Source organism: Bacillus pretiosus (assembly GCF_052947655.1).
In genome coordinates this window covers 4,466,105-4,521,130 of record NZ_CM129593.1, presented here as the reverse complement: position 1 = coordinate 4,521,130, position 55,026 = coordinate 4,466,105, and the positions used below count along the sequence as shown (strand labels likewise).

The window sequence follows — 55,026 nt, the reverse complement described above, 5'->3', positions numbered from 1 at the left end:
TGTACCACTCGTTTGGGAAGTATTTATTAAAAAGCATAAAGTAGAGAATGGTGTATTAAAGTACGGTATTTTAAATGACGATATCGTATTGAAAGAGATACGAATCATTCGTCAAGTTGGGAAATCCCTTGAAATTACGACGAATGCATACAAAGTACATATGGTTGCAATGCCGCAACATATGAATGAATTTTTGGCGCTTATCGAGAAAGAGAACCCAAATGTGAAAATAGAAATGGTAGGTAAGAAATGAAATATGTAAAACCTTTATTCTGTTTAGAAATTTTGTTTGTGCTTGTTGGTTGCACTAGAGTATATATGAAATGGGATCTGCCTCTATATGTACCGATATTAATAGGTACTATCGCAGTGGCGCTGTTATATTATTTTCATTTTCAGCAAACAAAAAACGAAAAAAGTAGCTCTATGTAATTAGGAGGATTAGAAATGAAAAAAGTCCTTATGTTATTTTTACTTCTGCTAACCGCATCCGTTCTTTTAATAGGGTGTGGTGCGAAGAAGGAAAAGGCTGATATGAACTTTGATAAGGCACAAAAGGTTGAGATTGAATTACTTACGGATTCAAGTGATAAAAAAGTAATTACTGATAAGAAAGAAATTGAAAAGCTGTTTGAAGTCATGAAAATGGATAAGTGGGAAATGCAGTCGGCTCCTTTAGATACTCCGCAAGGGAAAACATTTAAAATGTACCAAGAGGATACAAAAAAATTATCGGAGTCGAGTAATGATAAAAAAGAGTTACATGAAATTGGTACGATGACAGTATATAAAGATGTCCCTTATGTGGAAGTTGAAATGAAAAATAAGAAAATGAGTTTTAAAGTGCCAGAAGATGTGGCGAAAGATTTATTAAATTATTAATAAAAAAACGCTCGGAGAACATTCCGAGCGTTTTTATTATTATTTTAAGTTCTCTGGGTTTAAAGCTTCTAGTTCAGATACAACGAAGCGTCCGTCTTTACGGATTAGTACGTCGTCGAAGTAAATTTCGCCGCCGCCGTATTCAGGGCGCTGGATGCATACTAAATCCCAGTGAATGTTCGAGTTGTTGCCGTTCCATGCATCTTCGTAAGCTTGTCCAGGTGTAAAGTGGAAGCTGCCATCGATTTTTTCATCGAATAGGATGTCTCCCATTGGATGTAAGATGTATGGGTTTACGCCAATTGCGAACTCACCAACGAAGCGTGCGCCTTCGTCTGTATCGAAGATTTTGTTAATGCGCTCTGTATCGTTTGCAGTTGCTTCAACGATTTGACCGTTCTCAAATTTAAGTTGTACATTTTCAAATGTATAACCGTTGTAAGGAGATGGTGTGTTGTAAGAAACTGTACCATTAACAGAATCGCGAACTGGTGCAGAGTATACTTCACCGTCTGGAATGTTTAAATGACCTGAGCATTTAATAGCTGGAATATCTTTAATAGAGAATGTTAAGTCAGTTCCAGGGCCAGTTAGGCGAACTTTATCAGTTTTATTCATTAATGTAACAAGGCTATCCATCGCCTTATCCATTTTACCGTAGTCTAAGTTACAAACTTCGAAGTAGAAGTCTTCGAAAGCTTCTGTGCTCATTTTAGCAAGCTGCGCCATAGAAGCATTTGGGTAGCGAAGAACAACCCAGCGCGTTTTCGGAACGCGGATGTCTCTATGAACTTTCTTACCAACTGTTTGACCGTGAATTTGCATTCTTTCACTTGGCACGTCAGCTTGTTCGTTAATGTTATCGCCAGAGCGAAGACCGATATAAGCGTCCATATCTTTCATTACGCTTGCTTCATATGCAGCGATTTGTTCAAAATGTTCTTCAGTAGCACCCATTAATAAAGAGCGATCTACTTGATGATCTTTTAAAGAAACGAAGGGGAAACCACCAGCTGCATATGCTTCTTTTACAAGTGCAGTTACAAGTTCTTTTTGTAAGCCAAAGTTTTCAATTAATACTTTTTCGCCTTTTTGTAAGCGGATAGAGTAGTTAATTAAATTGTATGCTAACTTTTCAATGCGTGGATCTTTCATATGTAAAGCCTCCCTACTAATTATGTATCCTCTCCTATTGTAACCTACTTAGTGGAATTTGTTGAATCATTTATGTTAAAGTTAACGAATAAGTATGAAAATTCTAATGAAAAGATAGGGATTAGAACGAAACGGAAAATGATTGTATAATAGGAGAAAGTATGAAAAAGATAAAGGAAGTGATGAAATGCAAGTTCTTTTATATGTAAGTGCGGCTATTATCGCGGTTGCTTTCGCTGTATTAGTAGTATATGTATGCAGAACGTTGTTATCGGTTCAAAAGACGTTAGAAAACGTTGCAAGCACGTTAGAAGGTTTAGAAAAGCAAATGCAAGGGATTAGCGTAGAGACGGAGCAATTATTACATAAAACAAATGCGTTAGCTGATGACATTCAACAGAAGTCACAATCATTAAATAAAGTAGTATCGGGTGTAGATGGAATTGGAACGACAATCCATTCTTTAAATACGAAACTTCGTAATGTATCAGATTCTGTTACGGACGAAATTGAAAATAATGCCGATAAAGTAGCGCAAGTTGTACAGTGGAGTAGCGCAGCAATTGAAGTATACAATCATTATCGTGCGACAAGACAAGAGAAAAAGGTTGAAAAAGAAGAGCGTAAATTAGAAAGACTTGAGAAAAAAGCTGAAAAGAAAGAAAAGCGCTCTAGACTTCGTATGAGAGGTGAATCGTGATGAATATGACAAAAATTGAAGCAATTGAAGAACTTGAAGTATTAGTAGAAAAAAACGAGCCTTATGTTCTTTTTAAACATAGTACGACATGCCCGATTAGTCACGGTGCATATACAGAATTTCAAGCGTATTGTAGTGAAGAAAGAGCAGTACCAGCGTATTACTTATACGTACAAGATGCGAGAGATGTTTCGAATCGTGTTGCAGAACAGTACAGCATTAAACATGAATCTCCGCAAGTGTTATACATAAAAGATGGGATGGTAGTATGGAATACGTCTCATTGGAACATTAAAAAAGACGCTTTAGAAGAGAATATTAAGTAAAAAGAAGCAAGCGAAAGGTGCTTGCTTCTTTTTTTTGTTTTTGTTGAAATATATTTAATGGTACACTGTTATTAGTTCAAATTAAATAATTAGATTGTTGAAAGTAGGTTTTAAGTAATGAAGAAAATGGCATTATCCTTCGCGGTCGTAAGTTTATTACTAGGAGCTTGTAGTAATGATACGATTAGTAAGAAGGATGAAGTTATACAGAAGGATACGAAAGAAAAAAGCATGATTCCGAGAACTGCTGTTTCTAAAGATTATTATAGAACTGTAATTCCTTTAAAAGAACAAAAGGTTATCAATACAGCTAATATAACAACAAATTCTAAATTAGATTTAGCAGAGTATGAAAATGGTTTAATGAATATTGCAAAAGAGCAATTTGATACAGAAAATCATGTACTACAATTAAATCAGTATATTCCGGAGAAGTTAGTTGATGAACTAGTCGCAAAAGTAAAAGCACCCGTTTTGACAAATATTATAGAACAAGACTATTTCGGGAAGCAGAATTCAAATGAATTAAGTTTATCTGGCGTTGTGATCGGGTTAGCCATGTCTTCAAGTGTATCGAATGAAGAAGCTATGTCTAAGGGTACTGAAGTTGCCAAGCAACTTATTGAAGCGATTAATAAAAATGACAAGTATAATAAGTCTCCAATTACGTTTGCTATCTTTAAGCAAGAAAGTACAAGTTCTTTAAAAAATGGGACGTATATTGCTAGTGCTACCGTTCAAAAGAATTATACGAACCTTGGAAATTGGAGTACGATCGATGAACAAGCGTATTCATATCCTTCTGATGAATTTAAACAAGCACATGGAGAAGATAATACAAAAATAACTGAATTTGCTGATGCGATGAAAGGTTTTTCTACTGGAGACTTTATCCCAGTAAATGCTAAGGTTTCTTATAAGAAAAATCAAATGGATACATTAAATATGAATATTGTTATTAAATATAACGGTAAAACAGAATTAATGGCTCTTACCCAACTGGCTGCTCAAAGTATGTTAGAAAAATTACCTAAAGATGCGAAAGTACAATTGCAGATAAAGTCCGAGAGTAAAATTGAGGCAATTATTATAAAAGAGAAAAACAGCGAAAAACCGTTTGTTTCCTTCTTATAAAAAAAAGACAGTGTTTAAACTGTCTTTTTTTATTGGAAATGGCTTTATGACGGGTAAGCCAAATAAAATTCCAAAAAGTAAGAGGGAAATCATATGAACTTAAAAGATTTAAAAAATAAACATATTAAGTATGATTGGAAAACTATTTTTGTAGGCATCCAAGGAAATTATTTTAGTAAAGACGTTATTTCTGATTATACGGTAGAATTGATGGGAATTGGTGATGAAAGCGGGTTTGTTAGTGAACTTACATGGGGAGTCTCTAATGAAGATTTAAGTAAGGTGTTGTTAGAAATAAAAACTAATTATTTTCCTCAATTAGATGAAGAAAGCACAATATTAATAGAGGAGAAAAGAAAACTAAGATTTGTTTGTTTATCTGAAATAAAAGAAAGATGTAAAGAAGATAATGAATTATTAAATGAAATTGCAGAGTTTTATGGAAAGCATCACTACCCAGAAGATATGGTGAGTTTTGTTAATTATATGCCTCAAGAAGTTCCAACTACGAAAGAAGATATAGTAAATAGGTTTGAAAAATTTTTAAAATTAGAGGAATCGAGATTTAAATGCTAATATATACAAAATATCAATAAATAGATCGTGACTTACAATTAGTTTCTGAAACGGGAAGGTAAGTTATGCTATATGTAATCGCAGAGAATAATAATGGACCATTTGAAACCTAGATGTTATAACATACTTTCCAAGCTCGTTTAGAGTTACAAGAAGATACGATTGTTGAAATTAATGGTGATGGAAACCTGCTTTTTATTATGGGACCATGCACAGTAGAAAGTTATGAACAAGTACATCAATTTTCTGAAGCAATGAAAAATCGATGTGTAATACGCTTCATGTTTCCGCTGTGCCGATTTTAAAGAAAGAAGCATATTTACCTGTCGTTGTCGATATAACGCATTCTACAGGGTGATGTGACCTTCTATTGCCAGCCCAGATCCAGCGCGCATCAAATGAATATCATTGTCGGCTTCTGTCGGTAAGTCGATATATAAATCGCCGATATAAATTTCATTTACTAACGTACGGCTTAATATACAGTTTGTACTCATGGGATATCTATTTTTTTACAAAAAATGCCCTTTTTTTCATAAAAAATACGAAAATACGAGAAAAGAAGCGAATTTTTTCGAAACTTTTGCGGGAAAATATTGTATGAGCCTGCGTTTTTATCGTATCATTAGTAAAAGGAAGAACTCGGGACGATTGGTGGCATCTGCAAATAGAGTTGATGTCTTTTTTTCATTCAAGTAACCGATACATAAAAATAGATAACAAAAATAGAAGGAGTGTGCGATGAGATGAACGTAACAATTTATGATGTAGCGCGTGAAGCAAACGTTTCAATGGCTACCGTATCTCGTGTAGTGAACGGTAATCCAAATGTAAAGCCTACAACAAGAAAGAAAGTATTAGAAGCAATTGATCGTTTAGGGTACCGCCCAAATGCGGTAGCACGTGGACTAGCAAGTAAGAAGACAACTACAGTAGGTGTTATTATTCCTGATATCTCAAATACGTTTTATGCAGAACTTGCTCGTGGAATTGAAGATATCGCAACAATGTACAAATATAACATCATTTTAAGTAACTCTGACCAAAACAAAGAGAAAGAGTTCCATTTATTAAATACGATGCTTGGAAAACAAGTGGACGGAATTGTTTTCATGGGTGAAGATATTACAGACATTCACATTGAAGAATTCAAAAAGTCTCCAGTACCAATCGTATTAGCAGCGTCATTTGATGAGCAAAATGAAACGCCATCAGTAAATATTGATTATACGCAAGCAGCTTACGACGCAATGAAGCACTTTATTGAGCAAGGGCATACGCGTATCGGTTTCGTCTCTGGTCCTTTCATTAATAAAGCGGGAAGCGCGAAGAAGTTACAAGGTTATAAAAAAGCTTTAGAAGAAGCAGGTATTTCATATGATGAAAATCTTATAATCGATGGAGATTACACATATGATTCAGGTATCGAAGCATTCGAAAAGCTTTGGAGCAGTGATGAAAAGCCAACAGCAATCTTCGTATCTTCTGACGAAATGGCACTAGGTGTAATCCATGCAGCACAAGACGCTGGATTAAACGTACCAACTGATGTAGAAGTACTTGGTTTCGATAATACACGCCTTGCATTAATGGTTCGTCCGCAACTTTCAACAGTTGTACAACCAATGTATGATATCGGTGCAGTAGCAATGCGTCTATTAACAAAGTATATGAACAAAGAAAAAGTGGAAGATCACACTGTTATCTTACCTCACCGTATCCAATTTAGAGATTCAACGAAATAAGTATAAAAAAGCTCACAGCAATTGCTGTGAGCTTTTATTCGTATTCAGGGTAGTATGTTTTAACTATTGTATCTACCGTTTCATTTTTTTTAACGTGTAAAAATCTTGCGTACAACTCTGTTCCTGTTTCAAATGAAGTATCATTTAATTCAAATACATGTAGCACTTTTCGAAACTTCCATGTGACTTGTTCACCGTACACATTATCGTACGATTCTTCAGAGTGTATAGCTATTTTTTTGCCTAATTCGTGAGCTTCCTCTAGGTCGTTTGCTTTAACGAGGATAATACTTTCTTCAAAAAGTTTATCGTGATTTTCTTCATAATGCTCATCCACTTTCGTAGGATGAGGCTCACCAGAATGAACAGATTCAAATAATAATTTTACAGCGTACATATTATGCTGCATGTTTCACCTTATAAATAATACTTGCGACAAGCGAAGCAGGTATTGTAAATACGTTGCTTTGATAATGATAGTGTATTTGGGATTCTTCATAAGACATGTTGTCATATAGTTCGTTTTGTGACACGTTCATTTTTTTCTGTTTTTTCTTTAATATCTTAATATAGTTATACTGTATTGGGACGAGAATGATGAAATAGGCTAATACGATTAGTGAAATCCAAATCATTATGAACACTCCCTTGTAAAGAATATTTATATATGGTAATTATATCGATTTATATAAAAAATATCCATTTTTTTGGTGGTCAATTTTCTTTCCAAAATGCAAAAAGTTCTTCAGGACTTCGTAAATTATGTTCCAGGCATGTTTGTGTGCAGTGCGTTTAAAACTTTGTATTAATTGTTCTAACCTAGAAGGATTATATTGTTTTACATTGCCAGCAATAATAATTTCATCTTTGTCTAAGTTAAGTGATAATTTTAGTAAAGTTATATTTGTTTCTAATTGTACAACTTAGACATAAAAAAACTTTTTGTCTAAGTCGATTGTAATATAATCGAATCGCTCTACCTGTTTAAAATATCCTACAATATCATCTTCCAATTGAAATCCTCCCGAGTATATGGCCTATTGGTGACTTCGCTACAAAATGGTATTGTTCCTTGTTATATGTCACATAAGTGCAAATTTAACTATTATAGGGCAATGTCATGTATAATAGAAAGAAAAGGCTTGTGAGGGGGGAGAAGAGATGATCGTTCTTTGGATAATTACGCTTTGTATGACTGCTATTTTTGCATATATGACGTTAAAACAAAATGGCTTAAAGCGATTTGTTCCAGGAAGTATTCTTGCAGGAATTGCCCTTATCACGTATGTAATTTCTATTTTTATTGAAAGTGTATCAGTGGACATGAGCACAAGTTTAATGTTCATGGGTATTACACTATTTGCAGGTAGTATTATGGTACTTATGGTTGCAGGTATTATTTTATTTATTCATATGAATTCGGAAACGTTATAGAATATAGAAAAGGCATGTCCCGAGGGGCATGCCTTTTTATCCGTTCAATTATGCTCTATCTTTAGAAGAATTTTGTTGTTTTAATAAGTCGCGAATTTCGCTAAGAAGAACTTCTTCTTTTGTTGGTTCTGGAATTTCTTCTGTCTTTTCTTCTTCTTCTCTTTTAGATGTTAGTTTGTTGAACACTTTAACGAACATAAAGATAGAAGCTGCAATAATTAAGAAATCAAAAATAGTTTGGATGAAGTTACCATACATAACAGCAGATTTACCATATCCAAAATGTAAATCTGTAAAGTTAACGCCACCTAATACCATACCAAGTAATGGTGTGATAATATCTTTTACTAAAGAACTAACGATTTTACCAAATGCAGCACCGATTACAACCCCGACAGCTAAATCGATTACATTCCCTTTGAATGCGAATTTTTTAAACTCGTTCCACATGTGTTAATCCCATCCTTTCCACGATTCAATATGAAATTTATAATTCCTATCAACATATTCTATAGAAATTTGTGAGAGAAATAAAGGGGAAATGGGAATGAAAGTAAATTCTGAAAAATGTATCCGTTTTAATTTTTGTTTACATTCTCCAGTAAAGATTGCAGCAGCTGCTGCGTTTTTAATCCTTCTAATCCATCTACAACAGGCTTTGTATCTCCTTGTACACATTCAATAAAATGATGAACAGCATCTTCAAAACCACGTTGTTTTAACGTCGTATCCCATGATGGTGAACCAATCTGAGAAACTGCATTTTCCTGCTCAACTTCAAATGTGTTCATATTTTTTACGCGAATGATTTTACCTGTCGTTACAAGTTCAATTTGTTCTAAATTTGTACCGGCGTGGCGATGCATTGCGGTAGAAAGTAACAGTCCACTTAGCGTTGTATATGTGTGATGTCCGTAAAGAAGTTCATTCTTTTCATTTATTTGCATCATATTATGAACGACGTTAAGATCATCATTAGCTAACCAGCGAGCAGTATCTACAATATGTAAGTAATCATCTAACATAGTAAAGTCGTACGTATATGGCCCCACTTTATTTGTGCGGTGTTTTTCAATTCGAACCCATGAAATATTATGAGCTTGCTCTTTTGCAGCAACATACATAGGAACGAATCGGCGATTAAATCCGACCATTAACTTTCTGTTATGCTTTTCGCTCAACTCGACTAGTTGCTCAGCTTGTTCCACTGTAGCTGCTAGCGGCTTATCAACATAAACGTCAATTCCTTTTTTCAGAAGTTCAGAAACGATTTCATAATGTGTAGCAGTTGAACTATGGACGAAGATTGCATCACATTCTGAAGCTAACGTTTCAATAGAATGAAAGTCTTGAATGCGGTATTGTTGGCAAACTTGTTTCCTTTTCTCCGCGTTAGGTGTAAACGCCCCTACAAAATTCCAATCTGTTTCTTTTGTAAGTGTTGGAAGATAGGCCTTTTGCGCAATACTTCCAAGTCCAATCATCCCAATTTTAGGTTTATTCATGTTTATTCCCACCCTATTAATATTGATGTAACAGGCTAAATGTAGCATAGGGTGAGGGAGGAAGGCAAAAAATAGCTTTTTACTTATTCCCTTCTAACAAAATCTTCTCTATCTCTTCAAAGTTATGAGCGCGAGCATGCTCTAACGGGGTAACACCATCGTTGTCTGGAATATTTACATCTGCACCGTGTAGCGCTGTCTCCATGCTTGTCATCTCCTTTTTAACTTCTTGTTCTTGTGAGCAACCTTGTAAAAAAATTACGCAACATAACATGCTTAATGTTTTTTTGAACATGGAATTTCAACCTCCTCATTTCAACTGTAAAAGAAGAACATTAAATTTTTATAAACTGACGCTAAAATTACTATAAAATCGCTTGAGTATTTGAACATATATTTTTATGCTTATGAATAACATGGTTTGTTAAAGTGAGGATGTAACATATGTCTATTAAAACAAGATTTTTATTCTCTTATATCGCTGTTATTCTCGTTTCCATCACGCTCATATTAGTCGCGGGATTTTTAATTGTTTTTTCTATAACAGGAGACTTGGAATCAGTGAAAAATTTCTATAAAAGTTCCTATATTCAAAAGCCGCTTACGCCAGAAGAAGAGAATACGTATATTGAATTGAAATTAGCGGCAAAGAAAAATCAATCACAACTATTAGATGAATCGTTCGTTTCATCACTTGAAAAAGAAGGGGTGAAAATAGTTGTAAGAAAGGGAGAAACCATTTTTTATGCTACAAAAATATTTGAAGGTGTATCTTTAAAAGAAGCCATTCCGAAATTTGAATCAGCAAATATTAATAGTCGTGGTACAACAGAACTAGGCGATACATTTTATCGATATGTAAAATTTGATTTTTATTTTCCCGGAGATGAAGAAGGGAGTATATTTGTACTAAAAAGGCAAAGTTCATTTGTAGATCTTACACAAAAATTATTTCCAATTTTATTCGTAGCACTTTTACTGTTAGCGATATTACTCATTGGATTAGTAAGTTATTTCGTCTCAAGAAGTGTGATAAAACCAATTTTTGTGTTGAAAGATGCGACTGGGAGAATTAAAGAAGGGAATTTAGATTTTCAAATTCCAGTTACATCCCATGATGAAATCGGGCAATTAAATCAAGGTTTTGAGGAAATGAGAAAGAAATTAAAAGAGTCGATAGAGATGCAAACGCAGTATGAAGAAAATCGAAAAGAGCTCATTTCCAATATATCTCATGATTTAAAAACACCGATCACATCTATTATCGGATATGTAGAAGGCATAAAAGATGGAGTCGCAAATACGCCAGAGAAAATGGATAAGTATTTAACGACCATTCATACGAAGGCAAAACATATGGATACACTTATTGATGAGCTCTTTTTGTTTTCGAAGCTTGATTTGAATCGAGTTCCCTTTCAGTTTGAAACGATAGAGTTAAACGTGTTTATGCAGGAATTATTAGAAGAGATGCAGATGGATTTAAGTGAGGAAGGTATAGAAGTTTACTTACAATTACATTCATCACCACTATATGTAACGGCTGATTGCGAAAAGATAAATAGAGTGATATCAAATTTAATTCATAATAGTGTGAAATACATGGATAAAGAAGAGAAGAAAATTACTGTAACAGTATTGAGTGATAACAATAAAGTTATTGTGAAAGTGATGGACAATGGGGCAGGTATAGAAGCTGATACGCTGCCGTATATATTTGAGCGGTTTTATCGTGCAGAGCAATCGCGAAATTCTAGCACAGGTGGAAGTGGACTTGGCTTAGCGATAGCGAAGCAAATTGTTGAAGAACATGGCGGAGAAATTTGGGCGGAAAGTAATCTTGGGGAAGGTACAAGTATTTTCTTCTCATTGAAAAAAGTACAGGAATGTGGTGAGTAGAATGAAGAGAATTTTACTAGTAGAAGATGAAATAAGTATTGCAGAATTACAGCGAGATTATTTAGAAATTAGTGATTTTCAAGTCGATGTAGAACATTCAGGAGAAGTAGGTCTACAAATGGCTCTTCAGGAAGACTATGATTTAATTATTTTAGATATTATGCTTCCGAAAATGAATGGTTTTGAAATTTGTAAACAAATACGTGCTATAAAAGACATTCCAATTTTACTTGTTTCAGCAAAGAAGGAAGATATAGATAAAATTCGGGGACTCGGTTTAGGAGCGGATGATTATATAACGAAACCGTTTAGCCCGAGTGAATTAGTAGCAAGAGTAAAGGCGCATATTTCTCGTTATGAAAGATTATCAGGAAATGTGAGTAAGCAACGCGATACGTTATACATTCACGGAATTTCTATTGATCAGCGAGCAAGAAAAATTTTTATAAACAATGAAGAAATCGCGTTTACAACGAAAGAATTTGATTTATTAACATTCTTTGTAACAAATCCAAACCAAGTATTAAATAAAGAACAGTTATTTGAACGTATTTGGGGACTAGACTCAGCTGGCGATTTAGCCACTGTCGTTGTTCACATTAGAAAGCTACGTGAAAAAATTGAAAGAGATCCTGCTCACCCGCAATATATTGAAACAGTATGGGGAGCTGGTTATCGCTTTAACGTGTAATGTACCTGCCGAGTAATTGGTAGGTTTTTTATGTTATTCGAACGAAAAGAGAATAATAGGTAATTTATGTTAAAATATAAAGAGAGATAAAACATAGGAGAGCATGAGAGGGCGTGCTACATTTTGGGAGATACATTAAAAGATAATAAATTAAACAAGGCTTTAAAGATTGGAAAGAATATCGTACTTATCTTATTAATTATCGGTGTAATACAAATGTTTTATGATGGAGATTCTACGAATGATCATTTCGGTTGGTTATTTATGATGGTCTTTTTTGGAATTAAAATAATTTCTAGTTTTATGATAAGTTTAAAAGAAGGAGATAAAAAGGCAGTATTACTTGATGTAGGTTTAATGATTTTTTTGTTCTTCTTGTTGTTTCTAGTGTGAAATATTTCTTTTGAAGGTTAATATATTCATTAACGAGGCTTTAATGGAATAAGCCTCGTATCTTTCTATGTTATTTAATACTTACGTCTGATTGTAAAAAATCACTCTATATTAGGTATTTTTCTTTGAAAATAGGACTTAATTCACTCCAAACATCAAATTTATTACCATCTAAATCATAAAAAACAAAATTCTTCCCAGCATGCCCTCTGTTTTCAATCTCTCCAACTAGAATTTCCTTTTCAATAAATTCACTATGAATTGATTCTAGTACATGTAATCCGTTAACTTCGAATGTTATAGAAAAGCGTTCTTCACCGTGAAAATCAAAAAAATTTAAGGTTTGATTATCTTGGGATTTAACTAGAAAAAAGCTTTGATTTGCAAAGTTAATAATAGCTTTGTCTTCGTCTTTAAAGTTCAACTCTGCTCCCAATTTATTTACATACCAGTTTAAAGAAAGCTCTACGTTGGTAACTGGAATATAAGTCGTTCCAACTCTTAATAATTTTTCTTTCACCCTATTTTCCTCCTTTAGCAAAACAGCACTAATAAACTTGTTCTCTCTTCCTAGACTTATTGCCTTTGTTAGTCCTTAATTTTCTTTTTAATCCCAAAAAATTCTTGAGTAATAGAAGTAAACCGACTGGATTCTTCTAAAAAAGGATAATGGTTACTCTCCTCAAATATCACAAAGATAGAATTACGTATGCCATCATGCATCTCAATAGAATACTGAATTGGGCACTGTACATCATGTCTTCCGCATATAATAAGTGTCTTTGTTTGGATGGAAGGTAAATGCTCTCTTAAATCAAATGAAGGATATTCATTGGCGAAAGCATTCATCCGGCTAGCGGACATTGTTTTTTGGATTGGTTTACTAAAATAAGAGTTGTAGTTTTCGGGTTTATACAATGATAATTTTGTTCTCTTAGTAGATAGTTCTTTTCTTTCTGCATTTGTAAGGTGAGGGGTTTTTAAGTTTTCGATGAGCTTTTGCATATAATGAAACTGTGGATGTGTCGGGTGATAAATACAAAATGGTGTTTCTGTATAGTTACTTGCTGCAGCTCCGGCCAAGGCTAATGATTGTAAGGAATTTGGATATGTAATTGCATATAAAAGTCCAAGCATACCACCTGTTGAATGACCGGCGAAATGCCATATTGGAAGGTGCAATGCTTCTCGTATTGCTTCTAAGTCGTGAACTGTTTCAATCATACTTAATTCTTTTTCTGAATTGGCTTTTGCTGAGTTACCAGCGTTTCGTAAATTAATGAGGAATACACGATGCGTAGCAGTGAAAACATTCGCAAAGTAATCACCAGTTTCATTAAATTGTGAATAGTGATGTGTAATGCAAAGCGGTTCGCCATTTCCTTTTGTAAAGATTTCAAATGTGCCACGTTTCGTGTTGATTATTTGTTGTGTCCACATAATATCACGACCTTTTCTCATAAAAGTTGGACCACTTAATTATGAAATAAAATATATCAGCGATTTTCGAAATATATTGGCGGTTATTAAAATATATCAGCGAATCTCAAGATATATCGGCGATTCTTGAAATATATCAGCGATTATCAAAATATATCGACTTACCGACAGAAACCGACAATAATAGCAAGCTATAAATAAAAGGAGGCTATTCAAAAACGAGCCTCCTTTTCGTTTAGTACAAAGATTTTGTCATATTATTCCGAATTATTTCAAGGGATTTCGTTACAGTTAATGCGTTCTTTTCTTCAATTTCTGGTTTACGGGGGATCGGTTTATACATGTTGTCTGGATCTTCCCATGTGAGGGGAAGTTCTGTTTCAGCTTGTCCTTTCCAAGCGTCAATCCATTCTGGAGGGAGATAACCTGAGATGTTTTGGATGTTGTTCATTTCGAGCCAAATGAGTGCCCAAGCTCTTGGGACGACGCGCCAGTGGTCATAGCCACCGCCGCCGACAGCGATCCAGCGACCTTCGCAATATTCATTAGCGATTTCGCGAGCGAGCTTCGGTATTTCACGGTAAATATTCATCGTTGCGCAAAGATGTGTAAGTGGGTCGTAATAATGTGCGTCAGCGCCGTTTTGCGTTAAAATAATATCCGGTTTAAAGTATGCGGCAACTTCTTTTACGACAGTGCGATATGAATTTAAAAACGATTCGTCTTCTGTAAAGGCATCGAGTGGAACGTTAAAAGAATAACTATAGCCATTACCTTGTCCGCGTTCATTTACAGCACCAGTTCCAGGGAATAAATAACGCCCAGTTTCATGTAGTGAAATGGTGCATACGTTAGGATCGTCGTAAAAAGACCACTGTACACCATCACCGTGATGAGCATCTGTATCAATATATAAAACACGTAAACCGTATTTTTTCTGTATATATTTCATTGCGATGGAACTATCGTTATAAATGCAAAAGCCAGATGCCTTACCACGGAAGCCGTGATGTAAGCCGCCGCCTAAATTAAGCGCGTGTTTTACTTTTCCGGAAAGAACAGCATCGACAGCAGTTAACGTACCGCCAACGAGTAATGCGCTTGCTTCGTGCATATTTGGAAACATCGGTGTATCTTCTGTTCCGAGTCCATATGTCATCGCAATTGATTTTTCTAACTTACCTTCTCCAGCACGTTTTACCGCATTTATGTACTCCTCTGTATGAACGTAGGCGATCTCTTCATCTGTAGCCATCCGTGGTGAGATGATTTGGGAGGGAGAGATAAAACCGCCCTTTTGTAATAAATCATACGTAAGTGTGACGCGTAGTTGGTTAAAAGGATGATCAGGGCTAAACGAATAGCCCCGAAAGTCATCCGAATAAATAAACGCGCTACTCATGCTTGCATCCCCATGATGTTCGGCCATAATACGCGGTAGCCTTCTGCTTCAAGTGCATCAATCACTTTTAGCGGATTCATCGTTTGAATGCGGAAAACGAGTACTTTATCATTCTCATCTTTTGCTGGATAGACGAGAACGCTCACGATATTGATTTGCAAATCACTAAAAATAGCAACGACTTTTCCAAGAATACCAGGTTCGTTTTTTACTTGAATTTCAATTTGTGAACTTGGTTGATGTGCTCCTGTTAATTTCACTAACGTGTGCAGTACAGTAGATTCAGAAATGATTCCAACTAGCTTGCCAGCCTTTGTAACAGGGAGACAGCCAATTTTATTTTCAAAAAATAAAGTAGCAATTTCTTCAACGAAATCGAGAGGATGGCAAGTCATTACAGGATGTTTCATAATAAGTTCAAGTGGTTGCTTCAGCATATCGAGTGAAACTTGTTCATCTAAAATAGACGGACTTGCATCTCTTACATCCCGATCAGAAATAATGCCTACGACATGATTATTTTGATCGACAATTGGAATGTGCCGAATGCCTTTCGTGCGTATCGTTCGGATTGCTGTTTCGATTGTATCGTTTGGATGTAGTGTCACCACATCTTGATTCATAATTTCTTCTACAATCATTCCAGTTGCCCCCTTTATTAATACATAAAACGATTGTGAAAACGTAGACGATCAAATGCTTGAATAGAATCCGTATCAACGCGTTTTCCGATGCGGACCATTAAACAGTTAGCAGGATGTGAACAAATTTCAGGATCATCTGTAGCCATCCATTGTAAGCCACCAGCATTCATCATCTTTTCCATTACTTTTCGGTACTCCCAAACATTTAAGCCTGTTTGTTTTAAATCCCAGTGCCAATAATATTCAGTCGTCAATATAATGTAATCTTCCATATAATCGTCCATCATTGAAACTTCTAATAAGTTCTTTCCGACAGCGCAACCGCGGAAGGCGGGGACAACTTCAATTGCCCCGAGTTCAATTAAGTTTTCAATCTTTCCTTCTGACCATCGTTCGAGCGGATCAGGATATAAGTATGTAACATATCCAACAATCGTTTGGTCATGTCTTGCAATAATGAGACGAGCTTCTGGTAATTTAGAAATTTCGACAATTGCTTTATATTGCTGCTCGGCAGGACGAAACGCAACTAAATCCGGATGAAATTCATACATTTCTAAGTTATGTGTAGAGACAGGACCTTCAATAATTAAAGTGCCTTTCGCTGTTTTTAAGTTTCTAGCATTATATATTTTTTTATGAATCAATGTATTACTCACCACCTTGAGGGTTTGTGAATCTATTAATATCGTACTTTATAATATATGCGATGTGAATCGAAATTTGTCATTAAAAATTTGTCTAAAAATCAACAAATATACTGAAAATTTTAAATAATATCATTATAATAGATAATAGAATACATAGGAGGGGGATGTAAAGTATGAAAGTAGAAACGCTTCCTGTCATTAAAGGAGAAAATAATTTGCCGAATTATGATGAGGCATACGCGAATTTTAACTGGGAAGAGGTTAATAAAAACTTTACTTGGAATGAAACAGGCCGAGTAAATATGGCGTATGAGGCAATTGATAAGCATGCGAAATCCGATCGTAAAAATAAAGTAGCCCTTTATTATCAAGATGGATCGCGAAAAGAGAAATATACATTTAAGGAAATGAAGGATTTTTCTAATAAAGCAGGAAACGTCCTGAAAAATTATGGCGATGTAGAAAAAGGCGATCGCGTTTTTATTTTTATGCCGCGTTCTCCAGAATTATATTTTGCACTTTTAGGTGCAGTGAAATTAGGAGCAATCGTTGGTCCGCTATTTGAAGCATTTATGGAAGGCGCAGTTCGCGATCGTTTAGAAGATAGCGAAGCGAAGGTGTTAATTACAACTCCTGAATTGTTAGAGCGCGTACCATTAAATGATTTACCTGCTTTAAAAACAGTCTTCCTTGTTGGAGATAATGTAGAAGAAGGCGGTAAAACGGTAGCGTTTAATCCTTTATTTGAACAAGCTTCAAAAGAATTACATATCGAATGGTTAGGCCGTGAAGACGGTTTGATTCTACATTACACATCTGGTTCTACTGGTAAACCAAAAGGTGTTCTTCATGCGCAGAACGCAATGGTTCAGCACTATCAAACGGCGAAATGGGTATTAGATTTAAAAGAAGATGATGTATATTGGTGTACAGCTGACCCAGGCTGGGTAACTGGAACGGCTTACGGTATTTTCGCACCGTGGTTAGTTGGAGCATCCAATGTTATTTTAGGTGGACGCTTTAGCCCAGAAGCGTGGTATGAAGCACTGCAAGATTACGGTGTAACAGTTTGGTATAGTGCACCAACAGCATTCCGTATGTTAATGGGAGCTGGACAAGACGCAATTAAAAAATATGATTTATCACAAGTTCGTCACGTATTAAGCGTTGGTGAACCGTTAAATCCAGAAGTAATTCGCTGGGGTATGAACGCATTTGGACTTCGTATTCATGATACGTGGTGGATGACAGAAACAGGTGGGCAAGTTATTTGTAACTACCCTTGTATGGAAATCCGTCCAGGTTCAATGGGTAAACCAATTCCAGGTGTGAAAGCAGCGATTGTTGATAATGAAGGAAATGAAGTTCCTCCATACACAATGGGTAACTTAGCAATTGGTAAAGGTTGGCCAGCGATGATGCGTGGAATCTGGAATAACCAGCAAAAGTATGAATCTTACTTTATGCCGGGAGATTGGTACGTATCAGGTGACTCTGCTTATATGGATGAAGATGGATACTTCTGGTTCCAAGGGCGTATTGATGATGTAATTATGACGTCAGGTGAGCGAGTTGGTCCGTTTGAAGTAGAAAGCAAATTAATCGAGCATGCTGCTGTTGCAGAGGCTGGTGTAATTGGTATTCCTGATCCAGTGCGCGGAGAAATCATTAAAGCATTTATCGCGCTTCGAGCAGGATACGAACCATCTGATGAATTAAAAGAAGAGATTCGTCAATTTGTAAAGAAAGGCCTAGCAGCTCATGCAGCGCCAAGACAAATTGAATTTAGAGATAAATTACCGAAAACGAGAAGTGGTAAAATTATGCGCCGCGTATTAAAAGCGTGGGAATTAAACTTACCAACAGGTGACTTATCAACGATGGAAGATTAAGAGAGGAAGGTCTGAACGAAATAACGTTCAGACCTTTTTTTATGTTATTATAAACTTATATATATAAGTTAAAGGGGTAATAAAATGAAAACAGAAAAAGAAAAGATGATACTAGGAGAAATGTACATACCAGCTGATCCAGTTTTAGTTCAAGAGAGGGAGCAAGCTCGTATATTAACGAGAAAATTAAATGAAACGCCAGAAGTACAATTAAAAGAGCGTAGCGAAATCGTAAAAGAACTATTCGGAACGACTGGAGATAACATTCATCTTGAATCTTCTTTTAGATGTGATTATGGCTATAACATTCACGTTGGCGAAAATTTTTACGCGAACTTTGACTGTACCATTTTAGACGTATGCCCGGTGACAATCGGAGTGAACTGTATGTTAGCTCCAGGAGTTCACATTTATACAGCAACACACCCGCTTGATCCAGTAGAGCGCATAAGCGGATCAGAATACGGAAAACCAGTTACAATTGGTGATAACGTATGGATTGGCGGAAGAGCGATTATTAATCCTGGTGTAACAATTGGAGATAATGCGGTGATTGCATCTGGCGCTGTTGTAACGAAAGATGTGCCGGACAATGTAGTAGTTGGCGGAAATCCTGCGAAGATTATTAAAAAAATAAAATAATATTTGAACGAAGTGCCTTCCTCGTCTGTATACATTTATGAAAGAATAGATGAGGGAGGCTTTTTTATGTCTAATAAATTACTTCTTGCTTTTGCTTTAATTGGAATTATAGTCGTATTTTCTTGTGGGTTGCTATTACCAATGCCAATCGGATTTAAAGTATCAATGATTACCGCTGGGGTCATGATGATTATTATGTTTTCCATCATTATTCCGTTTGATAGAAAACATATAGTACGGAAAAATGGATATAAAATTGATTTTACAAAAACAAAAGTTTATTTTCGCTGGAATGTATTTGATACGATTTCGGCTTGTCTTGCAGTGTATGCATGCATATGTGTGCAAGCATTAAATATTTTAGTTTCAACCGGTCATACAATACAAAACCCGTATGTTCAATTTTTTACAAATCAATCACAAGTATGGATTATTGTTGCAAGTGCATATTTAATTTCCCGTATTTCATTAACGTTAAAAGGAATAAAGGAGATCAAAAATCATGGCGCAGATTGGGATTGAGGAGGAGCTCATGCTTGCGTATCAAAGTGGAGATAAGCAGGCTGGGGAAAAACTATATGTTTTAATCAAACCAGCGCTATACACATTTTTGTATCGATTTAATCGAGATGAACAATTAAGTATCGATCTTGTGCAAGATACGTTTTTGACGTTAGAGCGTAAGAAACATATGTATGAACTTGAAAAAGGCAAAATAAAAACGTATTTATTTCAAATTGGTTATCGTCTTATGATTAATAAATTAAATAGAAGAAAAAAGTGGCGTACGCTTTTGCCGTTTTTAGTGCCGATCCAGGAAAAAGAATTTTCTCATGAAGATCGGCTCACAGTAAGAGAAGCGATTTTGAAAGTTCCTGAAGAACAGCGAGCTGTCCTTATTCTTTCTTATTATCATGATATGCAGCAAAAAGAGATTGCGGAGATATTAAACATTCCGATTGGAACAGTGAAATCGAGACTCCATAACGGGATAAAGAAATTGAAACAATTGCTGGAGGTGGATGAAATTGAGCGAAAATCCCTTTAAGAGTGAATGTAAATTAAAGCAGCATTTAGATAGTGATCATGTAGAGATACCAGATTTTCCAAAAACGGTAAGTCGCTTCGATCGATTAATCGGATTTCTTGGTTCTCCAGCGAAAGATCCTGTGGAGGCGACCATTGGGAATGATTTATCGGTTGTATTTCATGTGTCGTTATTAGTTGGGGTTCCAATTCTTTCCCTTGTTACGATACTCTTTGTGACGTTGTAAAGGATTGGCAAGGAGAGAAACCCGACCTCTATTTGACACGCCTATATAAATGATGGTATAAAGAAAAGTATATGAATAATTGAGCGTGGAAAGGGAGAAGTAGTGATCATTTCCCTGTTTTAGAGAGCTGATGGCCGGTGAAAATCAGCACATAGATGATCGCGAATTACGCCCCTAGAGCATCTTTTTTCGATTGAATTGTATTCAAAAGGGAAAAGACGGTGCTAAGCCGTTATGTAAATAAGGTGGTAGGCTTTTTTTTGCCTGCAACTAGGGTGGTAACGCGATAATCAAAATCGTCCCTTATTTGAAGGGGCGATTTTTTTATGTTTTCAACCTTCACGCCAGTAATGAACTTAAAGGAGAGTATGTAGGATATGGGTATTTTACAAGATCTTGAATTTCGCGGTCTAATTAATCAGCAAACAGACGCTGAGGGACTTGAGCAATTATTAGAAAAAGAAAGCGTTAAATTATACTGTGGTTTCGATCCGACAGCGGATAGCTTACACATCGGTCATATGTTACCAGTATTAATGTTACGTCGCTTCCAATTAGCTGGTCACCAACCAATCGCACTTGTTGGCGGTGGTACTGGTATGATCGGTGACCCAAGTGGTAAAAAAGCAGAACGTACATTAAATACGAAAGATACAGTTGCTTACTACACAGAAAGCATTAAAAACCAACTTTCAAACTTCTTAGAGTTTGAAAATGTGGACAACCCAGCAACAATGGCTAACAACTATGACTGGCTTGGTAACTTAGATGTAATTTCATTCTTACGCGATATCGGTAAAAACTTCGGTTTAAACTATATGTTAGCAAAAGATACAGTAGCATCTCGTTTAGATACTGGTATTTCATTCACTGAGTTTAGTTATATGATTTTACAATCATACGACTTCTTAAACTTATACCAAAACCATAATTGCCGCTTGCAAATCGGTGGTAGTGACCAATGGGGTAACATTACAGCTGGTCTTGAATTAATCCGTAAATCAGAAGAAGATGCGAAAGCGTTTGGTTTAACAATTCCACTTGTTACAAAATCTGACGGTACGAAGTTTGGTAAAACAGAAGGCGGCGCAATTTGGTTAGACCCAGAGAAAACAACTCCTTACGAGTTCTACCAATTCTGGATTAACACAGATGACCGCGACGTTGTTAAATACTTAAAATACTTCACATTCTTATCTCATGAAGAAATTCTTGAGCTTGAAAAGCAAGTAGCTGAAGCACCAGAAAAACGTGCAGCACAAAAAGCATTAGGTGCTGAAATGACAAAACTTGTTCACGGCGAAGAAGCATTAGAGCAAGCGATTAAAATTTCAGCTGCATTATTCAGCGGTTCTGTAGCAGAATTGACTGCAAGCGAAATCGAGCAAGGATTCAAAGACGTACCATCTGTAGAACGTACTGCAGAAGATACAGTATTAATCGACTTACTTGTAGAAAGCAAAATCTCTCCATCAAAACGTCAAGCACGTGAAGATGTAACGAACGGCGCAATCTACGTAAACGGTGAACGTACACAAGCATTAGACTACGTTGTAACAGAAAACGACCGCATCGAAGGTAAATTCACAATCATTCGCCGCGGTAAAAAGAAATATTTCTTAATTCGTTACTAATCAGAAACGAATATAAAACAAATAGTACCCCGGATTGTAGGCTGAAAAGTTTATGATTCGGGGTTTTTATGTATGAATTTAGATTACCTTACGAGTTCTTGTAAATAGAATATGAAGAATTAATATGAGCATATAAAGTAAGCTACTGAGCATAACAATAAATGCTGTTGGATAAAATTTTGCTGCATATATAAAGAAATCGATTTGATAAATATCTTGGTAATTTGAAACGGTGCCTTTAAAGTAATTCGTAAACTTAGCGCTATATTTCCATTCATCAGGATCATCTATTAAATTACTCCCCTGATACCAATTAATAAGCGCGGAAGTAATAAACAACATACATGCACTACCCAATTGAACCATTTGATTTATTGTCAAAATGAATCGACCTCCTATTTAATGGTTATTATAGCGTGCATTCATATTCCTGTAACCTTTTTGTTGTAATCTCCTTTTCGAGTTCATACGGAAATCACATGTAAGCGGTATGATAAATGTATAACAAATAGAAAGGAGTGGTAAAACAACATGTCACTAGAAGCGCTCATTATTTTTTCTTTGCTAAACGCAGGTCAGCTTGCAGAGAATTCGAAGGTGGATGTACATAAAGAGCAGAAAGATGCTTATGTATATGTTCAACAAGAGGAAAATAAATAATTTTATTTTATATATAAACGAAAAAAGCCAATCCAGAGGATTGGCTTTTTGTCATTAACGAGAGTAGAACTCTACGATTAATGCTTCGTTGATTTCAGCTGCTAACTCAGAACGCTCAGCGTGACGAGTGTAAGTAGCTTCTAATTTATCAGCATCGAAAGTTAAGTATTCTGGTACGAAGTTGTTAACTTCGATCGCTTCTTTAACAACAACAAGGCTGTTAGATTTTTCGCGAACGCTGATTGTTTGACCAGGTTTTACACGGTAAGATGGGATATCTACGCGAGATCCATCAACTGTGATGTGGCCGTGGTTTACTAATTGGCGAGCTGCACGACGAGTGCGAGCTAAGCCCATACGGTAAACTAGGTTGTCAAGACGAGCTTCAAGAAGGATCATGAAGTTTTCGCCGTGCTTACCAGGCATTTTACCTGCTTGGTCAAATGTGCGACGGAATTGACGCTCAGTCATGCCGTACATGTGACGAAGTTTTTGTTTCTCTTGTAATTGTAAACCGTATTCTGAAAGTTTCTTACGTTGGTTAGGACCGTGAGGACCTGGTGCGTAAGGGCGTTTTTCTAATTCTTTTCCTGTGCCGCTTAGAGAGATTCCAAGACGACGAGACAGTTTCCAAGCTGGACCTGTATAACGAGCCATAGTTGACTCCTCCTTTAAAAATGTTTTTATTTACGTAAAATAAAAACAGACGTAATCGATATTTACGGGCATTTTGTTTTCATGTACCTTCGCTCCAGCAGCAGGGAGTTACGAGATACACCTCCGTAGAGGAACAAAATACAAACGATAAACTCACATTACAAGGCTGCCTTTTTATTTTACACAAACGCTATTATATCTTTTACCCAGAGTTTCGTCAAGCAAGTACGTTTTTGTTTTATGCATATAAATTTTGGAAATGAACAAGAAGGAATTTAAAACGATATAAAAGAAGTGATAGAAACACAAATGAAACGCTTACATAAAATGTAGTAAAAAATGTTCATTAATTTTTTGTTGATGAATATGCGGGAATAAAAACATAAAAGGGGATGTTTTTATGAAAAAGAAGCATATGGAGACAGCGTTAATTCATCACGGGTATACATCTGAGGAACATAAAGGAAGTTTAACACCACCGTTATTTCAAACGTCTACATTTACATTTGAGACTGCGCAGCAAGGAGAGGCGAGTTTTGCGGGAGTGGATCCGTCTTATATTTACTCAAGACTTGGAAATCCAACTGTAAAATTATTTGAAGAACGTATGGCGGTGTTAGAAGGAGGAGAAGAAGCACTTGCTTTCGGATCAGGAATGGCAGCTATTTCAGCAACGTTAATTGGCTTTTTAAAAGCTGGAGATCATATTATTTGTTCAAATGGATTATACGGGTGCACGTACGGTTTTTTAGAAGTGTTAGAAGAGAAATTTATGATTACGCATTCGTTTTGTGATATGGAGACAGAGGATGATGTCGAAAATAAAATCCGTCCGAATACAAAGGTTATTTTCGTTGAAACACCGATTAATCCAACGATGAAATTAATCGATTTAAAACAAGTTATTCGGGTTGCGAAGCGAAATGGCTTACTTGTCGTTGTTGATAATACGTTTTGTTCACCTTATTTACAAAGACCGCTTGAGCTTGGTTGTGATGCGGTTGTTCATAGTGCGACAAAATATATTGGTGGTCATGGCGATGTTGTGGCGGGTGTAACGATTTGTAAAACGAAAGCATTAGCTGAAAAAATTCGCCCGATGCGTAAAGATATCGGCGGCATTATGGCGCCGTTTGATGCGTGGTTATTGTTACGTGGATTAAAGACATTAGCGGTAAGGATGGACCGTCATTGTGATAATGCAGAAAAAATTGTATCGTTTCTGAAAAATCATGATGCGGTAGAAGGTGTTTGGTATCCAGAAGGGGAGTTAGCATCTCGCCAAATGAAACGGGGAGGTGGTGTGATTTCTTTTTCAATTAAAGGCGGAAAAGAAGAGACGCAAGCGTTTATCAATGACCTTCACTTTATTACAATTGCCGTAAGTTTAGGGGATACAGAAACGTTAATTCAGCACCCAGCAACGATGACACACGCTGCGATTCCAGCTGAGCTAAGACAAGAAATGGGTATTTACGATAATTTAATACGTTTATCTGTCGGTTTAGAATCATGGGAAGATATCGTTTCTGATTTAGAACAGGCACTAAAGAAAGTATCTACTGTTAGTAATCAATAAAAAAGAGTGAGCTATCGGTTTCGTACGTGATGTACGCAATCGATAACTCACTCTTTTCTTTTTTAAATATGTTTTAGGAGTGTTTCCACAAACTTTTCTAAATAGCGCTGATCTACTTCATCAAAACGATTTTTTTCAGGGCTATCAATATCAAGTACACCGATGATAGTTCCTTCTTTCACGATCGGTACGACGATTTCTGAATTAGAAGCACTGTCGCAAGCGATATGTCCTGGGAATTGGTGAACGTCTGCTACAAGTTGCGTTGTTTTTGTTTCAGCTGCAACGCCGCAAACGCCTCGTCCAAATGGAATGCGCACGCAAGCGGGCATTCCTTGGAAAGGTCCAAGAACAAGCTGATTTCCGTCTGTTACATAAAAGCCAACCCAATTCACACGATCTAAAAATTGATTTAATAATGCGGACGCATTTGATAAGTTTGCGACTACGTTCGGTTCGCCAGTTAATAATGCATCCAGTTGTTTAATTACTGTCTCGTATTGCTCTTCACGAGAACCTGCATAACTTTCTTTTGTAAACATGGAAACAACTCCCTTTTTATCGAGATGTGTAAAATATTAGCAAAATACGATGTATTTCACATGACTTTGTCGATAGAAAATTAAAGGAATTTGTCTTAAAAGTCAAGAAATTTAAACTATAGCTGTTCAGTGAGAGGAAGTGAGCGCATGAAACAGACGAAACAAAAAGTAATTGATGCGGCAATATCGTTGTTTAACACGAAAGGTTATGATGGAACGTCGGTGCGAGAAATTGCAAAGCGAGCGGATGTGAATGTAGCGAATATTTCATATTATTTTGCTGGAAAGCAAGGTTTATTAGAACAGCTTATTACTGATTTTTTAGAAGGATATATTCATGTGATTGAAATGTCGTTCGAACAGAGAGAATATTTGTCGGCTAAAGATGTGATGGTGCAAATGGTGCGCGAGATTTTACGATATCAATTTGAAAATAGGGAACTGACACGTTTCTTCTACCGAGAGCTTTCACTTGATACGACATTAATTCGCGAAGTGATGACCATTTACTTTTCTAAAGAAAGATATTATATAGAGCAAATGATTAGACAGGGACAAATGAAGCAAGAGTTTAAAAAGGTATCTTTTACAATGTTTATGACGCAATTAAAAGGCATGATGAATATGCCGTTTTTATATCCACAATATATATCAGAAGTGCTGCATTCATTTCCGTCTGAGACATTTTTCATAGAAATGTACACGAAAGAAATTGAACAATGGATGGAGCAAACATTATGTATAACGAATATGTACTATGAATTGCCAAGAGCTGTTCATATGTGAAAAATCCCCACCTAACGAACTGAGGTGGGGATTTTTGTGCTTTCTTTCCTTTGCCATGCATTGTTGCATAATAGCGCAATAATTGTTAATGAGGCTCCGGAAATTTCAATTTTGTCGACTGTATAACCTCGAAAGATGGAACCGATAAGTGCAAGTACAGGAACTAAATTCATAAATAATATGCCGTTAATAGATGAAATATAGCGATTTCCTGTGTTCCAGCAAAATACAGCGATAACACCTGCAACAATCGACATATACAAGAGTTCAAAACGAACGCTCATAATGGTACGAAGTGACGGCATAGTAACGATGTTTGTGTACGTGAAGAAAGTGACGATAACGATGAGTGAAATGGAGCCGAATAAACAAGTTAACGTCGTATATCGAAGTGGTGACCAAGATTGAAAACGAGCACCACCGTTCGTGTAAATGACCCAGCAAGTAACGTCGCATAGCATAAGTATATTTGTTGAGAGGTGACTGGCAGCTCCAAATAATAAGTGAATATTTCCTTTTGAAATGACGAGCATAACACCGAGCAATGCAACGAACATACAAAGGAATGTGTAGTTTTGTGGGCGTTTGTTTTTTGTTATCCACTGCAATAATAAAGCGATGAGTGGCATAAGAGACTGAATCATCGCAGCATGAATGGCCCCAGAAGGCCCGGCAAGTTGTTGGCCGTAAAAAATGAGAAAACCATATCCAGCGAAACCGACTGTTCCGTAAAAGAATAACGAAAGTGTTCTTTTCTCTAAGCGGAGTGAAGTTTTTCCTTCAGTAATGAATAGCAAAATAAGAAAAATAATAGCTGCTGATCCGTATCGGATAGTTGTGAAGAAGAACGGATCAATAAACTGCAGGGCATTTGCCATGACAGGAAACATAAATCCCCAAGCCGTTACGGCAAGTAAGCATAGGAGGGATCCGAGTAGCATTTGTTTTTTGTCCAAGAGTATCTTTCCCCTTTACATTTCGTTATAGTAAGTTGATGAAATAAGTATAAAGAGTAATTGTTTATAGAAGGAAATATCGATTTTTTATGACAGTTATAACTTTATGTTAGAGGTGTGTACGATGGATTTGGAGGCAGTACGATCGTTTCTTGAAGTAAAGAATACGCGAAGTTTATCAAAGGCGAGTAAGCTTTTACATATTTCTCAACCGGCGCTTAGTAAACAAATTCAAAGGTTAGAAGCGGGCTTAGAGGTTACTTTACTGAAGCGTTCCGCACAAGGAGTGGAGTTAACAGAAGCTGGAGAGTTATTTATAACAAGAATGTTACCGATTTTGGAACACATATATGAAGTGAAAGCCGAAATGAAGAATTTTCAAGAGAAGCGGAAAATTTCTATAGGCATATTGCCAAGTTTAGCAGCTCATTACATATCAAAATGTAAAGATGTATTAGGTGACGGATTCGAAGTAGAATGGAAAATTGAGCATACGAAAGTACTAATGGGACTCTTTAAAGAACGGAAGATTGAAGCGATGTTCGTCGATTCAGTAGTAGAAGATGCTACGTGTATAAAAGAAATGCGAGTAGAAAAAATTGTTTGTGTCGTTTCAAATGATCATCTTTATAAAGAGAAAACAGTGATCCGAATGGAAGATTTGCAAAATGAAAAGTTAATCGTATACCCAGAAATCTGTGATGTAAGGAAAATGATTACGAATATGTTTCAGGGGATAGGTGCGAAACCAATCATTGCATTTGAAACTTCTTATGCAGAACCGATGCTTGCGATGGTCGGAGCTGGACTTGGTACTACGTTACTTCCAGAAATGTCAGTAAAGCAAGCGGTAAAGCAAGGGAATGTGCATGCGATTTCTATTGAACCACCACTTGCACGCAAAATTTATTTCGTATCCCATATGGAAGAGAACCCGTTATTGCAATCATTTGATGATGGAAGCTAATCCAAACAGAAGATTGAGAAAGATTACAATTGCATTGAAAGAAACATGAAATTTTAAAAAAAACTAGGTCAAAAACAAGCCATTACATGGTATGATTAGTACATTGTTAGTTGTTAAATATAGGGGGATTCCCTTTTTATACATAATGCCTTCCATTTCATAAACGGAACGGACAAAAAAAGAGATATAACTAGGAGGCTTTTTTGCATGGATTCTATCCTGACGATCGTTATCATTGTAGTAAGCTCTATTCTAGTGCTGCTCATGATAGAGCTTGTGATAAGAAATCGTTCATATAAAGATATTGAAGCACTGGAGCAGTGGAAACAAGAGATAAAAGATAAACCTGTGGCAGATGAACTAAAACGGGTGAAAGATTTAAACATGACGGGTCAAACAGAAGAACTGTTTGGTAAATGGCGTGAAGAATGGGATGAGATTGTATCAACAACCCTTCCGAAAGCAGACAAAGATTTAGCGCAAGCGCGAAAATTCGCCTCGCAATTCTCCTTCCGAAAAGCAAAGCATGCGATGAATGAATCCATAAGTGGTTTAGATGACGCTGATAATCGTATTACAGATATTTTAAATGAATTACAGCAATTGTTAGAAAGCCATGAAAAAAATAGCTCGGAAATTGAAGAGTTACGTGATACATATCGTAGTATGAAGAAGAGTGTTCTTGCTCATAGACATATGTATGGAGCAGCAGAGCAGAAAATCGAAGAGATGCTAGATGCTGAATCTAATAAGTTTAAAAGCTTTGAAGAGGCAACAGATAATGGTGACTATTTAAAAGCGAGAGAAATTGTTATTAGTTTAGAAGAAGGTTTGGCAAGCTTAGAAATCATTATTCATCAAATTCCGGATTTATTGGTAGAGTGTCAAGCGACGTTACCAGTTCAGCTGGAAGATTTATTACAAGGACATAATGATATGGTAAGACAAGGTTATGTATTAGAGTATTTGGAAGTCCCTAAAGAAGTTCGTGATATGACGACACAACTACACACATGTTTAATGGATATACAGGAGCTTCATATAACAGAAGCCGCTGAAAAAGTAGAAAACTTAAAAACGCGTTTAGATGGCTTCTATGATCAACTGGAACAAGAAGTACATGCGAGACATTATGTGGAGCAAAAAACACTTTCTGTTTATGAAGACTTAGAAGAAATTCGTACTGAAACGATTGAAACAAAAGCAGAAACACAACTTGTGAAACAAAGTTATCAGCTACAAGATAAGGACATTGAGTCTCAAAAAGTAATTGAAAAGCAAATGCATATTTTAACGAAACGTTTTGAAATGCTGCGATTACGAGTTGCGGAACAAGATATAGCCTTCTCTATTATTCGTGAGGAACTAGAAGAGGTTTATGAGCAATGTGAAACGTTAAAAGTACTTCATGCAGAATATAAAGAAATGCTGCAAACGATGCGTAAAGAAGAATTTGAAGCACGTGAGAAGTTACAAGAAATGCGAAATATCATTTTTGAAACGAAACGTTTTATGCAAAAGTCGAATTTGCCAGGTCTTCCAGAAAGCATTATGGAAGATTTACAAAGAGGACAAATGGCAATGCAAGCTGTATATGAACAGTTAGAAGTGAAACCGTTAAATATGAATGCTGTAAATAGCAGTTTAGAAGAAGCGTACACAACTGTTAATGGTGTAGCTGAAATGACAGAAGAGTTAATTGGACAAGCGTATTTAGTTGAAAAATTAATTCAATACGGTAATCGTTACCGCAGTCATGATGAGAACCTTGCAGAGAGCTTAAATTATGCGGAGAAATTATTCCGTGAATATCAATACGATGCAGCTTTAGAACAAGCGGCTTCTGTACTAGAGCAACTTGAACCTGGCGTTGTTCAAAAAATAGCTGAATATGTAGACAATGAACAAACCCTTTCATAAGGGTTTGTTTTTTTGTGTAATTTTGGGGACGATGTTGCTATAATGAATAGCGGAATACAGTAAGGTTATTCGTTTTAAAATATAGTGAAACTGTAGTCAGTAGGGTCATCCTCGCTAATTATCGGCCTTCACAATCGGGATAAAATGGAACCTTTGAGTAGTCTTAGCGTAATTACACGTATTTGTGATATGATTATATGATGTGATAGCGCTGAAAGGGGAAGAACGATGATCTATTTTGATAATAGTGCGACGACGAAGCCATATCCAGAAGCCCTTCAATCGTACGTAACGGTTGCTGGAAAATATTTTGGAAACCCTTCTTCTATTCATTCGCTTGGAGGAGAGGCAGAGCGTCTATTAACACAATCAAGAACGATTGCAGCGCAGCTTCTTCACGTTAAACCTTCTGAGATTATTTTCACATCAGGTGGAACGGAAGGGAATAACCTTGCGATTAAAGGAATAGCGATGAGGAATCGTTCGCGCGGTAAACATATTATTACAACAAATATTGAACACGCGTCTGTGTTTGAAGCATATAAACAATTAGAAGATCTCGGTTTTGATGTAACATATTTACCGGTTAATGAGCATGGTGTTGTATCGGTAGAGGATGTAAAACGAGCACTTCGTGAAGATACGATTCTTGTGTCAATTATTCACGTGAACAACGAGACTGGAGCAATTCAGCCTGTTGCTGAAATTGGAACGTTATTATCGAACTATCCGAAAATAAGATTCCATGTGGACCATGTACAAGGGATAGGAAAAGTACCGCTTGATTTATATGCTTCTCATATTGATCTTTGCTCAATATCTGGACATAAATTCCACAGTGTAAAAGGAACGGGTCTTCTTTATGTACGTGATGGCGTAAGATTAGATCCAATTTTATCAGGTGGTCAACAAGAGCTTAAGTATCGCTCTGGTACAGAAAACTTACCTGGCATTGTAGCGATGGTGAAAGCACTTCGCATGACAATGGAACAAGTGAAAGAAAAGATAGCTCATTTGCAAAATTTACAAACAGTGCTTGTCCGTTTCTTGAAAGAGATGGAAGATGTAACGATTAATACGTCGCTTGCATATGCAGCACCGCACATTTTAAATGTGTCATTTGTTGGTTTAAAACCAGAAGTGGTCGTTCATGCTTTAGAAGAGCACGGTGTATATGTATCGACGAAGTCTGCTTGTTCTTCAAAAGCAAATGAAGTGAGCAGAGTGTTAGTGTCAATGGGAGTACCCCATGCCGCTGCTGCAAGTGCTATTCGTATTAGTTTGGCACCAGAAAACACGATGGAAGAAGTAAAACAATTTGAAGGTATTGTGAAAGAGACGATGCCAAAATTATATGAAGTGATGAGGTAAAGGAATATGATGACATATGAATATATTTTAGTTCGTTATGGAGAGATGACGACTAAAGGTAAGAACCGCTCTAAATTTGTAAGCACATTGAAAGATAACGTAAAGTTCAAGCTGAAAAAGTTCCCAAATATTAAAATCGATGCAACGCATGACCGTATGTACATTCAATTAAATGGCGAAGACCATGAAGCAATTTCTGAAAGATTGAAAGATGTATTCGGTATTCATAAGTTTAACTTAGCGATGAAAGTACCATCAGAATTAGAAGATATTAAAAAGGGTGCATTAGCAGCTTTCTTACAAGTAAAAGATGATGTGAAAACTTTTAAAATTACAGTGCACCGTTCTGATAAGCGCTTCCCAATGAAGACGATGGAGTTACTTCCAGAAATCGGTGGACACATTTTAGAAAATACAGAGGATATCACAGTAGATGTTCATAATCCAGATGTGAATGTACGTATAGAAATTCGCAGTGGTTACAGCTATATTATGTGTGGTGAGCATATGGGAGCTGGTGGTTTACCAGTTGGTGTTGGCGGAAAAGTAATGGTACTTCTTTCTGGTGGTATCGATAGCCCAGTAGCAACGTACTTAACGATGAAACGCGGCGTGTCTGTGGAAGCAGTTCATTTCCATAGCCCACCTTTCACAAGCGAGCGTGCAAAACAAAAAGTAATCGATTTAGCACAAGAGTTAACGAAGTACTGTAAACGTGTAACGCTTCACCTTGTTCCATTTACAGAAGTGCAAAAAACGATTAATAAAGAAATTCCATCTAGCTATTCAATGACAGTTATGCGCCGTATGATGATGCGTATTACAGAGCGTATCGCAGAGGAGCGTAATGCACTTGCAATTACGACTGGTGAAAGTCTTGGACAAGTAGCAAGCCAAACGTTAGATAGTATGCATACAATCAACGAGGTAACAAACTATCCGGTTATTCGTCCACTTATTACGATGGATAAATTAGAAATTATTAAAATCGCTGAAGAAATCGGCACATATGATATTTCAATTCGTCCGTACGAAGATTGCTGTACAGTATTCACACCAGCAAGCCCATCGACGAAGCCAAAGCGTGAAAAAGCGAATCGTTTTGAAGCGAAATACGATTTCACACCATTAATCGATGAAGCTGTAGCGAACAAAGAAACAATGGTATTACAAACGGTAGAAGTAGTGGCGGAAGAAGACAAATTCGAAGAACTTTTCTAAAACCATAAATTACCATATCTAAAACGTGTATGAAGTCATGTTATTTATCACACTCTATACTCACAAGGAGGTGATATAACATGTCACGTAGCACAAATAAATTAGCGGTTCCTGGTGCTGAATCAGCATTAGACCAAATGAAATACGAAATCGCTCAAGAGTTTGGTGTTCAACTTGGAGCAGATGCAACAGCTCGCGCTAACGGTTCTGTTGGTGGTGAAATCACTAAACGTCTAGTTTCACTAGCTGAGCAACAATTAGGTGGTTACCAAAAATAATCCCATATAAGATGGCTTAGAAAGAGCGGGTTTTCCCGCTCTTTCTTTTTGTTGTTTGCATCGGTATACATTCATTTCGACATAGACATAAAAAATTTGTCAAAAGAAGAGGGTTCAAAATTAACTGAAAATTCTTTATTATATAAGGGAGGCATAGAAATGGAGGAGGATATTGTATGAAGAGAGAGGAATTGTTGGCGCCACCGTCTTATAATTTAGTTTCTGAAATAGAGAAATATACAGGTGATAAAGATAAGCTTGCTTTAATTTGGCAAGATGATAAAGGGAATAGACGAGAAGTTACATACGCTGAGCTTATGAAAGGTGCGAATAAAATTGGAAACGCTTTTATAAAAAGTGGTCTGCAAAAAGGGGACAAGCTCCTCATTATGATGCCGCGCTTAATTGAAGCGTACATGACGTATATCGCTGCGATTAAAGCAGGATTTGTCGTAATTCCGAGTTCGGAAATGTTGCGCAAAAAGGATATAGAATATCGCATTGGGCACGGGGAAGTAAAAGCAATCGTAAGTTATGAGCCGTACATTGGGCAGTTTGATGATATAGAAGCGATGGAATCTCTTCAAAAATTCGTTCTGAGCGAGCAGTCAGTAGATGGATGGATTAATTTAAAAACAGCGTTAGAAACAGAAAGTGACATGTTAGAAATGGCGAAGACTGATAAAGAAGATATGGTCTTTTTATCTTACACGTCAGGAACGACAGGAAACCCAAAAGGTGTTGTTCATACGCATGCGTGGGCATACGCTCATTTGCGCACGAGCGCTCCAAATTGGCTCGGAATTGAAGAGGATGATGTTGTATGGGCGACGGCTAGTCCAGGTTGGCAAAAGTGGATTTGGAGCCCGTTTTTAGCAACTCTCGGATCAGGAGCGACAGGATTTGTATACAACGGTAAATTTGAACCAAAAACGTATTTAAACTTATTAGGTGATAATAAGGTGAATGTGCTTTGTTGTACACCGACTGAGTATAGATTAATGGCAAAAGTAGAAGACTTAGGTGAGTACAATTTAGAAGCGTTACATAGCGCTGTATCCGCAGGTGAGCCATTAAATAGAGAAGTCATTGAAACGTTCCAAAAGCACTTTAATATTACAGTAAGAGACGGCTACGGGCAAACGGAAAATACATTGCTTGTTGGTGTAATGAAAGGGATGGATATTAGACCGGGATCAATGGGAAAACCAACGCCAGGCAACCACGTTGATATTGTAGATGAAGAAGGTATTCCGGTACAGGTAGGAGAAGTTGGTGATATCGCAGTTCACATTGAAACGCCAGCCCTCTTTAAACAATATTATAAAGACGATGAGCGCACAGCGATGCAATTCCGCGGTGATTATTATATTACCGGTGATAAAGCGAAGAAAGATGAAGACGGCTATTTCTGGTTTGAAGGGCGCGGTGATGATATTATTATTAGCTCTGGTTATACAATTGGGCCGTTTGAAGTAGAAGATGCGCTCGTAAAACACCCTTACGTAAGAGAGTGTGCGGTTGTCGCAAGCCCTGATGAAATTCGCGGAAGTGTCGTGAAGGCATTTATCGTATTAAGAGAGAATATAGACAAGAATGAAGAAACATTAATTCCAGTACTCCAACAACACGTTAAAGAACTCACTGCACCATATAAATACCCTCGCAAAATTGAATTTGTAGATGAACTACCGAAAACGATTTCCGGAAAAATTCGCCGTATTGAACTTAGAAAACAAGAGATGGAGATTCCGTCAAAATAATTTTGAAAACAGTGAAGGAAATAGTTGAATGAAATGCCAAACAATGATAATATAAAAACGAACACAAGTTCGATTTTTATAAACTAAAAAAAGAGGTGTCCGTATGATTTTAGGTATTAATCCGTACTTAGTTTTAGATGGTAGTGGGCAAGAGGCTGTACAGTTTTATAAAGAGGCGTTAGACGCAAAAGTAGAAGTCATGCAAACTTTTGGTGATATGCCTGAAAATCCAGAATACCCGATTCCAGCTGAAGCAAAAGAGCGCGTTTTACATGCTACTTTAAAAGTTGGTAATACGGACCTTATGATTTCTGATACATTCCCAGGTCAAGGGCATGCAATCGGATCTCAAGTAACAATTGCAATTCAAATTAGTAATGCAGAAAAAGCGAAAGAAGTATTCGAAAAGTTACAAGAGGGTGGAGAAGTTATTATGCCACTTCAAGAAACGTTTTGGAGCCCAGCATACGGACAACTAAAAGATAAATTTAGCATTGAATGGCAAATTACAACGAACCCTACTGAACAAAAGTAATTTTTAGAAAAGCACCATTTTTAATCGAAATGGTGCTTTTTTTATACGCTCTAATTTCGTAGACTAAAGGGAAAAGGGGGATGAGCATATGGGAGAAATTTGGTATGGCGGCACCATTTACACGATGCGAGAAGAGAATGAAAAAGTAGGAGCTATTTATGTTGAAAAGGGCATGATTGTTGATGCTGGGAGTAAGGAAGAGCTAGAAAGTCGATATTCAGACGTGAAGTTGTATGACTTAAAAGGCAAAACGATGATCCCAGGTCTCGTTGATAGTCATATGCATCTTATTGGGCACGGGGAGAGGTTACTCCGTCTAGACTTATCAAATTGTACATCTTATAGCGAAGTGTTGACTCTTGTTCAGAAGCGAGTAGAAGAAGCGCCAAAAGGTTCTTGGGTTATTGGAGAAGGCTGGAATGAAAATAATTTTACAGATACAAAACAAGTTCATGTACGTGATTTAGATGAAATCTCTAAAGAACACCCCATTTTATTAAAGCGCGTTTGTCGCCACGTTACATGGGTGAATTCATACATATTGCAAGAAGCGAACATAACAGAGACGACGCAAGACCCGAAAGGAGGAAAAGTCGGCCGGGACGCATTGAATAATTTAACAGGGCTTTTATATGAACAAGGACAAGAACTAATAAAACATGTTCAGCCTGAAATTGATGAAGCCTACTTACAAAGAGCTCTGCAAACAGCGATTAAAGATTGCTGGCAATACGGACTCGTCGGTGGGCATACGGAAGATTTAAATTATTACGGTGGTTTTAGAAAAACGCATAATGCGTTTTCTCATGTTATAAAAGAAATGCCCTTTAAAGCGCATTTGCTCGTTCACCATGAAGTGGCACATGAGCGAAAAGAATATGAAAATGAGCATTATATTGAATTTGGAGCGATGAAAATTTTTTCTGATGGCTCTTTTGGCGGAAGAACAGCTTTATTAAGTGAACCGTATGAAGATGCGCAGGAAACAAATGGAGTTGCAATCTTCTCACGTGAAGAGCTTGCGGAGTTAGTGAAAAAAGCACGGGATTTACATATGCCAGTTGCGATTCATACAATAGGTGATTTATCGCTTGAATATGTCATTGATGCACTTGAATTATATCCACCAGCAGAAGGTTTTCGCGATCGTATTATTCATTGTCAGTTAGCTCGTGAAGAATTGATTGAGAGAATGCAACACTTGCCGGCTATTATCGATATTCAGCCCGTCTTTGTGTCATCGGACTTCCCATCAGTCATTGAAAAACTAGGCGAGCATCGTCTTCGATATGCATATGCTTGGAAGACGTTACTAGAAGCGGGATTACACTGCAACGGTGGGTCTGACGCGCCAATTGAACAAGTGAATCCGTTTTTAGGCATATATAGTGCTGTTACACGTAGAAGTTTTATTGACGGCGTATGCTATATGCCAGAGGAAAGATTAACGGTATATGAAGCTATCTCTTTATTTACAACAGGAAGTGCCTATGCAATCGGAAAAGAAGCGAAGCGAGGGAAAATCGCAAAGGGATATGAAGCGGACTTTACGATAGTAGATCGAAATATATTTGAGGTAGAGGCAGAAGAAATAAAAGAAGTACAAGCAGAAATGACGGTAATTGATGGGAAGATTGTGTATAGGAAAGACGTGTGAAAATATATCGAATTACCGATAAAAAATGACAAGAATAGTGGTCGGTAGCGAGAGAAATAAATAACCGCCGAATTATGGGATCCCATAATTCGGCGGTTATTTTAATGCTATAAAAATGTTCTTTGTACTTTTTCCCAGAAGGAATTGTTTTTTAATTTAACTGTTTTAATTTGTTTATCGCTTAAGCGTACAACAGCTTTTTCCACTTGTTTAATGCTAAGCGCTTCATTATCCATACCGATAACTGGATAATCGTTACCGTCTGGTCGTAGTTTTAAAGTTAGTGTACGCTCGTGATTTAAAATGAATGGTGAACCGAGCGTACGGTATGTGTTGTTATTTAAAGATGCTAATTCGCTTACTTGGAAGCATGGGATAAGCGGATCAACAACCGCACCATGTAATGATTTATTGTAAGCTGTACTTCCTGTTGGGGTAGAAACAACTAAACCGTCCCCTCTAAATGTTTCGAAATATAGATCATCAACGTGAACATCTACAACGAATGTTTTAATAATGCTAGAGCGTAATGAGAACTCATTTAAACAATGGAAAGATGTACCGTGATCTACATCTACCTGAATTGTTGGATATTTTCGCACTTCAATTTCATTTTTTGTAATTTCTTGAAGGGCTGTATCGACGTGATCAATATGGAAATCGCAGTAGAAAGAAGTTTCATCTTTCGTAGAAATCCCTGCGTATAAACAATCTTCTCTAAAACCAGTTTGACGAACGGCTTGTAAGAAAGTTGCATCATCTCCAACACTGACGATAGCGTTTGCATTTTTTGAATGATCTAATATGGTAAAACCATTCTCTTCTAAAATACGATAGATTGGTTTCATTTTTTCAACGAGCGTTGCTTTGTCATCACCATAAAAGAAAAATAAATTGCGACGATCTGCCATTATGTATCCCTCCACTGCAGTTAAATTTTCTGTTCTTCGTGCTACATATCATCCAAATATGTTCCCCGACGATATGTTCAAATAATATATTTCGATATAAAATGTCAAAATCCCTTTTTATTTTTAGAAAAATTTTTATATTCAATTTTAAAGGATTCTGTTTAATGATGAATAAACTTGTCGATAATGGGTACGGAGTGAAAGGATGATACGTATGAAGTGGCTCGTGATTGGAATAATAATTCTTCTCCTTTTTATTTTGCTTATACTATTGTCGAAAATAAAGCTTAAAGTGACATTTTTATATTCAGAAATGGAAAAGCAATGTTTGTTTCAAGTGAAAATATGGATGATTCGATATACGTTTGACGTATTGGAAAGAATTGAAAAACAGCAGAAAAAGACAGGAGAGAAAATCGAAAAAGCTGAAGAAGAAGGCGGAATTGATAATAAAATTATGGCACAACTTGATAGTATAGGGGAACTGATAAAAAAGCTGCAAGAAGTTCATACTATCGTTAAAGATTTTCTCAAACGAGTAAAAATCAATGGTTGGAAATGGCACACCCAAATTGGAGCAGGTGATGCAGCTAGTACTGGAATTGTCACTGGATATGCATGGGGGACAAAAGGAATGGCTGCTGGAGTTGTAGGACAATATATGCATATTGTTGACGTACCAGAATTTGAAATCACCCCTGTTTTTCAAGGGAAAGGATTTGCATCAAGATGTGAGTTAACAGCATCTTTTCGTATATTTCGTGCTATAAAAACGGGTATCAAATTACTCACGTTTATGAGAAGACAAAGATCTGGTACGAATGAAAAATCAGTTCAAGCATAGGGGGGATATAAAGTGGACCATCCAATTCAAGGTTTAATGACAACCGCAATGCAGCATTTAAAACAAATGACTGATGTAAATACAATTGTTGGTGATCCGATTAAAGCGGCAGATGGAAGTGTAATTCTTACCGTTTCAAAAGTTAGTTTCGGATTCGCTGCTGGTGGAAGTGAATTTGGTAAAGTAGAACATTCAGGCCGTCATCCATTTGGCGGGGGAAGTGGTGGAGGAGTTTCTATTAATCCTGTTGCTTTTCTTGTAATAAATGGAGAAGGTGTAAAAGTGTTGCATTTAGATAAGCAAACACACGTCATCGATAAAATAATTGAATTAGCACCACAAGCTGTTGATAAAGTGAAAGAAATGATGGATAAACGAAAAGAAGACGATCCTGAATTTCAAATTTAACGAATAAAGAAGCTAATCAATGGATTAGCTTCTTTAATTTTTTTGTAAATAAAGCGATTTTATTTGCATTATCGATAGGGACAAACTATCATTTACATTGTACATATTTTGTTTAAATAAGGGAGGATTTTCAAGTGGCAAACGTAACTTTTAAAGGTAACCCAATGACTTTAGTTGGAACAGAAGTTAAAGTTGGCGATCAAGCGCCAGAATTCCAAGTATTAGCAAATGACTTATCTCCAGTAAGTTTAGAAACATACAAAGGCGAAGTAAAATTAATTAGTGTTGTACCTTCAATCGATACAGGTGTGTGTGATGCACAAACACGTCGTTTTAACCAAGATGCAGCAGGTATTGAAAACGCGAAAGTGTTAACAATTAGCGCTGACTTACCATTCGCTCAAAAACGCTGGTGTGCAGCAAACGGTTTAGAAAATGTTGTTACACTTTCTGACCACCGCGATCTTTCATTCGGTGAAGCTTACGGCTTAGTAATGAAAGAGCTTCGTTTACTTGCTCGTGCAGTATTCGTAGTAGATAGCAACGACAAAGTAGTTTACGCAGAATACGTAAGCGAAGGTACAAGCCATCCAAACTATGAAGCAGCATTAGAAGCAGCTAAAGCGGCAAAATAATGTGAAGAAATGACCTCTTATAAAGAGGTCGTTTTTTCTCATGTATTGCTGCGTAATGGTACCAATATATGAGAAAAAACGTTATATCATATATAACTTAAAGGGGAGCTCTTTGCAGGAGGTCGCTTTTTCTTTTTGGAAAAAAACACTTTGTGGTATGATATAAGTTATGTGTAAAAGAGAGAAGGAGGAATGTACGTGAGTCAGACAGTAGAAACATTATTTTCTATTTTTGATTCTTCTGCGGTAGTTTTACGTAAAGAATTAGATGTAACATATTTAGAGGCGCTTGTAGAAACAGGTGATAACTTGTTTGAAGGAGCAATTTTACAAGAGGAATTATCCGAATCAGCAATTGAAAGGCTGAATCGTGAATATAGTACGTTTAATGAAGAAACATATAAAGGTGAAGAAATTCGTAAAGCATTTCAGTTAGCCATTTTAAAAGGAATGAAAGAAGGCGTACAAGCGAATCACGAAATGACGCCTGATGCAGTTGGAATGTTCATGAGCTACTTATTCCATAAATTTATGCAAGGGCAAAACGAAATTACTGTTTTAGATCCTGCAATTGGAACAGGTAACTTAATGACTACAGTATTTAATAGCGCCAAAGAAGGACTAGCAATGAGTGGATTTGGTGTAGAAGTGGATGAAGTGTTAATTAAACTTGCTTTAGTAAATGCGAATTTACAAAAGCATGCAATCGAATTCTTCCATCAAGATGGACTAGCGCCACTTTATATCGATCCGGTTGATGCAGTCGTTTCAGACTTACCGATTGGTTACTATCCAAATGAAATCGGTGCAAGTGAATATAAGTTAAAAGCAGATCAAGGAATGTCGTATGCCCATCACCTATTTATTGAACAAAGTGTGAAACATACGAAAGAAGGCGGGTACTTATTCTTCCTAGTACCAAACTTCATTTTTGAAAGTGATCAAGCACCAAAATTACATGCATTTATTAAAGAAACATGTTTTATTCAAGGGCTATTACAGCTACCTGTTTCCATGTTTAAAAACGAGAAAAATGCAAAAAGTATATTTGTTCTCCAAAAGAAAGGTCCTAGTGTAACAATGCCAAAACAGGCGTTATTAGTGGAATTACCTAAATTCTCCAACATGAAGGCGATGGAGAACATTATGGATCAATTAAATACTTGGTTTGCAACCCACAAATAAGGCAAGGTATATGTAACAGGATTAGTAATTCATGTAGTACAGTTTTATAGGATATGTCATATTTTTAAATATATACTAGATTAAACTGAATTTTTTTGAAATCTGTAATATATATTTTTTCTTGGTGTTACAATTTTTTCACTTGAAATATATGTCGGACGATGTTTAAATTAAAATCGTGAGTATAAAATTCACTAATGATGAAACGTTTTCATATTTAGTGAATTTGATCAGATAAAATCGAGCGGTTTGTGGACATATCCACACAACTACCAAGAGAAAAAGGGGCGAAAGACTAGATGTCAAAAATCATCGCGATTAACGCAGGAAGCTCTTCCTTAAAATTCCAATTATTTGAAATGCCAAGTGAAACAGTATTAACAAAAGGTTTAGTAGAACGTATCGGTTTAGAAGATAGTATCTTCACTATTACTGTAGATGGCGAAAAACAAAAAGAAATTACAAATATTCCAGATCATGCAGTAGCAGTAAATATGCTTCTTAAAAAATTAACTGAAAACGGAATCGTTAAGTCTCTAGATGAGATTGGCGGTATCGGTCACCGTGTTGTTCACGGCGGCGAAAAATTTGCTGACTCTGTTTTAATTACTGATGAAGTATTAGCTGATATCGAAGAGTTAAGCGATTTAGCACCACTTCATAACCCAGCAAACCTTGTTGGTATTAAAGCATTCCAAGAAGTATTACCAAACGTACCAGCAGTAGCAGTATTCGATACAGCATTCCACCAAACAATGCCGGAATCTGCATTCTTATACAGCCTACCATATGAGTACTATGAAAAATTCGGTATCCGTAAATACGGTTTCCACGGAACTTCTCATAAATACGTAACTGAGCGTGCGGCTGAATTATTAGGTCGTCCACTTGAAAGCTTAAGCTTACTTTCTTGTCACTTAGGTAATGGTGCAAGTATCGCAGCAGTAGAAGGCGGTAAATCTATCGATACTTCTATGGGCTTCACTCCACTTGCTGGTGTAACAATGGGTACACGTTCTGGTAACATTGACCCTGCTTTAATTCCATACATCATGGAAAAAACAGGCCAAACAGTAGAAGAAGTAGTTAGCGTATTAAACAAGAAGAGTGGTATGTTAGGTCTTACTGGTTACTCTAGTGACCTACGTGACATCATTGCGAAAGAAGAAGAAGGCGACCACCGTGCGAAAGTAGCACTTGATGTATTCGTAAGCCGTATCCACAAATACATCGGTTCTTACACAGCTCGTATGAAAGGCGTTGACGCTATCATCTTTACAGCTGGTGTAGGTGAAAACAGTGCGATTATTCGTGAGCGTGTATTAGAAGGCCTTGAGTACATGGGCGTATACTTCGACGTAAAACGTAATAACGTATTTGGTGAAGAAGCATTCATCAGCTTCCCACACTCTCCAGTAAAAATTATCGTAATTCCAACTGACGAAGAAGTTATGATCGCTCGTGACGTACTACGTCTTGGAGATATTGGTTAATATACTATATGAAAAAAAGACGAGATCCTATAGGGTTTCGTCTTTTTTCTATTGGATATATTTCAAGATTCCATCTGGATATAGTGCTTTCTCTTTTTGAATGAATGCAGTGAGGGAAATCCATTTTGCATATGACAGTGTTTGTTCATCTTGTATATTCAGTATTTCCATTTCATATAGTGACATGTCTAATAAGCGTAAAGAATATAGCTGAATGATTTCATGACCAATTTCTCCATCTAGATGAAAGATATTTTCTAAGCAGCCTAAATAATTGGTGATTTCCACTTCTGTGTGAAGCTCTTCTTGAAATTCGCGAATAACGGTATGTGCTGATTTTTCACCAAGTTCAATTGAACCGCCAAGAGGTCGGTAATATGTTTCATCGCCTGTATGATATTCTTGTACGAGAAGTCTACCGTGATGTATAGCAATGCCAAAAGCTTTTGCACGTGGATACATATATAATCACTCCTTATTTCTTTTGTATAAGGATGATTATAATGTGTTTTGTAATAAAAAGTATCGTGTATTTAGGACTGCGGTCTAATCGTGAGTCCATCAAATAGGTCACTCCAAAATGCTTCATTGTACTGGTATACATCCATAATAGGGCATTTTATAACGCAAATATTTTGTAATCCCCAATCTTCTTGGGCAACATTTGGTACATCTGCAGGAAGTAGTAATAGGACAGAGAATTTATGTTTAACTATTTGAGATAAAATGTGTTCCAAAGAATGCGCTTCTTCGTATGTTCCTCCAGTTCGAATAAACAATATGGATTCTGCCGTTTCAATTGTAGTTAGAAAACGATGAATTCGATGCTCATAGTTTAACTTAACTTCTGTATAAGAAGGCCAAGAAGTTGGTGTGTTTACATCTGTTTTAAAGTCGTGGCAGGATTCGATTTCATATAGGTTGTCACGGAGTCTTAATTTCGCACCATCATCCCAAAATGAGATGAAAGATAAGTTTTCGAACTGTAGAAAACGGTCAAATCGATTTTGTAATAATACATTCACTTTTTCTAATGAAGGGCTTAGCATAAAATCGATAACACCAAAAAAGGGTGATAATTCGAATTGGTATAACGCCCAAGCAGGCCAGCAGTTTTGTCCTAAGCTGAATACTGCATTATATTCTTTTTTTATATTGGATAGATTCATGTGATTTATCTCATCCTTTTTGCTAATATTTTATGTCACTAAAAAATGGAATGTGAATAAAGATAGACAAGCATATTTGCAAAGAATAAGCAGAAATATGTTACAATAGAAAAAAATCGAACGAGGTGGTTGTTACGATGCGATCGAAGCGAGAACAAGCCATTTTAGACAATATAAAAGAATGGGAATCGCAATTAGTTGAGCAAGAAGCGACTGATTTTCAAAAAATTTTTGATAAATGGGTACATACGACAATTGCGAAATTACCTGAGAAAAAACGAAAAGATTTCTTTACGAAAGCAGATGGATGGCTCTTTCATTTGCATGCATTGATTCAAAGTTCACAATCACAGTTAGACGCGCGTAATCGTATTTTAGGAACGTCGAGATTATTTGATGAATCAATTGAGCAACTAGAAGATTTGAAAGCATTATCTATTGATCAGTTAACATACATAGCAGAGCAGCAAACAGCGCGACATCGCCTATATTCATTCGTACAAGGCGGAGCAACGGGTGCTGGAGGTTTATTATTATTAACGGCTGATTTTCCGGTTATGATTGCATTAAATGTGAAGGCTGTCCAACTTATTGCAACATCATTTGGACATGATGTGAACAAGCCTTATGAAATGATGCTTGCGTTAAAGGTGTTTCATGCGTCATTACTACCAGGAAGGCTTCAGCAATACGCATGGTACAATTTACTGCAAGAGCTAGAGCAAGAAGATTCGTTCTTCTATGAAGGAGACGAAGCGGTATTACAACCAGCTTCTACTGAGGTTGTGTTAAAACAAATTTTGAAAACATTTTCGATTTATGCTCTTCGTCGTAAATTATTCCAAGGTATTCCGGTAATTGGAATGGCAATCGGGTCTACAGTGAACTATCGTTTAACAAGAAATGTTACTGAATTTGCAAATAGATTTTATCAAGTGCGCCACATAGTCGAGAAGGAAAAAAGAGCGTAAAAAAAGCGAGAGGCCGAAGCCTTTCGCTTTTTTTAATTTGTTGCATGCTTTTTGGACATTGGAATAGATACTGGTTGCTTTTCTGCTTTTTTCTCTGCTTTTGGATAATAAATTAAATCCAATGTTTTTGCCTGTACAGCAATTGAAAGAATAGTAAAAGCAATTTCTGTCCAATTTAAATAATATAATGAAAGCGCAAGAACAATCGCGTCAAAGACGAAGAAAATTTGCCCAATTGTAAAACGAGTTCGTTTACTTAATACAATTGTTAAAATGTCGTCTCCGCCGGTTGCACCGCCAAATCGCAATATAAAACCGAGTCCAATACCAGCTAACGCACCGCCAACTACTGCAGCTATAAATAAATTATTTGATAAATCGACCGTAAATGGAGAATAATTTTCCATAAGAGAATAAAATACTCCGAATGAAATCGAACCTAGGAATGAATAACCAACCATTTTTTTACCTAAAAATGAAGCACATAATAAAATAATTGGGATATCCATAATTACAGTTGAAATAGATGGTGAAATATCATAAAAATTTTGGATAAATAGTGCAATTCCTACAAATCCACCTTCTGTTAAGTGGTTTTGGAAGTGAATGTGATATAGCGCTGCTGCTAAAATAAATGAACCGATTAAAACCATAAAAATTTCTTTAATAATTTGTCGACTTTGGATGTTCCTCATCGTTATTCCTTCTTTCCGTAGTTAGTAGTCCTTTTTGTGTTGTAAACTAACTACGAGCTCACATGTAGCTTCAGTTAGTTTACGAAAAAAACTAACTACGCTATATGTCGCTGAAGAAATAACGAATAATCCTCTCGTCCATCAATTCTCCCTACCTTCGTTTTAGTTTAAGTCTTAAAACGACTAAACAAAACGTGGAGTAGGATTCTTCATTTAGCAATCCTGCTCTTCTTTGTTTTGTTTAGCTAGTAACAATTAAGTCCTAAACAAAACGCTACGTGTAAGAAGAGTCTTTTTTTTGCCAAATTATCCTTCGGGCAATCATAATTTCCCCACTCTCGTATTTTTTTCGCTAGACTAAAGTATCTGAGCTGAAAAATACGCTACGTGTATGATTCGTCAATACGATGCCACATGCTCCTTCGAGCGATCATGATATCAAAATCCCTTCCTTCAAGATTTATATTATTATATCATACTTTCAAAAAATGTATGCGGATGGAAACCGACAATAAGCGGAGGAAATCTACAAAAATTGTTATGTTTAAATATTTTTGTAGAAAAGCCTAAGTTATTTTGCAGAATTGGACAGTGTTTTAAAGTTTGTCCAATAAGTAAGAAAGAGATGGCGTTTATTCAGTTGTATCTTTCTGGTCACCTTTATCTTTAAAAAACGCATCCCAGCTAATCACACTTAAAAAAGTTAAAGCGATAATAATGAAAGCTCGCATAAAATTGAGACCTCCTTTTGTACATAGTATATGAATAATTCGCTTCAGAATGTGTCATTTTTTTACAAGTCTTAATTGTTATGAGATTATATCAATATAGATAGATGAAAGGGAGAGAGAAGATATGCTAAAAGACATGTTCAAAAGAAAAGAATTAGTATGCGTTTCATGTCAGAAAAAGATTCAATATGAAGAAGAGCTCGTTGCTTTTGTAAAGTTGCCAAAGGAAAGAAGTATATTAGTTGGACCGTTCGATGTGTGTTTAGCGAAAACAGCACAAGAAATATATTGTAAATCGTGTTACGACAAAAAAGCATGACCCAAAGTAATTGAGGGACATGCTTTTTTCATTGGTGTGCTTTTCCCTCAGATACATTTTGAGTGAGTCGATACCAAAGCCAAAGGTCATTAATGATGGAAGCGAGATCGGCAATTTCTGAATTAAGTTTGCAAGAAATTTCGAAGTTTTCTTCGTTATTTAAATGATGCTGTTTTGCATTAATAGAGTGCTCGAGTTCTTTTATACGATCAGGAATCTTTCCTCGAACTTGTTCCCACTTTAATAAAATAGCATGCTGTATTTTTTCGGGGATATCTTCCCAATCTTCTTGTAAATACGGAATTTCAATTCCTAGATGATCATCGTATAAGAAATATTTTTCCATAAGTTCACCCCCGTTTTCCTGCTTATATTGTACATGAAAACAGAAAGAAGCTCGACGGAATTGTTTGAAAAAATTTGAAAATGACTCTTGATACATTTTGTGAAAGGTGTTAAAGTGTGTATTATTATAAAAGAAAATGAATATTTATTCTTTAGGGGGATGCAAAATGGAGAAGAAAAAAGTGGTATTAGCATATTCTGGAGGTCTTGATACTTCCGTTGCAATTAAATGGTTACAAGAGAAGAATTATGATATTATCGCGCTTTGTTTAGACTTAGGGGAAGGTAAAGACTTAGCATTCGTAAAAGAAAAGGCACTTTCAGTAGGTGCAATTAAATCATATATGATTGATGTTCAAGAGGAATTTGCAAATGAATATGCATTGATGGCGATGCAAGCGCACACGTTATACGAAGGGAAATACCCTCTCGTTTCTGCATTATCTCGTCCACTTATCGCTAAGAAATTAGTAGAAATTGCAGAACAAGAAGGGGCGACTGCAGTTGCACACGGATGTACAGGGAAAGGGAATGATCAAGTTCGTTTTGAAGTTTCTATTCAAGCGTTAAATCCTTACTTAGAAGTGATTGCGCCTGTACGTGAATGGAAATGGTCACGTGAAGAAGAAATTGCATATGCAAAAGAAAACGATGTACCCATTCCGATTAATTTAGACAGCCCGTTTTCAATCGATCAAAACTTATGGGGACGCAGTAACGAATGTGGTATTTTAGAAGATCCATGGGCAGCGCCGCCAGAAGATGCGTATGAGATGACATTGGCATTAGAAGATACACCGAATAAACCAGAGTTTGTAGAAATCGGCTTTGAAGCAGGTGTACCGACTACTTTAAATGGCACTGCATATTCACTTTCAGAATTAATTAAAACGTTAAATGCGCTTGCTGGAAAACATGGCGTTGGACGTATCGATCACGTAGAAAATCGCCTCGTTGGTATTAAATCGCGTGAAGTATACGAATGTCCAGCGGCAATGACGTTAATCACAGCACATAAAGAGCTGGAAGATTTAACGCACGTAAAAGAAGTAGCACATTTTAAACCGGTGATTGAGCAGAAAATAACAGAACTTATTTATAACGGTTTATGGTTCTCTCCTTTAAAACAAGCGCTTCATGCTTTCTTACAAGAAACGCAAAAAAATGTAACAGGTACAGTGCGTGTGAAATTATTTAAAGGCCATGCGATTGTAGAAGGACGTAAATCTGAGTACTCTTTATATGACGAAAAATTAGCAACATATACTGCTCAGGACGAATTTAATCATGATGCAGCAGTTGGATTCATTTCATTATTCGGTTTACCGACGAAAGTATACAGCCAAGTGAATCAAAAGAAGGTGGAAGCGTGAGCAAACTTTGGGGCGGACGTTTTACAGAAGAAGCGGAAGCGTGGGTTGAAGAGTTTGGAGCATCCATCTCCTTCGATCAACAATTAGTAAATCAAGATATAAAGGGAAGTATTGCGCACGTAACGATGCTAGCAAAGCAAGGTATCGTTACGAAAGAAGAAGCAGAGAAAATAAAGATAGGGCTTCAGTATTTATTAAAAGAAGCAAAAGAGAATAAGCTTCAATTCTCAGTAGAAGCAGAAGATATTCATTTAAACATTGAAAAAATGTTAATTGAACAAATCGGTGAAGTAGGAGGGAAACTTCATACAGGACGAAGCCGTAATGATCAAGTAGCGACTGATATGCATTTATATTTGAAAGAAAAAGTAGAACATATTATAAAAGCTACAAAACAATTGCAAACTGTTCTTGTTCATCAAGCAGAAAATAATATTGAAACCATTATGCCTGGTTATACGCATTTGCAGCGTGCGCAGCCAATTTCATTTGCTCATCATATTCTCGCTTACTTTTGGATGTTAGAGCGTGATGTGAATCGTTATGAAGATTCATTAAAGCGCATTAACATTTCACCATTAGGAGCAGGAGCGTTAGCTGGGACAACATTCCCGATTGACCGAGAATATAGTGCGGAGCTTCTTGGATTTAATGGACTCTATGAAAATAGTTTAGATGCAGTAAGCGATCGTGATTTCATACTGGAGTTCCTAAGTAACTCATCTATGCTCATGATGCACTTATCACGCTTCTGCGAAGAACTTATTTTATGGAGTAGCCAAGAGTTTCAATTTATTGAAATGAGCGATCAATACGCAACGGGAAGCAGCATTATGCCACAAAAGAAAAATCCGGATATGGCGGAACTTATTCGTGGTAAAACAGGCAGAGTATATGGTAATTTATTTAGTTTACTTACAGTCATGAAAGGATTACCGCTCGCTTACAATAAAGACTTGCAAGAAGATAAAGAAGGAATGTTTGATACAGTAAAAACAGTAGAAGGCTGCCTTCATATTATGGCAGGCATGCTAGAGACGATGACTGTAAACAAAGAAAAAATGGGGCAAGCTGTGACGCAAGATTTCTCTAACGCAACAGAAATTGCTGACTACTTGGCCAGCAAAGGACTCCCATTCCGTCAAGCTCATGAAATTGTTGGGAAGCTAGTGCTACACTGCACACAAAAAGGAATTTATTTAGTAGATGTACCACTTGCAACATATAAAGAAATGAGCTCATTATTTGAAGAAGATTTGTATGAAGTTCTTTCACCATATGCAGCTGTAAAGCGTCGTAACAGTGCTGGCGGGACAGGATTTGAGCAAATTGAGAAAGCTTTGGAGAAGGCGAAGGGATTAGTTGGAGAGTTTGTTGGAAGTTGATTGATTTATAGGGCAGAAGGTACGCGAATCTTAGTAGAGAGAAGCGTACCTTTTTTGTGATTTTTATTGCTTAAAGTTAATCATACTTATGTCGATCTTCCGTAATTCGAATATACTCAATATCCATCAAATCTCTAAGTAATGCACCATTACTTAGTTCCACACCATGTTTTTCTTTAAAATGTGTACGGATTGTATCTAACATTTCGAGCTCTTTCCCGTTCACATCTAAAATAATACGTTCAGAATCATTCATATAGCATCCTCCTTTTTTAACATATATATTTTGTCCGTCTATTTCTAAAAAATGTATGTTAACCTAAAGTTAGGAAATAAGAAAGGAATGGAAAATGAGACGTATTTATTTTATAGGGATAATTTTGTACACGCTAATTGTGTTACATGTTGCATTCCCAAATATCTTTTCATTTGAGGATGTAGAAACAGTACACGTTGGGATATTTATCTTTATTCTATTTGTAGTAGATTGCTGTATTTCGATATGGCTTTCGAAAAGAAAACATGTACAAGATAAAAAAGAAATGGAACGGAAAAAGAGAAAACGTTCATTTTGGATGACGACGTATTGTTTTTCTTTAGTGATAGCTGCTGTTTTTTTTAGTGAGCATATTCCGTTAGAAAGATTAAATATTGGATTTGGAGCGTTCGTATTTGCATACTATTTTTTCGTGCACTTTCTTCCTTATATGAAAGAAAAGCGAGGAGAAGAGGAAAATCCGCTTGTAGAAGAAGCGAGAGAGCAAGAGCATAAGAGAATAGAAGAAGATATACAGAAGCTCGGGGAACAAAAATGATATTTGAAATCTAAAATTATATATGTTCTTTGCTTTATTACGCCGCCAATCGGTTATTTGTATGTATTCTTGCTTCGTAAAAAAATGACAGAAGATGCACGACAATCGTATTTAATGGTTGCGACTATCATGATGGCATTATGGTCTTTGAAGTTCTTACCGCCATATGTATTGGAAGTAGCTGTTGTAGTGGTTGTTTGTTTTGTATTTATAGTGAAGTATGTGAAATGAAGAAAAACAAGAGCCTGTGTTATTAAGCTAATAGATAGATTAAAGCAAGAAATGTTATACTATAATTTGCTTATTCAGTAATAATAGGAGGGATAATAATGGTTCAATCAATAGTTCATATCGCATTAGTAGTAAAAGACTACGATGAGGCAATAGAGTTCTATACAAAGAAACTAAATTTCACACTAGTCCAAGATATATATCAGCCAGAGCAAAACAAAAGATGGGTAGTGGTATCTCCTCCTGGTTCAGTCGGCACCACAATATTACTGGCTAGAGCATCTAAACCTGAGCAAGATTCCTTTATCGGTAACCAATCAGGCGGCAGAGTTTTTCTTTTCTTAAATACTGACGATTTTTGGAGAGATTATAATGAAATGATTTCAAGAGGAATAGAATTTGTGAGAGAGCCGAAAGAGCAAGAATATGGAATAGTTGCAGTATTCAAGGATTTGTACGGGAATTTATGGGATTTGTTACAACTAAAAGATGACCATCCAATTACTCAAAGAATTAAGTAGAATACAGTTTAAACTTGATTAGAAAATCAATTAAAAAATGAGGATTTTAAAATCCATGTAAGAGTGGAGAAAAACAGAGAAGATTTATTTTTATGAGTAAAATGAAACATCTTTATTCTTCTTACACATTCGTGAAAAAAAGGAGTGGATTACCCACTCCTTTTTTATCATTGTTGAGCAACATGTATTTATTGTTCATTCAAGCCTAAAGCTTCATTTCCCTTATCCACCAGTAAAACATGTGGACTTGGTGTTTTATTTATGAATTAAAGATCACCTTGCTCCTCATCACCACGAACAACAAGGACATCGCATTTCGCATAGCGAATAATATGTTCAGAGACGCTACCAATTAGGAAACGCTCAACAGCATTTAAACCAGTTGCACCACACATAATTAAATCTACTTTATGGTTTGGAGCGATTTCTTTTGAAATTTTAGATTTAGGATTACCAAATTCTAATACAGTTTCAATTTTTTCAAGGCCAGCTTCAAGCGCAGTTTTTTTGTAGTCTTCTAATAAGTCTTCTGCAAATAGATTTGCACGTTCAGCAATTGCGCGGCTATAAGCTTCTACTGCTGAGTATGCTTTTACATCAACGATATGAGCAATTGTTAATGTTGCATTGTTGCGTTTTGCGACTTGAATTGCTTTTTTAAAAGCTCTTTCTGCTTCTTTAGAACCATCCACCGCGATTAAAATATTTGTATATGTATTATTCATAGTAAATTCCTCCCAATCATTTTTATTACCGTTTACAACTTTATTATAAAGCAAATTTTGGTAATGTGCTTGCCAGAAACGTTACAGAATTTTGAAAACTTTGCTTTAATTCATTTTAGTTGTAATTGAGGCGAGAACTTGTTACATATGAAGTATAGCAATTTAAAAGGAGGCATGTTTGTGAGACACGCGCTCATTACAGCCGGTACGAAAGGTTTAGGAAAGCAAGTAACAGAAAAGTTATTGGCTAAAGGGTATTCAGTAACAGTAACATATCATAGCGATATAACTGCTATGGAAACGATGAAAGAAACATATAAAAATATGGAAGAGCGTCTACAATTCGTGCAAGCGGATGTCACGAAAAAGGAAGATTTACATAAAATAGTAGAAGAAGCGATAAGCCGTTTTGGTAAAATTGACTTTTTAATTAATAATGCTGGTCCATATGTATTTGAACGAAAAAAGTTAGTCGATTATGAAGAAGACGAATGGAATGAAATGATTCAGGGTAATTTAACAGCGGTATTTCATTTATTAAAACTTGTCGTTCCGGTTATGAGAAAACAGAACTTTGGCCGTATTATTAATTACGGATTCCAAGGGGCAGATAGCGCACCGGGATGGATTTATCGTTCAGCTTTTGCAGCAGCGAAAGTAGGACTTGTTTCATTAACGAAAACAATTGCTTACGAAGAAGCAGAATATGGTATTACTGCAAATATGGTATGTCCTGGTGATATTATTGGTGAAATGAAAGAAGCGACAATTCAAGAAGCACGTCAATTGAAAGAACATAAAACACCAATTGGTAGATCTGGAACAGGTGAAGATATCGCAAGAACGATTTCGTTTTTATGTGAAGACGATTCCGATATGATTACCGGTACAATTATTGAAGTAACTGGTGCAGTAGATGTTATTCATAGACATCGATAGAGCGAAATAAGGTGAAGTTTTGAATAATTGGACAGTTTATCCTTTACGCTGAGAGGTGCGGATAATACTGTCCTTTAATGTAAGATTAAATCTATCGGAAAACTTGTATTATTTTTTGTCAAATATTGAGATATTATGTTAAAATATAAGAGCGTAGAAAGCGCTTTAAAAATGATTCAGGGGTCATTTCATAACTCAAGGGGGAACTAATAATGCGTATCGGTATTCCAACAGAAATTAAAAATAATGAAAACCGTGTGGCAATGACGCCAGCGGGAGCGGTACATTTAGTACAAAATGGTCATGAAGTTTTTGTTCAAAAAGGATCAGGTATAGGATCAGGCTTTACAGATGAAGAATACGTACAAGCTGGTGCGAAACTTGTTGAAACTGCTGAAGAAGCATGGAATCAAGATATGGTTATGAAGGTAAAAGAGCCAGTTGCAAGTGAATACGGCTATTTCCGCGAAGGTTTAATTTTATTCACATACTTACACTTAGCTCCAGAACCAGAATTAACGAAAGCATTAATTGATAACAAAGTTGTATCAATTGCATACGAAACAGTGCAATTAGACAATCGTTCTTTACCATTACTTGCACCTATGAGTGAAGTAGCTGGTCGTATGTCTGCACAAATCGGTGCACAATTCCTTGAGAAAAACAAAGGCGGTAAAGGTATTTTACTTGCAGGCGTTCCAGGGGTAAAACGTGGCAAAGTAACAATTATCGGCGGTGGTCAAGCTGGTACAAACGCAGCTAAGATTGCAGTAGGTTTAGGTGCAGATGTAACAATCATCGACTTAAGTGCAGAGCGTCTTCGTCAACTAGATGATATTTTCGGTAACCAAGTAAAAACGTTAATGTCTAATCCATACAACATTGCAGAAGCTGTAAAAGAATCTGACCTTGTTATTGGTGCGGTATTAATTCCAGGTGCAAAAGCGCCAAAACTTGTAACAGAAGAAATGATTCAATCAATGGAACCAGGTTCTGTCGTTGTAGATATCGCGATTGACCAAGGTGGTATTTTCGAAACAACTGACCGTATTACAACTCACGACAACCCAACTTACGAAAAACATGGCGTTGTTCATTATGCAGTTGCTAATATGCCAGGTGCGGTTCCACGTACATCAACTCTTGCATTAACAAACGTAACAGTACCATATGCAGTACAAATTGCTAACAAAGGTTACAAAGATGCTTGCTTAGGCAACACTGCATTATTAAAAGGTATTAACACATTAGACGGATATGTAACATTCGAAGCAGTTGCAGAAGCACACGGTTTACAATATGCTGATGCGAAAGAGCTTCTTGAAAAAGCTCCTGCTTTATCATAATAGAAATACATGTAAGCCCCTCCTTTTGTAAGGAGGGGCTTTTTGCTTGGATTAATTGTCTAGTTTCTTTACAATTTTCAATCCGAACATCATTGTAAAGAAAAGAATGCCGAATAAGTAATACAAGGCATACTCAACTCGTATCATCGAATTTTTGTCAGTGATATATAAAATAAATAGTATCGCAGAACCGATTAAATGAGAGAGACCAAAAATTTGCGCCATAAGTTTTAAACTCATCTTCTCGATTCTTTCATCCATCTCAGGTAATGGATATTTTTCGGGATCGCTCTTTTTTTTCTTAAAGAATATTTGTTTCACTACGAATAGTATCGAGTCTAAGAGTATAAATACGCCAGCGAATAGAAGGACAGAAGTAATTTTTTCTTCATCATTACTAGTGAAATAAAGAAAAGTTGAACCTAACAATAAAAAGGTAAGATGCGAAATGAACTTTTGATTAAAAGGGTTTTTCATTCTTTTTCCTCCCCAGTTTTATCTAATTGAAATAAATCTTCTACTTTACAGTTGAAAAACTCACATAATTTCAATGCTAATTCTAAACTCGGGTTGTATTTATTCTTCTCGATAGCGATGAGGGATTGTCTAGTGATTTGAACAGAGGAAGCTAATTGTTCTTGGGTGATGTCTCTAATGACGCGGAATTGTTTCACCTTATTTTTAATCAAATATACAAAGTCTCCTTTTTGTAAATTTGTTACATTTATTATATCCATTTTTAGGTAATAAGTAAATAAAACTTTACAAAAAGTAAACAAAACTTTACGTGAAATATAGCTTGTTATAATGTTATTTTTTGTGATAATTTGGAATTAAATGAAAAAAGAAGTCGGAAGAGGAGATTCAATGGGGAGTAAAAAGAGGAAGAAAAGGCAAGTTAAAAGACAAAAGTATATGAAGAAAAAACAGGAACAGAACATACCTCTATCACAAAAAATAGTCATTATGATAGAGAAAACATTTCGGTATATTTGTATGGCTCTGTATGTAATTTTGTGTCTTTATTCAGCTAGGGTGTTTTACAGTTTTGGGATAACACCCAATATTATTGAGA

Annotated in this window: 66 protein-coding genes, 3 pseudogenes and 1 other annotated feature (2 of these 70 only partly in view); of the genes and pseudogenes, 44 read left to right on the top strand and 25 right to left on the bottom strand. The window is 36.3% G+C overall.

The window, feature by feature from the left end; all coding sequences use genetic code 11:
* The 3 genes in view from ACU8YW_RS23325 to ACU8YW_RS23315 are tightly spaced (at most 15 nt apart) and all read left to right on the top strand, a layout consistent with a single transcriptional unit that may run on beyond the window.
* Window positions 1–253, top strand: partial view of a PH domain-containing protein gene (locus tag ACU8YW_RS23325; RefSeq protein ID WP_087985432.1) — the 3' portion only. 152 nt of this gene lie to the left of the window's left edge; the window shows 253 of its 405 coding nt (coding positions 153–405); the start codon falls outside the window, past its left edge; its stop codon occupies window positions 251–253.
* A complete protein-coding gene (locus ACU8YW_RS23320) occupies window positions 250–432 on the top strand; it encodes a hypothetical protein (RefSeq protein ID WP_088123539.1) in 183 nt (60 codons plus the stop codon). The genes ACU8YW_RS23325 and ACU8YW_RS23320 overlap by 4 nt, the downstream gene beginning before the upstream one ends.
* Before the next feature lie 15 nt (window positions 433–447).
* Entirely contained in the window at window positions 448–882 is a 435-nt protein-coding gene (locus ACU8YW_RS23315; RefSeq protein ID WP_149237462.1) for a hypothetical protein, read from the top strand.
* Window positions 883–921: 39 nt separating this feature from the next.
* Here the strand turns inward: ACU8YW_RS23315 and ACU8YW_RS23310 are convergent, their stop codons facing one another.
* Window positions 922–2,037, bottom strand: coding sequence for an aminopeptidase (locus tag ACU8YW_RS23310; RefSeq protein ID WP_046956172.1), 1,116 nt, complete (start codon window positions 2,035–2,037; stop codon window positions 922–924).
* Between the two features lie 187 nt (window positions 2,038–2,224).
* On the opposite strand from ACU8YW_RS23310, the gene ACU8YW_RS23305 reads away from it, so the two are divergent.
* The 6 genes and pseudogenes from ACU8YW_RS23305 (at window position 2,225) to ccpA (ending at window position 6,518) form a co-directional block, all read left to right on the top strand.
* On the top strand, window positions 2,225–2,737 hold the full coding sequence (locus ACU8YW_RS23305) for a DUF948 domain-containing protein (RefSeq protein WP_001197725.1): 513 nt from the start codon (window positions 2,225–2,227) through the stop codon (window positions 2,735–2,737).
* Window positions 2,737–3,063: a bacillithiol system redox-active protein YtxJ gene (gene ytxJ / locus ACU8YW_RS23300; protein ID WP_046956174.1), complete on the top strand. Its 327-nt coding sequence runs from the start codon at window positions 2,737–2,739 to the stop codon at window positions 3,061–3,063. The genes ACU8YW_RS23305 and ytxJ overlap by 1 nt, the downstream gene beginning before the upstream one ends.
* 117 nt (window positions 3,064–3,180) lie before the next feature.
* Window positions 3,181–4,197, top strand: a complete 1,017-nt coding sequence (locus tag ACU8YW_RS23295; RefSeq protein WP_446894009.1) for a CamS family sex pheromone protein — start codon at window positions 3,181–3,183, stop codon at window positions 4,195–4,197.
* A 93-nt stretch (window positions 4,198–4,290) separates the two neighbouring features.
* Window positions 4,291–4,773 (top strand): DUF2247 family protein, encoded by a 483-nt coding sequence (locus ACU8YW_RS23290; RefSeq protein ID WP_446894008.1) that lies wholly within the window; start codon window positions 4,291–4,293, stop codon window positions 4,771–4,773.
* A gap of 256 nt (window positions 4,774–5,029) precedes the next feature.
* Window positions 5,030–5,128, top strand: a pseudogene (locus ACU8YW_RS23285) (hypothetical protein); the annotation flags it as partial.
* A gap of 391 nt (window positions 5,129–5,519) precedes the next feature.
* Window positions 5,520–6,518, top strand: coding sequence for a catabolite control protein A (gene ccpA / locus ACU8YW_RS23280; RefSeq protein WP_001103309.1), 999 nt, complete (start codon window positions 5,520–5,522; stop codon window positions 6,516–6,518).
* Window positions 6,519–6,552: 34 nt separating this feature from the next.
* Here the strand turns inward: ccpA and ACU8YW_RS23275 are convergent, their stop codons facing one another.
* The 3 genes and pseudogenes from ACU8YW_RS23275 to dhp61 form a co-directional block, all read right to left on the bottom strand.
* Window positions 6,553–6,915: a DUF4288 domain-containing protein gene (locus ACU8YW_RS23275; RefSeq protein WP_137012498.1), complete on the bottom strand. Its 363-nt coding sequence runs from the start codon at window positions 6,913–6,915 to the stop codon at window positions 6,553–6,555.
* A gap of 1 nt (window position 6,916) precedes the next feature.
* On the bottom strand, window positions 6,917–7,153 hold the full coding sequence (locus ACU8YW_RS23270; protein ID WP_088064585.1) for a DUF3949 domain-containing protein: 237 nt from the start codon (window positions 7,151–7,153) through the stop codon (window positions 6,917–6,919).
* A gap of 79 nt (window positions 7,154–7,232) precedes the next feature.
* A pseudogene (gene dhp61 / locus ACU8YW_RS23265) lies at window positions 7,233–7,531 on the bottom strand (protein Dhp61).
* Between the two features lie 148 nt (window positions 7,532–7,679).
* On the opposite strand from dhp61, the gene ACU8YW_RS23260 reads away from it, so the two are divergent.
* Entirely contained in the window at window positions 7,680–7,952 is a 273-nt protein-coding gene (locus ACU8YW_RS23260) for a DUF3917 domain-containing protein (RefSeq protein ID WP_000636592.1), read from the top strand.
* 48 nt (window positions 7,953–8,000) lie between these two features.
* On the opposite strand, the gene mscL is transcribed toward ACU8YW_RS23260, so the two are convergent.
* The 3 genes from mscL to ACU8YW_RS23245 form a co-directional block, all read right to left on the bottom strand.
* Window positions 8,001–8,402, bottom strand: coding sequence for a large conductance mechanosensitive channel protein MscL (gene mscL, locus ACU8YW_RS23255; RefSeq protein WP_000267007.1), 402 nt, complete (start codon window positions 8,400–8,402; stop codon window positions 8,001–8,003).
* A gap of 128 nt (window positions 8,403–8,530) precedes the next feature.
* The gene (locus tag ACU8YW_RS23250; RefSeq protein WP_106101571.1) at window positions 8,531–9,457 is read right to left on the bottom strand and encodes a Gfo/Idh/MocA family protein; all 927 of its coding nucleotides are present in this window, start codon (window positions 9,455–9,457) and stop codon (window positions 8,531–8,533) included.
* Window positions 9,458–9,536: 79 nt separating this feature from the next.
* Window positions 9,537–9,752 carry a hypothetical protein gene (locus tag ACU8YW_RS23245; protein WP_426934097.1) on the bottom strand — a complete coding sequence of 72 codons (216 nt, stop codon included), beginning with the start codon at window positions 9,750–9,752 and terminating at the stop codon, window positions 9,537–9,539.
* Window positions 9,753–9,901: 149 nt separating this feature from the next.
* Here ACU8YW_RS23245 and ACU8YW_RS23240 point away from each other — a divergent pair, with 149 nt between their 5' ends.
* From ACU8YW_RS23240 to ACU8YW_RS23230, 3 genes are all read left to right on the top strand, one after another.
* Complete coding sequence (locus ACU8YW_RS23240) at window positions 9,902–11,356, top strand: sensor histidine kinase (RefSeq protein ID WP_426934096.1); 1,455 nt, start codon at window positions 9,902–9,904, stop codon at window positions 11,354–11,356.
* 1 nt (window position 11,357) lies between these two features.
* Window positions 11,358–12,047 (top strand): response regulator transcription factor, encoded by a 690-nt coding sequence (locus ACU8YW_RS23235; protein ID WP_088064579.1) that lies wholly within the window; start codon window positions 11,358–11,360, stop codon window positions 12,045–12,047.
* Between the two features lie 123 nt (window positions 12,048–12,170).
* A complete protein-coding gene (locus tag ACU8YW_RS23230) occupies window positions 12,171–12,440 on the top strand; it encodes a hypothetical protein (RefSeq protein WP_426934095.1) in 270 nt (89 codons plus the stop codon).
* 106 nt (window positions 12,441–12,546) lie between these two features.
* Here the strand turns inward: ACU8YW_RS23230 and ACU8YW_RS23225 are convergent, their stop codons facing one another.
* The 5 genes from ACU8YW_RS23225 to acuA all read right to left on the bottom strand — a co-directional run bounded on the left by ACU8YW_RS23225 (window position 12,547) and on the right by acuA (window position 16,573).
* Window positions 12,547–12,960, bottom strand: coding sequence for a VOC family protein (locus ACU8YW_RS23225; protein ID WP_000660174.1), 414 nt, complete (start codon window positions 12,958–12,960; stop codon window positions 12,547–12,549).
* Between the two features lie 68 nt (window positions 12,961–13,028).
* Complete coding sequence (locus tag ACU8YW_RS23220; protein ID WP_106382712.1) at window positions 13,029–13,901, bottom strand: alpha/beta fold hydrolase; 873 nt, start codon at window positions 13,899–13,901, stop codon at window positions 13,029–13,031.
* A 214-nt stretch (window positions 13,902–14,115) separates the two neighbouring features.
* The gene (gene acuC / locus ACU8YW_RS23215; protein WP_000092828.1) at window positions 14,116–15,282 is read right to left on the bottom strand and encodes an acetoin utilization protein AcuC; all 1,167 of its coding nucleotides are present in this window, start codon (window positions 15,280–15,282) and stop codon (window positions 14,116–14,118) included.
* Window positions 15,279–15,923, bottom strand: a complete 645-nt coding sequence (locus ACU8YW_RS23210) for an acetoin utilization AcuB family protein (protein WP_000634566.1) — start codon at window positions 15,921–15,923, stop codon at window positions 15,279–15,281. The genes acuC and ACU8YW_RS23210 overlap by 4 nt, the downstream gene beginning before the upstream one ends.
* A 17-nt stretch (window positions 15,924–15,940) precedes the next feature.
* The gene (acuA, locus tag ACU8YW_RS23205; RefSeq protein WP_063222474.1) at window positions 15,941–16,573 is read right to left on the bottom strand and encodes an acetoin utilization protein acetyltransferase AcuA; all 633 of its coding nucleotides are present in this window, start codon (window positions 16,571–16,573) and stop codon (window positions 15,941–15,943) included.
* A gap of 176 nt (window positions 16,574–16,749) precedes the next feature.
* Between acuA and acsA the strand changes: the two genes are divergently transcribed.
* The 6 genes from acsA to tyrS all read left to right on the top strand — a co-directional run bounded on the left by acsA (window position 16,750) and on the right by tyrS (window position 22,018).
* Window positions 16,750–18,468, top strand: coding sequence for an acetate--CoA ligase (gene acsA, locus ACU8YW_RS23200; RefSeq protein ID WP_046956190.1), 1,719 nt, complete (start codon window positions 16,750–16,752; stop codon window positions 18,466–18,468).
* A gap of 84 nt (window positions 18,469–18,552) precedes the next feature.
* Window positions 18,553–19,110, top strand: a complete 558-nt coding sequence (locus ACU8YW_RS23195) for a maltose acetyltransferase domain-containing protein (RefSeq protein ID WP_000845594.1) — start codon at window positions 18,553–18,555, stop codon at window positions 19,108–19,110.
* Between the two features lie 66 nt (window positions 19,111–19,176).
* Window positions 19,177–19,632 carry a hypothetical protein gene (locus tag ACU8YW_RS23190; RefSeq protein ID WP_087985420.1) on the top strand — a complete coding sequence of 152 codons (456 nt, stop codon included), beginning with the start codon at window positions 19,177–19,179 and terminating at the stop codon, window positions 19,630–19,632.
* Complete coding sequence (locus ACU8YW_RS23185; protein WP_000057187.1) at window positions 19,613–20,158, top strand: RNA polymerase sigma factor; 546 nt, start codon at window positions 19,613–19,615, stop codon at window positions 20,156–20,158. Before ACU8YW_RS23190 ends, ACU8YW_RS23185 begins: the two co-directional genes overlap by 20 nt.
* Window positions 20,139–20,384, top strand: a complete 246-nt coding sequence (locus ACU8YW_RS23180) for a hypothetical protein (RefSeq protein ID WP_088609306.1) — start codon at window positions 20,139–20,141, stop codon at window positions 20,382–20,384. Before ACU8YW_RS23185 ends, ACU8YW_RS23180 begins: the two co-directional genes overlap by 20 nt.
* A gap of 77 nt (window positions 20,385–20,461) precedes the next feature.
* Window positions 20,462–20,691, top strand: a binding site (T-box leader).
* Between the two features lie 70 nt (window positions 20,692–20,761).
* A complete protein-coding gene (tyrS, locus tag ACU8YW_RS23175; protein ID WP_046956195.1) occupies window positions 20,762–22,018 on the top strand; it encodes a tyrosine--tRNA ligase in 1,257 nt (418 codons plus the stop codon).
* A 78-nt stretch (window positions 22,019–22,096) separates the two neighbouring features.
* On the opposite strand, the gene ACU8YW_RS23170 is transcribed toward tyrS, so the two are convergent.
* Window positions 22,097–22,399 (bottom strand): YjdJ family protein, encoded by a 303-nt coding sequence (locus ACU8YW_RS23170; protein ID WP_088064574.1) that lies wholly within the window; start codon window positions 22,397–22,399, stop codon window positions 22,097–22,099.
* Between the two features lie 150 nt (window positions 22,400–22,549).
* Between ACU8YW_RS23170 and ACU8YW_RS23165 the strand changes: the two genes are divergently transcribed.
* Complete coding sequence (locus tag ACU8YW_RS23165) at window positions 22,550–22,678, top strand: transporter (protein ID WP_087985417.1); 129 nt, start codon at window positions 22,550–22,552, stop codon at window positions 22,676–22,678.
* Between the two features lie 54 nt (window positions 22,679–22,732).
* Here ACU8YW_RS23165 and rpsD read toward each other — a convergent pair whose 3' ends face one another.
* Window positions 22,733–23,335 carry a 30S ribosomal protein S4 gene (gene rpsD, locus ACU8YW_RS23160; RefSeq protein ID WP_000135322.1) on the bottom strand — a complete coding sequence of 201 codons (603 nt, stop codon included), beginning with the start codon at window positions 23,333–23,335 and terminating at the stop codon, window positions 22,733–22,735.
* 400 nt (window positions 23,336–23,735) lie between these two features.
* On the opposite strand from rpsD, the gene megL reads away from it, so the two are divergent.
* Window positions 23,736–24,914 (top strand): methionine gamma-lyase, encoded by a 1,179-nt coding sequence (gene megL / locus ACU8YW_RS23155; protein ID WP_106382691.1) that lies wholly within the window; start codon window positions 23,736–23,738, stop codon window positions 24,912–24,914.
* Window positions 24,915–24,976: 62 nt separating this feature from the next.
* On the opposite strand, the gene msrC is transcribed toward megL, so the two are convergent.
* Window positions 24,977–25,456 (bottom strand): free L-methionine (R)-S-oxide reductase MsrC, encoded by a 480-nt coding sequence (gene msrC / locus ACU8YW_RS23150; protein ID WP_048544449.1) that lies wholly within the window; start codon window positions 25,454–25,456, stop codon window positions 24,977–24,979.
* A gap of 147 nt (window positions 25,457–25,603) precedes the next feature.
* On the opposite strand from msrC, the gene refZ reads away from it, so the two are divergent.
* On the top strand, window positions 25,604–26,242 hold the full coding sequence (gene refZ / locus ACU8YW_RS23145; RefSeq protein WP_087985414.1) for a forespore capture DNA-binding protein RefZ: 639 nt from the start codon (window positions 25,604–25,606) through the stop codon (window positions 26,240–26,242).
* 11 nt (window positions 26,243–26,253) lie between these two features.
* On the opposite strand, the gene ACU8YW_RS23140 is transcribed toward refZ, so the two are convergent.
* Entirely contained in the window at window positions 26,254–27,198 is a 945-nt protein-coding gene (locus tag ACU8YW_RS23140) for a DMT family transporter (RefSeq protein ID WP_446894007.1), read from the bottom strand.
* Window positions 27,199–27,322: 124 nt separating this feature from the next.
* Between ACU8YW_RS23140 and ACU8YW_RS23135 the strand changes: the two genes are divergently transcribed.
* The 8 genes from ACU8YW_RS23135 (at window position 27,323) to ACU8YW_RS23100 (ending at window position 36,910) form a co-directional block, all read left to right on the top strand.
* On the top strand, window positions 27,323–28,165 hold the full coding sequence (locus tag ACU8YW_RS23135; protein ID WP_446894006.1) for a LysR family transcriptional regulator: 843 nt from the start codon (window positions 27,323–27,325) through the stop codon (window positions 28,163–28,165).
* Window positions 28,166–28,372: 207 nt separating this feature from the next.
* Window positions 28,373–30,085 carry a septation ring formation regulator EzrA gene (gene ezrA / locus ACU8YW_RS23130; protein WP_060486568.1) on the top strand — a complete coding sequence of 571 codons (1,713 nt, stop codon included), beginning with the start codon at window positions 28,373–28,375 and terminating at the stop codon, window positions 30,083–30,085.
* Window positions 30,086–30,313: 228 nt separating this feature from the next.
* Window positions 30,314–31,456 carry a cysteine desulfurase family protein gene (locus ACU8YW_RS23125; RefSeq protein WP_426934094.1) on the top strand — a complete coding sequence of 381 codons (1,143 nt, stop codon included), beginning with the start codon at window positions 30,314–30,316 and terminating at the stop codon, window positions 31,454–31,456.
* A 6-nt stretch (window positions 31,457–31,462) separates the two neighbouring features.
* Window positions 31,463–32,677 (top strand): tRNA uracil 4-sulfurtransferase ThiI, encoded by a 1,215-nt coding sequence (thiI, locus tag ACU8YW_RS23120; RefSeq protein WP_060486566.1) that lies wholly within the window; start codon window positions 31,463–31,465, stop codon window positions 32,675–32,677.
* 80 nt (window positions 32,678–32,757) lie between these two features.
* Entirely contained in the window at window positions 32,758–32,955 is a 198-nt protein-coding gene (locus ACU8YW_RS23115; protein WP_000091640.1) for an alpha/beta-type small acid-soluble spore protein, read from the top strand.
* 176 nt (window positions 32,956–33,131) lie between these two features.
* Window positions 33,132–34,718 (top strand): acyl-CoA synthetase MbcS, encoded by a 1,587-nt coding sequence (gene mbcS / locus ACU8YW_RS23110; protein WP_098133577.1) that lies wholly within the window; start codon window positions 33,132–33,134, stop codon window positions 34,716–34,718.
* A gap of 103 nt (window positions 34,719–34,821) precedes the next feature.
* Window positions 34,822–35,253 (top strand): VOC family protein, encoded by a 432-nt coding sequence (locus ACU8YW_RS23105; protein ID WP_088048009.1) that lies wholly within the window; start codon window positions 34,822–34,824, stop codon window positions 35,251–35,253.
* An 88-nt stretch (window positions 35,254–35,341) separates the two neighbouring features.
* Complete coding sequence (locus ACU8YW_RS23100) at window positions 35,342–36,910, top strand: amidohydrolase (protein WP_426934093.1); 1,569 nt, start codon at window positions 35,342–35,344, stop codon at window positions 36,908–36,910.
* 107 nt (window positions 36,911–37,017) lie between these two features.
* Here ACU8YW_RS23100 and ACU8YW_RS23095 read toward each other — a convergent pair whose 3' ends face one another.
* On the bottom strand, window positions 37,018–37,821 hold the full coding sequence (locus tag ACU8YW_RS23095; RefSeq protein ID WP_048544426.1) for an NAD kinase: 804 nt from the start codon (window positions 37,819–37,821) through the stop codon (window positions 37,018–37,020).
* Between the two features lie 205 nt (window positions 37,822–38,026).
* On the opposite strand from ACU8YW_RS23095, the gene ACU8YW_RS23090 reads away from it, so the two are divergent.
* From ACU8YW_RS23090 to ackA, 5 genes are all read left to right on the top strand, one after another.
* Entirely contained in the window at window positions 38,027–38,665 is a 639-nt protein-coding gene (locus ACU8YW_RS23090; protein ID WP_088064566.1) for a DUF2953 domain-containing protein, read from the top strand.
* Window positions 38,666–38,677: 12 nt separating this feature from the next.
* Entirely contained in the window at window positions 38,678–39,073 is a 396-nt protein-coding gene (gene ytfJ, locus ACU8YW_RS23085) for a GerW family sporulation protein (protein ID WP_000350005.1), read from the top strand.
* A 134-nt stretch (window positions 39,074–39,207) separates the two neighbouring features.
* Window positions 39,208–39,708 (top strand): thiol peroxidase, encoded by a 501-nt coding sequence (tpx, locus tag ACU8YW_RS23080; RefSeq protein WP_046956210.1) that lies wholly within the window; start codon window positions 39,208–39,210, stop codon window positions 39,706–39,708.
* A 198-nt stretch (window positions 39,709–39,906) separates the two neighbouring features.
* On the top strand, window positions 39,907–40,893 hold the full coding sequence (locus ACU8YW_RS23075; protein ID WP_141542729.1) for a class I SAM-dependent methyltransferase: 987 nt from the start codon (window positions 39,907–39,909) through the stop codon (window positions 40,891–40,893).
* A gap of 299 nt (window positions 40,894–41,192) precedes the next feature.
* A complete protein-coding gene (ackA, locus tag ACU8YW_RS23070) occupies window positions 41,193–42,386 on the top strand; it encodes an acetate kinase (RefSeq protein ID WP_000034571.1) in 1,194 nt (397 codons plus the stop codon).
* 48 nt (window positions 42,387–42,434) lie between these two features.
* On the opposite strand, the gene ACU8YW_RS23065 is transcribed toward ackA, so the two are convergent.
* Window positions 42,435–42,848: an NUDIX hydrolase gene (locus ACU8YW_RS23065; RefSeq protein WP_087985406.1), complete on the bottom strand. Its 414-nt coding sequence runs from the start codon at window positions 42,846–42,848 to the stop codon at window positions 42,435–42,437.
* A gap of 71 nt (window positions 42,849–42,919) precedes the next feature.
* The gene (locus ACU8YW_RS23060) at window positions 42,920–43,555 is read right to left on the bottom strand and encodes a DUF1796 family putative cysteine peptidase (RefSeq protein ID WP_097889196.1); all 636 of its coding nucleotides are present in this window, start codon (window positions 43,553–43,555) and stop codon (window positions 42,920–42,922) included.
* A 137-nt stretch (window positions 43,556–43,692) separates the two neighbouring features.
* On the opposite strand from ACU8YW_RS23060, the gene ACU8YW_RS23055 reads away from it, so the two are divergent.
* Complete coding sequence (locus ACU8YW_RS23055) at window positions 43,693–44,526, top strand: EcsC family protein (protein WP_001256865.1); 834 nt, start codon at window positions 43,693–43,695, stop codon at window positions 44,524–44,526.
* Window positions 44,527–44,558: 32 nt separating this feature from the next.
* On the opposite strand, the gene ACU8YW_RS23050 is transcribed toward ACU8YW_RS23055, so the two are convergent.
* Entirely contained in the window at window positions 44,559–45,221 is a 663-nt protein-coding gene (locus ACU8YW_RS23050; RefSeq protein ID WP_048544413.1) for a YitT family protein, read from the bottom strand.
* A gap of 855 nt (window positions 45,222–46,076) precedes the next feature.
* On the opposite strand from ACU8YW_RS23050, the gene ACU8YW_RS23045 reads away from it, so the two are divergent.
* Window positions 46,077–46,271 carry a hypothetical protein gene (locus tag ACU8YW_RS23045; RefSeq protein ID WP_000910293.1) on the top strand — a complete coding sequence of 65 codons (195 nt, stop codon included), beginning with the start codon at window positions 46,077–46,079 and terminating at the stop codon, window positions 46,269–46,271.
* Window positions 46,272–46,299: 28 nt separating this feature from the next.
* On the opposite strand, the gene ACU8YW_RS23040 is transcribed toward ACU8YW_RS23045, so the two are convergent.
* On the bottom strand, window positions 46,300–46,617 hold the full coding sequence (locus tag ACU8YW_RS23040; RefSeq protein WP_088064564.1) for a radical SAM protein: 318 nt from the start codon (window positions 46,615–46,617) through the stop codon (window positions 46,300–46,302).
* Between the two features lie 166 nt (window positions 46,618–46,783).
* On the opposite strand from ACU8YW_RS23040, the gene ACU8YW_RS23035 reads away from it, so the two are divergent.
* Both ACU8YW_RS23035 and argH read left to right on the top strand, forming a co-directional pair.
* On the top strand, window positions 46,784–47,989 hold the full coding sequence (locus ACU8YW_RS23035; protein WP_000412317.1) for an argininosuccinate synthase: 1,206 nt from the start codon (window positions 46,784–46,786) through the stop codon (window positions 47,987–47,989).
* Window positions 47,986–49,374 carry an argininosuccinate lyase gene (gene argH, locus ACU8YW_RS23030; RefSeq protein ID WP_087985402.1) on the top strand — a complete coding sequence of 463 codons (1,389 nt, stop codon included), beginning with the start codon at window positions 47,986–47,988 and terminating at the stop codon, window positions 49,372–49,374. Before ACU8YW_RS23035 ends, argH begins: the two co-directional genes overlap by 4 nt.
* A 76-nt stretch (window positions 49,375–49,450) precedes the next feature.
* Here the strand turns inward: argH and ACU8YW_RS23025 are convergent, their stop codons facing one another.
* Window positions 49,451–49,630, bottom strand: coding sequence for a hypothetical protein (locus ACU8YW_RS23025; RefSeq protein ID WP_046956214.1), 180 nt, complete (start codon window positions 49,628–49,630; stop codon window positions 49,451–49,453).
* Between the two features lie 94 nt (window positions 49,631–49,724).
* Between ACU8YW_RS23025 and ACU8YW_RS23020 the strand changes: the two are divergent.
* Together ACU8YW_RS23020 and ACU8YW_RS23015 are read left to right on the top strand one after the other, a co-directional pair.
* Window positions 49,725–50,420 (top strand): annotated as a pseudogene (locus ACU8YW_RS23020) (hypothetical protein).
* A 98-nt stretch (window positions 50,421–50,518) separates the two neighbouring features.
* Window positions 50,519–50,941 (top strand): VOC family protein, encoded by a 423-nt coding sequence (locus tag ACU8YW_RS23015; protein WP_088064563.1) that lies wholly within the window; start codon window positions 50,519–50,521, stop codon window positions 50,939–50,941.
* Between the two features lie 266 nt (window positions 50,942–51,207).
* On the opposite strand, the gene ACU8YW_RS23010 is transcribed toward ACU8YW_RS23015, so the two are convergent.
* A complete protein-coding gene (locus ACU8YW_RS23010) occupies window positions 51,208–51,666 on the bottom strand; it encodes a universal stress protein (RefSeq protein WP_001066680.1) in 459 nt (152 codons plus the stop codon).
* A gap of 147 nt (window positions 51,667–51,813) precedes the next feature.
* Between ACU8YW_RS23010 and ACU8YW_RS23005 the strand changes: the two genes are divergently transcribed.
* Together ACU8YW_RS23005 and ald are read left to right on the top strand one after the other, a co-directional pair.
* The gene (locus ACU8YW_RS23005; RefSeq protein ID WP_060486605.1) at window positions 51,814–52,605 is read left to right on the top strand and encodes an SDR family oxidoreductase; all 792 of its coding nucleotides are present in this window, start codon (window positions 51,814–51,816) and stop codon (window positions 52,603–52,605) included.
* 212 nt (window positions 52,606–52,817) lie between these two features.
* Window positions 52,818–53,951: an alanine dehydrogenase gene (gene ald, locus ACU8YW_RS23000; RefSeq protein WP_046956217.1), complete on the top strand. Its 1,134-nt coding sequence runs from the start codon at window positions 52,818–52,820 to the stop codon at window positions 53,949–53,951.
* 51 nt (window positions 53,952–54,002) lie between these two features.
* On the opposite strand, the gene ACU8YW_RS22995 is transcribed toward ald, so the two are convergent.
* Together ACU8YW_RS22995 and ACU8YW_RS22990 are read right to left on the bottom strand one after the other, a co-directional pair.
* On the bottom strand, window positions 54,003–54,428 hold the full coding sequence (locus tag ACU8YW_RS22995; RefSeq protein ID WP_087985399.1) for a hypothetical protein: 426 nt from the start codon (window positions 54,426–54,428) through the stop codon (window positions 54,003–54,005).
* A complete protein-coding gene (locus ACU8YW_RS22990) occupies window positions 54,425–54,640 on the bottom strand; it encodes a helix-turn-helix transcriptional regulator (RefSeq protein ID WP_000594566.1) in 216 nt (71 codons plus the stop codon). Before ACU8YW_RS22990 ends, ACU8YW_RS22995 begins: the two co-directional genes overlap by 4 nt.
* A gap of 178 nt (window positions 54,641–54,818) precedes the next feature.
* Between ACU8YW_RS22990 and ACU8YW_RS22985 the strand changes: the two genes are divergently transcribed.
* Window positions 54,819–55,026, top strand: the 5' portion of a protein-coding gene (locus ACU8YW_RS22985) for a hypothetical protein (protein WP_088064561.1). It continues 221 nt past the right edge of the window; 208 of the gene's 429 nt are visible here — the first part of the coding sequence; its start codon is at window positions 54,819–54,821; the stop codon falls past the right edge of the window.

Excerpts from the sequence above, each read along its gene's own strand:
- ACU8YW_RS23100 (WP_426934093.1), top strand. The coding sequence starts at position 35,342 with ATGGGAGAAATTTGGTATGGCGGCACCATTTACACGATGCGAGAAGAG.
- ACU8YW_RS23040 (WP_088064564.1), bottom strand. The coding sequence starts at position 46,617 with ATGGAAAAATATTTCTTATACGATGATCATCTAGGAATTGAAATTCCG.
- ACU8YW_RS23135 (WP_446894006.1), top strand. The coding sequence starts at position 27,323 with ATGGATTTGGAGGCAGTACGATCGTTTCTTGAAGTAAAGAATACGCGA.
- refZ (WP_087985414.1), top strand. The coding sequence starts at position 25,604 with ATGAAACAGACGAAACAAAAAGTAATTGATGCGGCAATATCGTTGTTT.
- ACU8YW_RS23315 (WP_149237462.1), top strand. The coding sequence starts at position 448 with ATGAAAAAAGTCCTTATGTTATTTTTACTTCTGCTAACCGCATCCGTT.
- ACU8YW_RS23270 (WP_088064585.1), bottom strand. The coding sequence starts at position 7,153 with ATGATTTGGATTTCACTAATCGTATTAGCCTATTTCATCATTCTCGTC.
- ACU8YW_RS23260 (WP_000636592.1), top strand. The coding sequence starts at position 7,680 with ATGATCGTTCTTTGGATAATTACGCTTTGTATGACTGCTATTTTTGCA.
- ACU8YW_RS23310 (WP_046956172.1), bottom strand. The coding sequence starts at position 2,037 with ATGAAAGATCCACGCATTGAAAAGTTAGCATACAATTTAATTAACTAC.
- ACU8YW_RS23165 (WP_087985417.1), top strand. The coding sequence starts at position 22,550 with ATGTCACTAGAAGCGCTCATTATTTTTTCTTTGCTAAACGCAGGTCAG.
- ACU8YW_RS23090 (WP_088064566.1), top strand. The coding sequence starts at position 38,027 with ATGATACGTATGAAGTGGCTCGTGATTGGAATAATAATTCTTCTCCTT.
- mbcS (WP_098133577.1), top strand. The coding sequence starts at position 33,132 with ATGAAGAGAGAGGAATTGTTGGCGCCACCGTCTTATAATTTAGTTTCT.
- ezrA (WP_060486568.1), top strand. The coding sequence starts at position 28,373 with ATGGATTCTATCCTGACGATCGTTATCATTGTAGTAAGCTCTATTCTA.
- ACU8YW_RS23250 (WP_106101571.1), bottom strand. The coding sequence starts at position 9,457 with ATGAATAAACCTAAAATTGGGATGATTGGACTTGGAAGTATTGCGCAA.
- ACU8YW_RS23095 (WP_048544426.1), bottom strand. The coding sequence starts at position 37,821 with ATGGCAGATCGTCGCAATTTATTTTTCTTTTATGGTGATGACAAAGCA.
- ACU8YW_RS23035 (WP_000412317.1), top strand. The coding sequence starts at position 46,784 with ATGGAGAAGAAAAAAGTGGTATTAGCATATTCTGGAGGTCTTGATACT.
- ccpA (WP_001103309.1), top strand. The coding sequence starts at position 5,520 with ATGAACGTAACAATTTATGATGTAGCGCGTGAAGCAAACGTTTCAATG.
- ACU8YW_RS23125 (WP_426934094.1), top strand. The coding sequence starts at position 30,314 with ATGATCTATTTTGATAATAGTGCGACGACGAAGCCATATCCAGAAGCC.
- ACU8YW_RS23115 (WP_000091640.1), top strand. The coding sequence starts at position 32,758 with ATGTCACGTAGCACAAATAAATTAGCGGTTCCTGGTGCTGAATCAGCA.
- ACU8YW_RS23295 (WP_446894009.1), top strand. The coding sequence starts at position 3,181 with ATGAAGAAAATGGCATTATCCTTCGCGGTCGTAAGTTTATTACTAGGA.
- ACU8YW_RS23025 (WP_046956214.1), bottom strand. The coding sequence starts at position 49,630 with ATGAATGATTCTGAACGTATTATTTTAGATGTGAACGGGAAAGAGCTC.
- ACU8YW_RS23195 (WP_000845594.1), top strand. The coding sequence starts at position 18,553 with ATGAAAACAGAAAAAGAAAAGATGATACTAGGAGAAATGTACATACCA.
- ACU8YW_RS23305 (WP_001197725.1), top strand. The coding sequence starts at position 2,225 with ATGCAAGTTCTTTTATATGTAAGTGCGGCTATTATCGCGGTTGCTTTC.
- ytxJ (WP_046956174.1), top strand. The coding sequence starts at position 2,737 with ATGAATATGACAAAAATTGAAGCAATTGAAGAACTTGAAGTATTAGTA.
- ACU8YW_RS23105 (WP_088048009.1), top strand. The coding sequence starts at position 34,822 with ATGATTTTAGGTATTAATCCGTACTTAGTTTTAGATGGTAGTGGGCAA.
- ACU8YW_RS23010 (WP_001066680.1), bottom strand. The coding sequence starts at position 51,666 with ATGAATAATACATATACAAATATTTTAATCGCGGTGGATGGTTCTAAA.
- ACU8YW_RS23220 (WP_106382712.1), bottom strand. The coding sequence starts at position 13,901 with ATGAGAAAAGGTCGTGATATTATGTGGACACAACAAATAATCAACACG.
- acsA (WP_046956190.1), top strand. The coding sequence starts at position 16,750 with ATGAAAGTAGAAACGCTTCCTGTCATTAAAGGAGAAAATAATTTGCCG.
- ACU8YW_RS23240 (WP_426934096.1), top strand. The coding sequence starts at position 9,902 with ATGTCTATTAAAACAAGATTTTTATTCTCTTATATCGCTGTTATTCTC.
- megL (WP_106382691.1), top strand. The coding sequence starts at position 23,736 with ATGAAAAAGAAGCATATGGAGACAGCGTTAATTCATCACGGGTATACA.
- ACU8YW_RS23055 (WP_001256865.1), top strand. The coding sequence starts at position 43,693 with ATGCGATCGAAGCGAGAACAAGCCATTTTAGACAATATAAAAGAATGG.
- ACU8YW_RS23245 (WP_426934097.1), bottom strand. The coding sequence starts at position 9,752 with ATGTTCAAAAAAACATTAAGCATGTTATGTTGCGTAATTTTTTTACAA.
- thiI (WP_060486566.1), top strand. The coding sequence starts at position 31,463 with ATGATGACATATGAATATATTTTAGTTCGTTATGGAGAGATGACGACT.
- tyrS (WP_046956195.1), top strand. The coding sequence starts at position 20,762 with ATGGGTATTTTACAAGATCTTGAATTTCGCGGTCTAATTAATCAGCAA.
- ACU8YW_RS23045 (WP_000910293.1), top strand. The coding sequence starts at position 46,077 with ATGCTAAAAGACATGTTCAAAAGAAAAGAATTAGTATGCGTTTCATGT.
- rpsD (WP_000135322.1), bottom strand. The coding sequence starts at position 23,335 with ATGGCTCGTTATACAGGTCCAGCTTGGAAACTGTCTCGTCGTCTTGGA.
- ACU8YW_RS23065 (WP_087985406.1), bottom strand. The coding sequence starts at position 42,848 with ATGTATCCACGTGCAAAAGCTTTTGGCATTGCTATACATCACGGTAGA.
- ACU8YW_RS22995 (WP_087985399.1), bottom strand. The coding sequence starts at position 54,428 with ATGAAAAACCCTTTTAATCAAAAGTTCATTTCGCATCTTACCTTTTTA.
- ald (WP_046956217.1), top strand. The coding sequence starts at position 52,818 with ATGCGTATCGGTATTCCAACAGAAATTAAAAATAATGAAAACCGTGTG.
- mscL (WP_000267007.1), bottom strand. The coding sequence starts at position 8,402 with ATGTGGAACGAGTTTAAAAAATTCGCATTCAAAGGGAATGTAATCGAT.
- ACU8YW_RS23005 (WP_060486605.1), top strand. The coding sequence starts at position 51,814 with ATGAAGTATAGCAATTTAAAAGGAGGCATGTTTGTGAGACACGCGCTC.
- acuC (WP_000092828.1), bottom strand. The coding sequence starts at position 15,282 with ATGAGTAGCGCGTTTATTTATTCGGATGACTTTCGGGGCTATTCGTTT.
- ACU8YW_RS23320 (WP_088123539.1), top strand. The coding sequence starts at position 250 with ATGAAATATGTAAAACCTTTATTCTGTTTAGAAATTTTGTTTGTGCTT.
- ACU8YW_RS23015 (WP_088064563.1), top strand. The coding sequence starts at position 50,519 with ATGGTTCAATCAATAGTTCATATCGCATTAGTAGTAAAAGACTACGAT.
- ACU8YW_RS23190 (WP_087985420.1), top strand. The coding sequence starts at position 19,177 with ATGTCTAATAAATTACTTCTTGCTTTTGCTTTAATTGGAATTATAGTC.
- ACU8YW_RS23185 (WP_000057187.1), top strand. The coding sequence starts at position 19,613 with ATGGCGCAGATTGGGATTGAGGAGGAGCTCATGCTTGCGTATCAAAGT.
- ACU8YW_RS23210 (WP_000634566.1), bottom strand. The coding sequence starts at position 15,923 with ATGATTGTAGAAGAAATTATGAATCAAGATGTGGTGACACTACATCCA.
- ACU8YW_RS23290 (WP_446894008.1), top strand. The coding sequence starts at position 4,291 with ATGAACTTAAAAGATTTAAAAAATAAACATATTAAGTATGATTGGAAA.
- ACU8YW_RS23275 (WP_137012498.1), bottom strand. The coding sequence starts at position 6,915 with ATGTACGCTGTAAAATTATTATTTGAATCTGTTCATTCTGGTGAGCCT.
- ackA (WP_000034571.1), top strand. The coding sequence starts at position 41,193 with ATGTCAAAAATCATCGCGATTAACGCAGGAAGCTCTTCCTTAAAATTC.
- ACU8YW_RS23050 (WP_048544413.1), bottom strand. The coding sequence starts at position 45,221 with ATGAGGAACATCCAAAGTCGACAAATTATTAAAGAAATTTTTATGGTT.
- ACU8YW_RS23235 (WP_088064579.1), top strand. The coding sequence starts at position 11,358 with ATGAAGAGAATTTTACTAGTAGAAGATGAAATAAGTATTGCAGAATTA.
- msrC (WP_048544449.1), bottom strand. The coding sequence starts at position 25,456 with ATGTTTACAAAAGAAAGTTATGCAGGTTCTCGTGAAGAGCAATACGAG.
- ACU8YW_RS23060 (WP_097889196.1), bottom strand. The coding sequence starts at position 43,555 with ATGAATCTATCCAATATAAAAAAAGAATATAATGCAGTATTCAGCTTA.